A 56,629-nucleotide genomic window follows, 5' to 3' on the forward strand; every position below is an offset into this window, starting at 1 on the left:
CGGTGCGCGGCGAAGGCGGCTTGCTCAAGCTGCCCGCCGAAGCAGGCGCGTCTGCCGGCCGGCGCTTCATGCCGTCGCATGACGATCGCGCCGAACTCGCCCCGCGCGATGTCGTCGCACGCGCCATCGACTTCGAAATGAAGAAGCGCGGCCTGGACTACGTCGACCTCGACATCAGTCACCAGCCCCCGGAATTCCTGAAGGAACATTTCCCGACCATCTATTCCCGCTGCCTGGAACTCGGCATCGACATCACGAAGCAGCCAATCCCGGTAGTTCCCGCCGCCCACTACACTTGCGGCGGCGTGGTGACCGACATGTACGGCCGGACCGACCTGCCCGGCCTGTACGCCGTCGGCGAGACAGGCTATACCGGCCTCCACGGCGCCAACCGCCTGGCTTCCAATTCCCTGCTCGAATGCCTGGTGCTGGGTCGTGCGGCGGCGCAGCATATTGAACAGCAGCCGAAGCCGAAGTCGATCGCCCTGCCCGCCTGGGACGAAAGCCGCGTGACCGACGCCGACGAGGAAGTGGTCATTGCGCACAACTGGGACGAACTGCGCCGCTTCATGTGGAACTACGTCGGCATCGTGCGGACGACCAAGCGCCTGGAACGCGCCCAGCACCGCATCGGACTGCTGCGCGAGGAGATTTACGAGTACTACTCGCATTTCCGCATCACGCGCGACTTGCTGGAACTGCGCAACCTGGTCGACGTCGCCTCCATGATTGTGGACAGCGCCCTCTCCCGCCGTGAAAGCCGCGGCTTGCATTTCAGCCAGGACTTCCCCGAGACCCTGCCGAAGGCCCTGCCAACTGTCCTGACACCCGCGCCCAGGTAGTTGCAGATGCGGCGATAGCGAAACGCCTCCTTCGGGAGGCGTTTTCATTAGTAAATTTTCAATTGGGAAATCTATTTCCGGTTGTACTCTAATAGTGTGATCCAGCCCCTGATCCAAAGAAGTTCGGCCCTGTTCAACGCGTCCAGACGGTGAGCCCATGTCCGACATCGCTGCAGATCCTTCCTTCCACGGTGCGCGCGCCAGAGACTTTTTCCTTGCCCGCCAACCCATCCTCAACCGCGGACAGGGCCTCGTCGCCTACGAACTCCTGTTTCGCCGCGCCGATGCGGGCACGGCCAGCGTGATCGACGACCTTGCAGCCACCGCCGCCGTGATCGAACACGCCACCGAACTCGGTATGGAAAACGTGATCGGCGGCTCACTCGGATTCGTCAACATTGACAAGACGGTGCTGATGAGCGACTTCGTGCAGTTCCTGCCCAGGGACAAAGTCGTCCTCGAAATCCTTGAAACGGTAAAGGTGACCAGCGAAGTGATCGAGCGCGTCACCGAACTCAGGAAGGCCGGCTATACCTTCGCGCTGGACGACGTCATCAACGAATCCGAAGACGTGCGCATGCTGCTGCCGCATGTGGACATCATCAAGGTGGACATCGCGGGACTGCCCCCTTCGACGTTGACCGAACTCAGCACTCGCTTTCGTAGCGCCAGGAAGAAACTGCTCGCCGAAAAGGTCGAGAACATCGACGAATACAAGCGTTGCCTGGAGCTCGGGTTTGACTATTTCCAGGGCTACTATTTCGCCAAACCCGCTGTACTGAGCGGTAAGAAGCTGTCTCCCTCGCAAGTAGCGCTGCTGCGCCTCATGTCCCAGCTCAGTTCGGACGCCGACAATGCCGTCGTCGAACGCACGATCAAGCAGGATGCGTCGCTGGGCATCACTCTGCTGCGCATGGCCAATTCGCCGGCGCTCGGCACCGGCCATCGCATCAAGTCTCTCGCGCAAGCGCTGATGTTGCTCGGCCGCCGGCAGCTCCAGCGCTGGGTGCAGATCCTGCTCTATGCGGAACCGATGAAAGCGACCGGCCTGCTCTCGCCGCTGCTCGTGCTGGCCACGACGCGCGGCAAGCTGCTCGAACTGATGGCGGACCGCATTGCGCCGCGCAACCGGAATATGGCCGATGTCGCCTTCACGGTGGGAATCATGTCGCTGATGGATGCGCTGTTCGACCAGCCCATGGCCAAGATCCTCGAGCAGATGCTGGTGGACGACGCAGTGCGGGATGCCCTGCTGGAACGCGAAGGCGTGTATGGGGAAATGCTGCAGCTGGCGGAATACATGGAACAGCTCGATGAATACAGCCGACAGCTATTTCCCGCCCTTGACGGCCTGAGCCTCAGTCACGAAGACTTGTGCGACATTCAGCTGGAGGCGTATGCCTGGAGCGAACAGGTGTCGCACCAGGCTTGAGAGCCTGTTCGGCATCTTTTTTGCATGCCAAAAAGATACCGAACAGGCTCTGACTAACCGACGATACGCAGGGAATAGTCGGTCGCGCGCACGTCCTTGGTCAGGGCACCAATGGAGATCCGGTCGACGCCGGTTTCGGCGATGGCGCGCAGCGTGCCCATGTTCACGCCGCCCGAGGCTTCCAGCAATGCCCGGCAATCCGTGATCCTGACCGCGTCGCGCATCATGTCGAGCGAGAAGTTGTCGAGCAGGACGGAGGTGGCGCCTGCTGCCAGTGCTTCTTCCAGCTCCGCCAGGTTTTCAACCTCGACCTGGATCGTCACACCCGCATGCAGTGCGATCGCCGCCTGCATGGCTGCCGTGATGCCGCCTGCCGCAGCGATGTGGTTTTCCTTGATCAGGATGCCGTCATACAGTGCCAGACGCTGGTTCTTGCCACCACCCACGCGTACCGCGTATTTCTGCGCGAGCCGCATGCCCGGCAGCGTCTTGCGGGTATCGAGGACGGAAGCGCGCGTGCCCTTCACCACGTCGGCGTATTGACGGGTTACGCTGGCGACGCCTGACAGGAGCTGGAGGAAATTCAGCGCCGTACGCTCAGCCGTGAGCAGCGCGCGGGCCGGCGCTTCGATCGCGCAGACTTCGCTGTCGGCCGTCATCGAATCGCCTTCGGCATAGCGCCAGTCGATGCGGATGCGCGGGTCGAGCTGGGTCATCACGCCTTCGAACCATGGGGCGCCGCACAGCACGGCTGCTTCGCGCACAATGACGCGGGCCTTCACCCATTCGTTTTCCGGCACCAGCAGGCCGGTCACGTCGCCGGTGCCGACGTCTTCCGACAGTGCGGCGGCGATGTTGGATTCAAAAGCTGCGGCGAGCGCCGCGTCAAAAGGGGCAAACGGGTTCTTCAGGGTGCTCATGCGGGTCCGATTCCTGCAAACAGTTTTTGTTCTTTTGCCAGGTCGCCGCTCGGGCGAACGTTGGCTTTGCGTGCTGCAGCGAAGGCCAGCATGCGGTCGATGCAGACATACGCCTTGCGGCCGGTTTCCGGATCGACGTGGATTTCATTCTTCCCGGTTTCCAGCACCTCGGCCAGGTTCTCCAGGCCGTTCATGGCCATCCATGGGCAGTGCGCGCAGCTCTTGCAGGTGGCGCTGTTGCCTGCCGTCGGCGCATCGATGAAGCGCTTGCCGGGCGCGGCCATGCGCATCTTGTGCAGGATGCCGTTGTCGGTGGCGACAATGAACTCTTCGGCATCGAGTGACTTCGCCGCCGCAATGAGCTGCGAGGTCGAGCCGACCACGTCGGCCTGGGCTACGACTGCTTCCGGCGACTCCGGATGCACCAGCACCTTGGCATTCGGATGATCCTTGCGCAGCAGTTCCAGTTCGATGCCCTTGAACTCGTCATGCACCAGGCAGGAGCCCTGCCACAGCAGCATGTCCGCACCGGTCTTTTTCTGGATGTAGCTGCCGAGGTGCTTGTCCGGTGCCCACAGGATCTTCTTGCCCTGTGCGTGCAGGTGTTCGACGATTTCCAAACCGATCGACGACGTCACCATCCAGTCGGCGCGGGCCTTCACGGCAGCGCTGGTATTGGCATAGACCACGACGGTCCGGTCGGGATGGGCATCGCAGAAGGCGGCGAATTCATCCGCCGGGCAGCCGAGGTCGAGCGAACAGGTCGCATCGAGGTCCGGCATCAGGATGGTCTTATCAGGACTCAGGATCTTGGCCGTTTCTCCCATGAACTTCACTCCAGCCACCACCAGCGTCTTGGCCGGATGGTCGCGGCCGAAACGGGCCATTTCCAGTGAATCCGATACGCAGCCGCCGGTTTCCTCGGCCAAGTCCTGCAGGTCGGCATCGACATAATAGTGGGCGACGAGCACGGCCTGCTTTTCTTTCAGCAGGCGCCTGATCTTGTCCTTGAGCGCTGCCTTTTCTTCAGGCGAAGGGGCGAACGGCACGCGGGCCCAGGCATTGGCGACGCAACTGGTGCCCGCCTCCATTTGCGGACGTTCGAATTCGACGGTCTTGATGGGTTGAATCTGCATGATAGTGACGCAAAAATCCGCGGAAAACGCTAAAACGGCAAGTATGCCTCATAACACCGAACTAAGGGTCGCAACGGGTATTTCAAGCGGATTCCATCGTTTGTGCACATATGATGCATTTTTGCCAAAGAAAATTGACGAATATCAGATCTTGCGCATTTTTGATGTTTCCCCATGTCAATTTTTCATTTACGCAACTTGCGGACGGAGTCATACTGATCTTGCCTGACATCCATGCCGGAACCAACACAGAGTGGCGGCGGAAAAATCACAACAGGGCATACATTCAGGGGGAGACGAACCCGTGACGCATCGCATTTTCGACAAGTCCGACAAGGGTCGGGAAGAAATCGCCACACGCAAACACCAGCTGCCGATGCGGCTGCGGACCTTGCTCGTGATGGTGGACGGCAAGCAAACCGATGAGGAACTGCTCAAGAAGGTGGCCGGACTCGGCTTGAATGAAGAGAGTTTTTCCGAGTTGCTGGCGAACGGTTTTATCCAGCTCGCCGCCACGTCGCCGCCGGCCCCAGTCGCGGTGACTCCTGCACCGCAACCGGAAGCCGCGCTGGATGGATCCGCGCAGTTCCAGGCGATTTACCAGTTCTATACCGAAACCATCAAAAGCACCATCGGGCTGCGTGGCTACACCCTCCAATTGAAGGTGGAAAAGGCCGGCTCCATCGACGAGTTCCGCGCCCTCCGCGATCCCTATCTCGAGGCCGTTCTGAAAGCCAAAGGCCAGGAAATGGCACGCAGCCTCGGTGGACGCCTAGACCAGTTGCTGGCGCCAGGCGGCGCCGCGGCCAACAGCACGATCATCGGACTGAACGCACTGCTGGCGGACTAGGCCTTACTCGATGCCCTGGCTGGTAAGGTACTCTTCGTAGCCGCCGTGGAAGTCGATCACTTCGCCGTCGCGGACTTCGAGGATGCGGGTCGCGAGTGAAGAAACGAATTCCCGGTCGTGCGACACAAAGATCAGCGTGCCGGCATATTTATCCAGCGCGATGTTGAGCGACTCGATGGATTCCATGTCCATGTGGTTGGTCGGTTCATCCATCAGCAGGACGTTGTGACGGCCCAGCATCAGCTTGCCGTACATCATGCGGCCCTTCTCGCCGCCCGACAGCACCTTCACCGACTTTTTCACGTCGTCCCCGGAGAACAGCAGGCGGCCGAGGATCGAGCGCACTGCCTGGTCGTCGTCGCCCTCCTTCGTCCACTGTCCCATCCAGTCCGTCAGGTTCTTGTCGATCGCGAATTCCTCGGTCGGATCCTGCGGCATGTACCCGACGTTGGCGTTTTCGGCCCACTTGGAGATACCTGCGTCCACCTCCATCGCGCATACGTCACCGCCAATGCTGCGCAGCAGTGTGGTCTTGCCCGCGCCATTGGCTCCAATGATCGCGATCTTTTCACCGGCTTCCACCAGAATGTTGAAGTTCTTGAAAATCGTGCGGTCGTAGGACTTCGACAAACCTTCCACTTCAACCGCTTGGCGGTGCAGCTTCTTCTCGCCTTCGAAGCGGATGAACGGCTCCTGACGGCTGGATGGCTTGATGTCCTCCACCTTGATCTTCTCGATCTGCTTGGCGCGCGATGTCGCCTGGCGCGCCTTGGACTTGTTGGCCGAGAAGCGGCGCACGAATTCCTGCAGTTCGGCCACGCGTTCCTTGGCCTTGGCGTTGGCCGCCAGTACCTGGGCACGCGCCTGTGACGAAGCGAGCATGTAGTCGTCGTAGTTGCCCGGATAGACCTTCAGGGTGCCGTAATCCATGTCGGCCATGTGCGTGCACACCTGGTTGAGGAAGTGGCGGTCATGGGAAATGATGATCATGGTGGAGTTGCGCTCGTTGAGCACATCCTCCAGCCAGCGAATGGTGTTGATGTCGAGGTTGTTGGTCGGCTCGTCGAGCAGCAGGATGTCCGGATTGGAGAACAGCGCCTGCGCCAGCAGCACGCGCAACTTCCAGCCGGGGGCGATGTTGCTCATCGGCCCCTGGTGCTGGTCGAGTGGAATGCCGACGCCAAGCAACAGCTCGCCGGCGCGCGCTTCGGCGGTGTAGCCGTCGTACTCGGCAAACTTCGCCTCGAGGTCGGCGGCACGCATGTAATCCTCGTCGGTGGCGTCCGGATTGGCGTAGATGGCGTCGCGGTCGGACATGGCGGCCCACATCTCGGTATGGCCCATCATGACCACGTCGAGCACGCGCATTTCCTCATACGCGAACTGGTCCTGGCGCAGCTTGCCCAGGCGTTCGTTCGGATCCAGCATGACGGTGCCGCCGGACGGTTCCAGGTCGCCGCCAAGGATCTTCATGAACGTGGACTTGCCGCAGCCATTGGCGCCGATCAGGCCATAGCGGTTGCCCTCGCCGAATTTGACGGAAATGTTTTCAAACAGCGGCTTGGGGCCGAACTGCATGGTGATGTTTGCGGTGGAAAGCACGGGAAAAACCTTTTGCGGGAAAATCGGGAATAACCCGACATTTTACCATTCCATGCCCATTTCCCTATCACTTCGCGGGAAGGCCGAACAAAACACCAAGGGCGGCAACATATGCGCTATCAAGTTGCCATGCGCGAGCGGGAATGCCGAGCAGTTCCAGCGCGTTCAGGTAGCGCGAAGCCAGTGCCGGCGCGCCCATTACCTGAACCGGCTCGGAGAATGCGTCGCCGGCTTTTTTCACCATCTCGAACAATTCGGCGCCGATCAACAGGCCTGACAGGAACGAGGCTGCATGCGAATCCGGCATCATGCCGCAGGCAATCATCGCGTCGCAGCTGCTTGCCATATGGGTAAAACCGCCCTGTCGCGCCGCGCGCAATCCACTTGCGAATGCTTCCGGCACGGTGGTTTTGCATGCATCCCCGGCGTGCAGCGTGCCCTGGTTGCTCAGGAGACTAAACAGATCGCCGGTCATGAAAGTCATGAACTCGGTAATGCGGCCGTCGCTCACATGTACCCATTTGCTGCGCGCTTCCGGCAGCAGGAACCAGCCACCGGAACCGCCCAGTTCGCATCCGCCCAGCACAAGGGTTTCCTCTCCGCGCATGATGTCGGGCAAACCGTGCGAGTCGATATAGCGATATCCGGGGACAACTCGCAGCCGAGTTCCACGGATGGCGGTTTCAATCGGCACCATTGCTTGGTCGAGACGGGTCAGCGGGTGTTCGATTGCAAGGAATGGTGTGTCCTTCCAGCCGTTCCGGCCGCCTGCCATGCCGGTCAGGATGACGTCGGCGCTATCGATTTCAAGTGCTTCCAGCAATGCGCGCAACGACGCTTCGTATCCCTCCGTCATCAGCTGGGTGCCCATCCTGTCCTCGTGCCGCCGGACCAGCCCGCCACCGGGATCAAGAATCCAGACCTTGCGATGAGTCATGCCCCAGTCAATACCGACCAACGCAGTTGATTGTCCCTTCATCGTCTTTCCGCCGAAAAAGCCCTAACGCAGTGCTCAACCAATGAGGCAGGCCGATGACGGCGCGAGTTCCCCAAGCTGTTTCCAAGGCAAGTGGAACGCAGAGCGCCGGGCGGTGGTCTATTTCCGTCCTTACCGGATGAGGTACGCCCATGACTGCCGAACTCATTACACTGGAAAACGACGTCCAATACCTGCAACTTACGCCGGAAATGGGCGGCGGCGTCACGGCCTGGAATTGGAAGAATGATGGAAGCGTGGCGCATCTGTTCCGCCCTTGGGACGGAGGATCTGGCGACCGCTACAGCCTTGCCTGCTTTCCTCTCGTGCCTTGGGCCAACCGCATTACGCAGGGCGGATTCGAGTTTGAGGGAAAATTCCATCAGATCCACACCAACCGGACGGAAGAGCATTTCCCCATTCATGGAAGCGGCTGGCTTCAGCCATGGCAGGTGGCGGAGCGCGGCGAAGGACGCATTCGACTGTCGCTGGAGTCACGAAGCTTCGACGGCAATCCTTATCACTATCGCAGCACGCAAACCTTCCTGTTGCTTGCGGACGGCCTGCAGATCGACCTGACGGTCACCAACCTCGGGACTGCAACCATGCCTTTCGGGCTTGGCCTCCATCCATACTTCGTGCGCAATGGGCAAACACGGCTGATGTTCAAGGCCTCGGGCGTCTGGCTGCATGAGAAGGACCCGACCGCCATCGAATTCGCAACCACCTTCCCGCCGACGTGGGACTACAACCAGGGCGGCGTGCTCGATGGCCCGATGATTGACGCCTGCTACACAGGCTGGAACGGCAAGGCAGTGATCGAATACCCGGATCGCCGGTTGTCGATCACGATGGTCATGCCGGACTGCAATGGCTATGTGGTTTTCCATCGGCCGGCGGATTCGGATTTCTTCTCGCTGGAACCGGTCACGCATCCTTCGGATGCGTTCCACATGCCGGACCAACCGGGTCTCGTCTACCTGACCCACGGCGACAGCTTTGCACTGCGCACGAAATTCCTGGTCGGGCCGCTAACCGCCTAGGCAAGGGTAAGCGCTCATCGTCAGCGAGCAGTGCCGGCCGTCAGAACGAAGGCGCGCCTGGCTGCCGACCACCAGGGTCGCCTTCTCGCGGACGTGCCCGAAAGGTAGGCCCGTCAACACGGGCACTCCCAGCCGTGCACGCAGGTAGGCAAGCATGGATGCAAAGGTGTAGCCATTGTCGTATTCCGTCAGCGTGTAGCTCGAGAAATCACCGAACACCACTGCCTTCTGATCCAGCAGACCGGCGTATTGCATCTGAAGCAGCATGCGCTCGATGCGGTACGGATGCTCGTTCACATCCTCGATAAAGAGGATGCCACCGTTAATACGTTGCAGATAAGGTGTGCCAATCAGGTGGGTCAGCATTGTCAGGTTGCCACCCCAAAGCGCTCCCGAAACATCCAGTTCGGGATTGCCCTCTGCTTCGAATGCAATGGTATGCGACGGTCCGCGAACGCAGCGCCAGAAATGGTCCAGGGTGAAGTCGCTCGGATCGTCGCGCGAGAAATCGATGCAAACCATGGGACCGGCAAAACTCGGTGTTCCGCCCTCTGCAAGCAGCGCCATATGCAAAGCCGTGAAATCGCTGTGGCCGACAAACAGCTTGCCGCTTGTCGCCAGCAGCTTCATGTCGAGCGCCGGAAGGATGCGCGACATGCCATAGCCGCCGCGCAGGGCCAGGATGACCTGCACATCAGGATCCTCGGCAGCCTTGTGCAGCGCGCGGACGCGCTCCTCATCGGTGCCGCCGAAGCGCTCGTGCTTCTTGTCGGGATCGTAGTACTCGCGCACTGTGCATCCTGCAGCACGCAAGCGTTCGATGCCCCGCACATAGCTGGAAAGGTCCGGCGCATAGCCGCTAGGCGCGGCAATCGCCACGCCGATATTGCTCATGTCCATCTGTGAAGTCTTCTGGTGTGTCGCCTGACGCTATTGTAGCTAGGCGCTACGCACTTCAGGTTCGCCGCCCGCCTTGCAGTGCTCGGCGATCATCCCCGACAGGAGTCCGTCGAGCGCGGGCGGAAAGTCGTGTCCCATGCCTTCGATGATCTTCAGCGTCGACCCGCGCACGCAATGCGCAACGTCACGGCCGCACGCAAGCGGAACCAGTGGGTCGTCGGTGCCGTGGATGACCAGGGTTGGCACCTTGATGGTGCGCAGTAGCGCCACCTGGTCGCCCGACGACGTTACCGCCATCATCTGCCGTGCGGTGCCGCTCACGCATACATTGCGACGCACGCTTTGCTCCACGCGCCTGCGCAGCTCGGCTTCCGGCACCGGATAACGTGTGCCACCCAACAAGCGGAACAGCTCCACGTTATGGTCGATTACGCTGTTGATGTCGCGCGGGTTCTTTGGCCGGGAAAACATCGCATGTCCTGCCGCCATGGAAGGTCCGGGCAAGCCCGGCCGGCCGCTGGTGGACATGATCGAAGTCAGCGACAGCACGCGTTCCGGGTGGCGGCCCGCGATGATTTGCGCAATCATGCCGCCCATGGACGCGCCGACGATGTGCGCCTTTTCAATTTCGAGCGCATCGAGCAGGCAGACGCCATCCTTCGCCATGTCGTACAAGGTATAGCCGCTGAACAGCGGCATGTGGAACAACGACTTGAAGAAAGCCATTTGCAGGTTGGGCTTGCCGAACTGTTCCATCTTGGTCGACAGACCGCTGTCACGGTTGTCGAACCGGATGACACGTAAGCCCTCCGAAGTCAGTCCCTTGCAGAATGCATCCGGCCATGAAATGAGCTGCAAACCCAGGCCGGCGATGAGCAGGACCGCTTCCCCCTTCGGGTCGCCCTGCGTGTCGTAGGCCAGCTGGATGCCGTTTGCTGCGGTAGTTGGCAAAGGTGTTCCTTCCCGTATTTGTGTCGTGCCGCCTTCACCTGATGCGGCAGTGACGGAAGATTGCAATCCTCATGCCGACGCCGATTTGCCCGGCAATGAAGGCTCGCCGGCCCGGGGCGTGTAAATTCGGCACGCCCGCATGGAAAAACTTCCCGCCGATCCGCGCTCAGCCCTTGGTACCGACCGCCTGGTCCATCATCCGCTGGGCCGCGCGCCGACGTTCCGCGAAGAATTCCTTCAGCAGCGTGCCGCACTCTTCGGCCATCACGCCGCCCACCACCTCGGTGTGGTGATTCAATTTTTCCTGCTCAAAAAGATTGACGACGGATCCGCATGCCCCGGTCTTGGGATCGGACGCACCAAAAACGACCCGTGCAAGGCGCGCATGCATCATTGCCCCGGCGCACATCGCGCAGGGTTCCAGTGTGACATAGAGTTCGCAGCCCGGCAGCCGGTAGTTCCCGAGGATTTCCGCTGCGGCCCGCAACGCCATGATTTCGGCGTGCGCCGTCGGGTCGTGCGTGCCAATGGGCTGATTGAACCCGGTCGCGACAATTTCCCCATCTTTCACCACCAATGCACCGACCGGCACTTCGCCCAGCGCCCAAGCATTGTGCGCCTGGGAAATCGCCTGTTGCATGTAGATGGCGTCCTGCATGTCAGTTGTCCGCGGTGATTTCAGCCCAGCAGTTCGGCGTTTCGTGCAGCACGAGCTTGTGCAGGTGCAGGCCGGTGCCATAGCGGTCTTTGTAGGCGGCATGCAGAATGTTGAAGGCGGTCCGGGCCAGGTTCTCCACAGTCGGAATACTGTCGATGATGACAGTCTTGTGCCCCGGAATGCTTTCGAGGAACTCGCGCACCGCGGTGTCCTTCGCATAGGCAAGAAAGGCATGGTCCCAGACGTCGACCAGGGTTTCCTTGGCGATCGCCTTCACATCGGAGAAGTCCATGATCATGCCATTGTCGGAACTGCCCTCTTGCTGGATGATGTCACCGACCAGGGTGATTTCCAGCGTGTAGCGGTGGCCGTGCAGGTTGCGGCATTGGCTCTTGTGGTCAGGAATGCGATGGCCGGCGTCGAATTCAAGCTTGCGGGTAATGGTCAGCATGGTATTCAGGGTATTTGCAGCAGTTTGTGTGTTTGCAGGCTCAGTTTCCACTTCGGGTTGGTGCGGCACATCTCGATCGCCAGGCGTGTATTGTGCGCGGCGTCGGGGCCGTCCATCGGCTGCAGGTAAAAATGGTCGAAGTCGAGCGATTCGTACGTCGCTACGTCCTGGTTTGCCTGCGGGATCACGACCTTGAGTTCGTTCCCGCGCCGGACCACCAGTTCCGAGCCGACCTTGGGACTCACGCAAATCCAGTCCACACCATCCGGTACGGCGATCGTGCCATTGGTTTCAATGGCAATCTCAAAGCCGCGCGCATGCATCGCCTCGATGAGCGCGCCATCGAGCTGGAGCAACGGCTCGCCGCCGGTGAACACGACGAACTTGCTCTTCGTGTAGGCAGCCGGCCACAGCGCGTCGATCGTTTCCGCCAGTGCGGCGCCGTCCGCAAATTTTCCGCCGCGCACGCCATCGGTGCCGACAAAATCGGTGTCGCAGAACTTGCAGATCGCCGACGCGCGGTCGCTTTCGCGGCCTGTCCACAGGTTGCAGCCCGCAAAGCGGCAGAACACGGCCGGACGGCCGGCATGCGTTCCCTCGCCCTGCAAGGTATAGAAGATTTCCTTGACGCTGTAAGTCAATTTGCGTTTCCAAATGCCGGGAGCCGTGCCGCAGGTTTCCACCCGCGCACGGCTTCATCCCGTTCGGTTCAGCCCCGGCGCAGTGCCGGGACGGGAATGCTTATTCCCACTCGATCGTTGCAGGCGGTTTGCCCGAAATGTCGTACACGACGCGGTTCAGGCCGCGCACTTCGTTGATGATACGGTTGGACACCTTGCCAAGCAGGTCGTGCGGCAGGTGCGCCCAATGCGCCGTCATGAAGTCCTGGGTTTGCACGGCGCGCAGCGCGACTACGTAGTCGTAGGTGCGTCCATCGCCCATCACGCCCACCGATTTCACCGGCAGGAAGACGGCAAACGCCTGGCTGGTCTTGTCGTACCAGGACCGGCCTTCCTCGTCGACAGCCGAGCGCAGCTCCTCGATGAAGATCGCATCGGCACGGCGCAGCAGGTCCGCATATTCCATCTTCACTTCGCCGAGAATGCGGACACCGAGGCCCGGGCCCGGGAACGGATGGCGGTACACCATGTCGTGCGGCAGGCCGAGCGCCACGCCGAGTTCGCGCACCTCGTCCTTGAACAGTTCGCGCAGCGGTTCCAGCAGCTTCAGGTTCAGCGTTTCCGGCAGGCCGCCGACGTTGTGGTGGCTCTTGATGGTGTGCGCGGTCTTCTTGCCCTTGCCGGCGCTTTCGATGACATCCGGGTAAATCGTGCCCTGTGCCAGCCACTTCGCATTCTTCAGCTTGCCGGCTTCAGCCTGGAAGACCTCGACAAACTCGCGGCCAATAATCTTGCGCTTCGCTTCCGGATCGGTCACGCCGGCCAGCTTGCCCATGAACTGCTCGGTGGCGTCCACGTGGATCACCTTCACGCCGAGGTTCTTGGCGAACATGTTCATGACCATTTCGCCTTCGTTCAGGCGCAGCAACCCGTGGTCGACAAACACGCAGGTCAGCTTGTCGCCGATCGCGCGATGGATCAGGGCGGCGGCCACACTGCTGTCCACGCCGCCGGACAGGCCGAGGATCACTTCGTCGTCGCCGACCTGCTTGCGGATCGCTTCGACCGCCTCAGAGATGTAGTCGGGCATGTTCCAGTCGGACTTGCAGCCGCAGATCTCGTGCACGAAGCGACCGAGGATGGCCTTGCCCTGGAACGTATGCGTGACTTCCGGATGGAACTGCACTGCGTACAGCTTGCGCTCCTCGTTCGCCATCGCCGCGATCGGGCAGTTGTCGGTCGATGCCATCAGCTTGAAGCCTGGGGGCATTTCGATGATCTTGTCGCCGTGGCTCATCCACACCTTCAGCATGCCGTGGCCCTCGGAGGTCACGAAATCGCTGATGCCGTTCAGCAGTGCCGTATGGCCGCGGGCGCGAACTTCCGCATAGCCGAATTCGCGCACCTTGCCCATCTCGACCTTGCCGCCGAGCTGTTCCGCCATGGTCTGCATGCCGTAGCAGATGCCGAGCACCGGAACGCCTGCCTCGAACACTGCCTGCGGCGCACGCGGCGTATCGCCCTCGGTCACCGAGTTCGGTCCGCCCGACAGGATGATGCCGGCGGCGCCATAGCTGCGGATGAAATCGTCGCTGACATCGTAGGGAAATACCTCGGAGAACACGCCTGCTTCACGCACGCGGCGTGCGATCAGCTGGGTTACCTGGGAACCGAAATCGAGAATGAGAATTTTGGAGTGCATGGATGTGCTTCTGCTATCAGGATAAATCTGGTGTCGCGGTCATGACACGGTTGCGTCCCGCATCTTTTGCCGCATAGAGGGCCACGTCGGCCCGGCTGATCAATTCTTCGGTGGTCGCCGTCGGGAACAGGTCCGTCGACGCAATACCGGCGCTGATTGTCAGGTTCAGCGATACATCGTTGATGGCCTCGGGCTGCGCCGCAATCGTCGCACGCATGCGCTCGGCCACGGCCTCGGCCGTCTTGTGGGACGACCCGGGCAGCACGATCAGGAACTCTTCGCCACCGTAACGCCCGAGGGCTTCCTGCGGTCGGATGCAAGAGCGAAGCCGGCTGGCCACCTTCACAAGGACCGCGTCACCCGCGGGATGTCCGTAGGTGTCGTTGATCCTCTTGAAATAGTCGAGGTCGGCAACGATCAGCGATAGCGGAACGCCTGCATTGTCGCACCGGATCGCCTCGATCGTCAGGATACGCATGATCGCGCCGCGGTTCCATGTTCCGATCAGCGGATCGATCAACGATTTCCTGCGCAAGTTCTTGTTCTTCTTTTCGAGTGCGAGCTGCGATGCATTCATGAACCGCATCTCCAGCTCGCGCTCGACCAGTGCAGCGAGGTCAGCCAGCGACTGGCGGTCGCTTTCCCGGAAAACCGGACGCGGCGAATGATCAACCAGGCAAATCCGTCCTGCCAGCGCCTTGTCCGGCCCATAGACCGGATGGGATGCATAAAACCGGATATGCGGACCTCCTGTCACATGGCGGTGCTGGCCAAGGGAGCGATGAATGCTGGCATCAGCCACCACCACCGGATGTTCCGAAGCCGAGATCTCGTGGCAGAACGCCGTTTCGATGTCGGCCATCGTGTCAACACCCGCTGGAGCCGGTGCATCCCCAAAGACGATGACGCAATTCGATACATTGAACAGTTTCTTGCCCAGGCGGCGAATGCGCTGCATCTGCTGGTCGCTCTCGATACATGCAGCCAGCGGCAGTCCGGACGGCGCGACCACGTCTGCTCGTCCAGAGGTGCCAGCCGTCATCGCAGCACTCCCGCAGCCATCCGGCAGAAAGCGTCACTCCGCACGGTAGTTCGGCGCTTCTTTCGTAATCTGGACATCGTGGACATGCGACTCACGCATGCCGGCCGACGTGATCTCCACGAATTCTGCCTTCTCGCGGAACTCGTCGATCGATGCGCAACCGCAGTAACCCATTGAGGAGCGCACGCCGCCCACCAGCTGGTAGAGAATCGCCAGGACGCTGCCCTTGTAGGGAACGCGGCCTTCGATGCCTTCGGGCACCAGCTTGTCGGCGTTATTTGCCGCATCCTGGAAGTAGCGGTCAGCAGAACCTTCGGACATCGCGCCGAGACTGCCCATGCCGCGATACGACTTGTATGAACGTCCCTGGTAAAGAATGACTTCGCCTGGCGCCTCTTCGGTGCCGGCAAACATGCTGCCCATCATGACGCTGGATGCGCCGGCCGCGAGGGCCTTGGCGATATCGCCGGAGAAGCGAATGCCACCGTCAGCGATGCACGGGATGCCGGTGCCCTTGAGCGCCTCGGCAACATTGGAAATAGCCGTGATCTGGGGTACGCCGACGCCAGCCACGATACGGGTGGTGCAAATGGAACCGGGGCCAATGCCGACCTTCACGCCGTCCGCGCCATGCTCGGCCAGCGCGATTGCAGCAGCAGCAGTAGCAATATTGCCGCCGATGACATCGACTTGCGGATAATTGGCCTTCACCCACCGCACGCGGTCCAGCACGCCCTTGGAGTGGCCATGCGCGGTATCAACGACGATGACATCGACGCCGGCCTTGACCAGCAGTTCAATGCGCTCGTCATTATCGGGACCAACACCGACAGCCGCACCGACGCGCAGCTTGCCGTGCTCGTCCTTGCTCGCATTCGGGTGCTCGGTCGCCTTCTGGATGTCTTTGACAGTAATGAGGCCGCGCAGCTCAAAGGCGTCGTTTACGACGATTACACGCTCAAGGCGGTGCTTGTTCATCAGGCGTTTTGCCTCTGCCAGGTCAGCGCCCTCCTTCACGTGCACCAGCTTTTCGCGCGGCGTCATCTTGGCGCGCACTTCCGCGTCCAGGTCTTCTTCGAAACGCAGGTCGCGGTTAGTGATGATGCCGACGACCATCTTGCCCTCCACGACCGGGAAGCCACTGATGCCATGTTGTTCACGCAGGGCGATCACGTCGCGGATGCGCATTGTCGGCGGAATCGTGATTGGATCGCGCAGCACGCCGGATTCGAAACGCTTCACCTTGGCGACTTCCCGCGCCTGGTCCTTCGGCTTAAGGTTCTTGTGAACGATGCCGATGCCGCCTTCCTGCGCCATGGCGATCGCCAGGCGTGCCTCGGTCACGGTATCCATTGCCGCGGAAAGAAGCGGAATGTTCAGCGTGATATTGCGCGACAGGCGCGTTTTCAGGGAGGTGTCTTTGGGAAGGATGTCCGAGTGTGCGGGGACGAGCAGCACGTCATCGAACGTGAGTGCTTTCTGGAGGAGACGCATAGTGATTCCTATAGGCGCAAAAGCGGATTATACAGTAATCCATCCAGTACGTCGTTTTTACATGCAATCCGGGAACACAGGCCCCTCCGGTTCATTGACAGCACGAACAAAGCGTGGCGAAATCCGGGCATACCCCGACACGAAGGAATCCGATGAAGCGCGCGCTGCTCCCGAACCTCCTCGCCGCTGGCGCAGCGGTGGCCGCACTGCTGCTACCGGTAGCAGCCTCCGCACAGTACATTTGGCTGGACGAAAAGGGTTCCAGGCATTATTCGGACATGCCGCCTCCGCCTTCGGTGCCGAGCAACCGCATTCTGAAGCAACCTGGCGCGCCGGCGAGCGCACAGCAAAACCCAGCCGACGAAAAACCGGCCAATGCCGCGAAAACCGCACCGACACTGGCCGAGCAGAATGCCGAGTTCCGCAAGCGTCGCGCAGATCAGGCGGAAAAGGAAAAGAAAGCTGCGGACGAGGCGGCCCGCGCGGCGGACAAGGCGAAGAACTGCGAACGGGCGCACGACTTCCAGCGCTTGCTTGACTCAGGCGAGCGCATTGCCCGCACCGACAAGAATGGAGAACGCACATTCTTGACAGATGAGCAACGCGCACGTGAATCACGCGAGAACCGGCAGACCCTCGCTGACTGCAAGTAATTTAAATTCACAAAAACCGGTGCAAATTACCGGTTTTTCAATTCACCCTTCTTTTCGGCACGCTTGCGCCGGGATTCCTTAGGATCCGCCACAAGCGGCCGGTAGATTTCGATCCGGTCGCGCTCATGCAGCAAGGTGTCAAGCTCCTTGAGCTTCCCGAAGATGCCCACCCGGCACTGCCCGATGTCGATCTCAGGTGCTTCTTGCAACACACCGCTGGACTCGACCGCAGCCCGGATGGTCGCACCTTCCTCGACCTTCATCTCCCGCAGGAACTGCAGGCCCGGCCGCGCATAGCAAACCTGGACGCGGATGTCAGCCATACACGGTCTCCGCCCGCTTGCAGAAGGAGTCAACAAAGCTGTTTGCGATCATGTTGAACACGGGGCCAATGACCTGCTCCAGCACGCGGCTGGAGAACTCGTAATGCAGGTCGAAGTCGATCTTGCATGCATCTTCGCGCAGCGCTTTGAAAGTCCAGACACCATGAAGATGCTTGAACGGCCCCTCCAGCAGTGTCATGGTGATCGAAGCCGGCCGGACATGCAGATTCTCGGTTGAGAATGTCTGCTTCACCCCGTGGTAATTGATCTTGAGGGTCGCGACGACCTTTTCCCCGTCACGCTGGCGCACTTCCGTCCCGCCGCACCAGGGGAGGAATTTCGGATAATCCTCGATATTGTCGACCAGCGCAAACATCTGCTCCGCGCTATAACCGAGCAATACAGACTTATGAACGACAGCCATGCGAAATTAACCGTTTGTTAGAATACGAGATTCGAATTTTAACTGACCCGGCCTGTTTCCCAAATTCATGACCATTGTTGATAATAAAAAAGCCTTCCATGATTATTTCATCGAGGAGCGCTACGAAGCCGGCATGGTGTTGCAGGGTTGGGAAGTCAAGTCGATCCGCGCAGGTCGCGTGCAGCTGAAGGAAGCCTACGTCATCGTCCGTCAGGGCGAAGTGTTCCTGTTCGGCTCGCACATCAGTCCGCTTCCCACTGCATCGACGCATATCAACCCGGATCCTGTCCGCACCCGCAAGCTGCTGCTGAAGTCAGACGAAACCAAGAAGCTCATCGGCAAGGTCGAGCGCGCCGGGTACACGCTCGTCCCGCTGAACCTGCATTACACCCGAGGCCGCATCAAATGCGAGATCGGCCTCGCCAAGGGCAAAAAACAGCACGACAAACGCGAAAGCGAAAAGCAGCGCGACTGGCAGCGCGAACAGCAATCGATCATGAAGCAGAACCGCCGCTAGGCCTTGCGTCTTTCTGTGATTTCACCACCTGCATCGCGCCGGCAATCAATCCGCTGATTTCGCCCATATTCGCGGGGACGATCAGTGAATTGTTGGTCTTGGCCAGCTGCGAGAACGCATTCACGTATTGCTCCGCAACTTTCAGGTTGACCGCATCCGATCCGCCCGGTTCACGAATAGCGGCGGCGGTTTTCCGCAAGGCTTCGGCGCTGGCTTCGGCAATCGCAAGAATGGCCGCTGCCTGGCCCTGGGCCCGGTTGATGGCGGCCTGCTTGTCGCCTTCCGATTTGGCGATGGCCGCCTCACGCTCACCGGTAGCGATATTGATCTGCTCCTGTTTGCGGCCCTCCGACGCAGCAATCAACGCCCGCTTCTCGCGCTCTGCAGTGATTTGCGCCTGCATGGCGTGCAGGATTTCCTTGGGCGGCGTCAGGTCCTTGATTTCATAGCGGAGCACCTTCACGCCCCAGTTCGCTGCCGACTCGTCGATGGCTGAAACGATTGCCTTGTTGATGTGCTCCCGCTCCTCGAAGGTCTTGTCCAGCTCCATGCGACCGATGACGGAACGCAGAGTGGTCTGCGCGAGCTGCGTGATGGCGGCGATATAGTTCGACGAACCGTACGACGCTCGCATCGCGTCCGTCACCTGGAAGTACAGGATGCCGTCCACCTGCAATTGTGTGTTGTCCTTCGTAATGCAAACCTGGCTCGGAACGTCGAGCGGGATTTCCTTCAGCGAATGTTTGTATGCGATACGATCAATGAAGGGAAGAACGATGTTAAGCCCGGGACCGAGCGTTGCGTTGTACTTGCCAAGGCGCTCGACCACCCACGCATGCTGCTGCGGCACCACGTTGATCGTCTTGACGACGAACACCACGGCAACGATGAACAGGACCATGCTGACACTTCCGAAACCAAAGTCCATTCTTTCCTCCGTTTTTTATAAATTGGCTGTGCCGGATTCGGCAACCACGAGGCGGTTTCCACGCACCTCACGTATGACGTAGGTCCCCGGCCTCGCCTGTGCGTGTGCATCGAGCTCCACGTCCCACATCGCACCCCGGTACATGACGCGCGCGGTCCGCACGCCACCCTGCTGCCCGGCCCACTCGTCGACGACCAGTGTTTGCCCGATATCCAGGTTGACGTTGGGATCTCGCTGCGCATCCCGTCTCGATGTTTTACCCCACTTGCTCCGGCGAAGTCCATACGTCGCGATGGCACCGGCTATACCGGCCACAGCGAGCTGGACTGCAGTGCCGCCCCCGGCAAGTGCCGCCAAGCCACCGGCGACCAAGCCGATGGCAATCATCAGCAGGTAGAAGGTGCCGGTGAACATTTCCAGCACCACGAGAACTCCTGCCACTCCGAACCACGCTATCCACTCGCTCATCGTGCGCTCCTGTTTGCCCTCATTTTCGGCCGCCGGAAAACAAAAAGCCCCCGTTACCTGGAAGGCGACGGGGGCGCAATACGAAGGTACTGCTGTTTTTGTTGGTTATTGTTCGGCGACAAGTTGGGCTAAGTCTAATCGAAAACCCAGGTGCATCAAATGTTTCAGCTCAGATTTTTGCTGACTTACAACACCTTTTTCACCTGGATACAACTTTCGTCAAGACTCTGCCTGATTAGTCGGCCGAAGCCAGTTTTTGCCAGGTATCGATCACCGTGTCCGGGTTCAGCGAAATTGACGCTATGCCCTCCTTCATCAGCCATTCGGCGAAATCCGGATGGTCCGACGGGCCTTGGCCGCAGATGCCGATGTACTTGCCCTGCGCACGGCACGCCGAAATCGCCTTTGACAGCAGTGCCCGCACCGCATCGTCGCGCTCGTCGAAATCCGCCGCCAGCAGTTCCATGCCGGAGTCACGGTCCAGGCCGAGTGTCAGCTGGGTCAGGTCATTGGAACCGATCGAGAAGCCGTCGAAATGCTCCAGGAAGCGTTCCGCCAGGATCGCATTTGACGGCACTTCGCACATCATGATGAGGCGCAGGCCGTTTTCGCCACGCTTCAAGCCGTTCTTGGCCAGCAGGTTGACCACCTTCTCAGCCTGTCCAAGCGTCCGGACGAAGGGCACCATGATTTCGACGTTAGTCAGGCCCATGTCGTTGCGCACGCGCTTCATTGCCTGGCATTCCATTTCGAATGCTTCAGCGAAGTCGTCGGCCAGGTAGCGGGCCGCACCGCGGAAGCCCAGCATCGGGTTTTCCTCGTCCGGCTCGTAGCGCGAACCACCGATCAGCTTCTTGTACTCGTTCGACTTGAAGTCCGACAGGCGGACGATCACCGGCTTCGGCCAGAAGGCCGCGGCAATGGTCGCAATGCCCTCGGCCAGCTTGTCGACGTAGAACGCGCGCGGCGAAGCATGACCACGGGCGACGGACTCGACTGCCTTCTTCAGGTCCGCGTCAATACCCGGATACTCCAGGATCGCCTTCGGGTGGACACCGATGTTGTTGTTGATGATGAATTCGAGACGCGCAAGCCCCACCCCTCCGTTCGGAATCGACTGGAAGTCGAAGGCAAGCTGCGGATTGCCGACGTTCATCATAATCTTCAGCGGCAGCGGCGGCAATTCGCCGCGCGACACCTCGGTCACCTCGGTTTCGAGCAGGCCGTCATAGATCTTGCCTTCGTCACCCTCGGCGCAGGAAACGGTCACCAGCGTGCCATCCTTGAGCATGTCGGTCGCATTGCCGCAACCGACCACTGCCGGGACACCGAGTTCACGCGCAATGATCGCCGCGTGGCAGGTACGGCCGCCGCGGTTGGTCACAATGGCCGATGCACGCTTCATCACCGGCTCCCAGTTCGGGTCGGTCATGTCGGCAACGAGGACATCGCCGGGCTGCACGCGTTCCATTTCGGAAGGATCGTGAATCACGCGGACCGGGCCCGCACCGATCTTCTGGCCAATTGCACGGCCGGAAGCGAGCACCGTGCCGCTGCCCTTCAGCTTGAAGCGTTGCTGCGCATCGGTTGCCTTCTGCTGCGACTTCACCGTTTCCGGGCGTGCCTGCAGAATGTAGAGCTTGCCGTCGCGGCCATCCTTGCCCCATTCGATGTCCATCGGACGGGCGTAGTGTTTCTCGATGATCATCGCGTACTTCGCCAGCTCGACGATTTCCTGGTCGTTCAGCGAGTAACGGTTGCGCATCTCGATCGGCACGTCGATCGTCTTTACCGAACGTCCGGCCTTGGCCTCGCCGGTGAATTCCATCTTGATGAGCTTGGAACCGATGTTGCGGCGGATGATCGGCATCTTGCCCTGTTCGAGCATCGGCTTGTGGACGTAGAACTCGTCCGGATTGACCGCGCCCTGCACCACCGTTTCACCGAGGCCGTAGCTGGAGGTGATGAAGACCACATCCTTGAAGCCGGATTCGGTATCGATCGTGAACATCACGCCGGCAGCGCCGACATCCGAACGCACCATGCGCTGCACGCCAGCGGAGAGCGCCACTTCGGAATGGGTAAAGCCCTTGTGCACGCGATAGGAAATCGCGCGGTCGTTGTACAGCGACGCAAACACGTGCTTGATCGCTTCCAGCACGTTGTCGATGCCAACCACGTTCAGGAAAGTCTCCTGCTGGCCGGCGAACGATGCATCCGGAAGATCTTCCGCAGTCGCCGACGAGCGGACAGCAAACGACACCTCGGCCGACGAATCGGCAACGAGACGCTGGTAGAACTCGCGGATTTCCTGTTCCAGGCGCGGCTGGAACGGGGTATCGATGATCCACTGCCGAATTTCGGCGCCAGCTGCCGCGAGTGCGCGCACGTCGTCAATGTTCAGCGATGCGAGGCGATCGACAATACGCTGCGCGAGCGAGGAGCCGCCCGTGCCGGTATACGACAGAAAATCGCGGAAAGCCTGTGCGGTGGTGGCAAAGCCCCCAGGAACGCGCACGCCAGCACCAGCCAGCTGGCTGATCATTTCGCCGAGCGACGCGTTCTTTCCGCCGACGGACTCGACGTCCGTCATTCTCAGGTTTTCAAATGAAGCTACGTAAGTAGCCCCCTGGGTTGCCCCGGTAGATACTGCGTTGGACATAACTACACCTATTTTGATGATGGGAAATCTGCATATGTGCGTTCGCCGCCACGCTCTTTTTGTTATTCTTCAGGGGCGCGATGTGTCATAAATTGCTCGTAATTCTACAGTGTGCCGCCGCAACTTGCCCGACACAACGTAGAAGTTTTCATGATTTACAGTTAATCAATATTATGCCCGACCTGCCAGCCCACCTATTGCCGCCCGCCGACCGCACGGTTTTCTTCGTATCCGACGGTACCGGCATCACCGCGGAAACCTTCGGGCATTCTGTGCTCACGCAGTTCGAACTGCGCTTCAAGCAGATAAGGTTGCCCTTTATCGACACGCTCGACAAGGCCTACGAGGCGGTCCGCGAAATCAACGGCGCCTTCGAGCACGACGGCAAGCGCCCAATTGTTTTTTCGACCCTCGTCAAATCCGAGCTGTCCTCCGTCGTGCGCCAGTCCAAAGGCATGCACATGGATTTGATCCAGACCTTTGTGGAGCCGCTCGAACAGGAACTCGGCGTCAAGTCTACCCACACTATCGGTCGCAGTCACAACATCGCGGATTCGGAAGATTACAAGAACCGCATCGAGGCGATCAATTTCTCGCTCGCTCACGATGATGGCCAGTCCGACCAGAACCTCGCGGCGGCGGACGTCATCCTCGTCGGCGTATCCCGCTCCGGGAAGACGCCAACCAGCCTGTATCTCGCCATGCAATATGGGGTCAAGGCGGCGAATTACCCGTTGATTCCTGAGGATTTCGAGCGCGGCAAACTCCCAACCGGGCTAGTCCAATTCCGGAAAAAATTGTTCGGACTATCTATTGCGCCTGACCGACTGTCTGAAGTGCGTAACGAACGGCGCCCGGGAAGCAAGTATGCGGCAATCGAGAATTGCCGCTATGAGGTGAATGAAGCGGAAAAGATGATGCGCCGCGAAGGCATCCGCTGGATGTCATCCACGGCGAAATCAATTGAAGAGATTGCAACTATGATCCTGCAGGAGATCAAGTCCGACAAGCGGGCTTACTGATTTCATCCATGCCCAGCTACACGCCGCGCCGGCTGTCCCGCGCGGCGTTTTTATTTCCCACAAGCAAACGCCTATAAAAACTTACGCGAAACTTACATTCTTCTTACGGATCGATTATAAATACGTTAAGGACGATGGAGGCGACGACATGGATCTCGTATTGCTTGAGCTTGTTTGCTGGGCCGGTTTGCTGTTCTTCTTCTGGGCATTGAAAGAAGGACTCGGCCAGGTGGAATCGGATATCGAGTCCATGGGATTGGTTCCGAACGGGCGCGGCATGATGGCCCCCAACGGCCCCTTGCGCTTCGACCTCCCGGAACGCGTTGACGAACTGATCGGCAGCTATCGGGATTCCCAGATTTTCCGCTACGCTGTCATCCAGGGTAGAACCTATCAGTTCGACCGCGTCTGCCCCCCGGGCTCAGGCATGAGCGTGGAACCTGACGAACGCTATGTCGCACCGGGGCTCGTTTACCAGGAATGCAATCCAAAGTGCCTGGGAGAGCCCAAGAACTGAAGCGTCAGCCAGCCGTACGTTGCCTTACTTGCTCAAACAGGCACACGGCGGCGCTCGCCGCCACATTGAGGGACTCAACCGGTCCCAGATGGGGGATTGACACAGACTCGGTCGCCAATCCCAGCAACTCCTCCGACACACCCTGCCCCTCATGGCCGAACAGCCACGCAACGGGCTTGGCCAGATTCACATCGTAGAGCCGCCTGTTTGCATGTGAACTGGTTGCCAGCACGGGAATTTTCGAAGATTGGATTAGCGGGGCGAGATCCACATTTTCCGCAATCTCGAGGGCGAAGTGTGCACCCATGCCGGCTCGCAGGACTTTCGGCGACCAGGAAAAGACCGTTCCCTTGCTGCAGACCACGTGCCGTACGCCCGCCGCGGCAGCACTGCGCAGGATGGAGCCGAGATTACCCGGATCCTGCAAGCCGTCGAGTAGAATGGCGGATTCCTTCAACACTGATGGTGGGCTGACCTGCGGTGTGTCGACCACGAACATGAGGCCGACGCCATGCTCCACCTGACTGATCGCCTGGTACAGAGATTCGGCCAGCGCGATGCACTTCACGTGCGCGGCTTCGCAGACTTGAACGACCGCCGCCACTTCCGAGTTGGCCATCGAGGGCTCGCTCACCACACAGAATGCCGGCTTTCCGACCTGTTGCAGGTACACCTCGCACAGGTGCACACCATCGAGCAAGGACCTGCCAGATTTCCGCCTCGCCTGCGAACTCGTTGCAAGCTGCTTCAGGTCCTTGTAGAGCGGATTGTCGCGTGAAGTGATCGTCTTCATTTGCATCCCTCGCCTACCGGGTGATCAAGCAATGCCCGCACAGGGGCGTAGGATTTGCGATGTACCGGCGAGACGCCATGCAATTGCAGGCGCTCGAGGTGCAGGGCCGTCGGGTACCCCTTGTGCTGATCGAACGCGTAAAGCGGAAACTGTTCGTGCAACTGCATCAGTGAGGCATCGCGCGCCGTCTTTGCCAGAATGGACGCCGCCGAAATTGCGGCAACCTTGTCGTCACCCTTGACGATGGCTTCCGAGCGGACCGCCATCACCGGACAGCGGTTTCCATCGATGAGTGCAAGGGTCGGTGCGGGATTCAGCCCCTCAACAGCGCGCCGCATCGCCAGCATGGATGCCTGCAGGATGTTCAGTGCATCGATTTCACTTTCGGAACACGATGCGATTGCCCAGGCAAGTGCCCGCTCCTTGATCAGCAAGGCAAGTTCGTTGCGCCTGGCTTCGGTCAGTTTTTTCGAGTCCCGCAGGCCGTCAATGGGCTTGTCCGGATCGAGGATGACTGCGGCCGCGAATACGGCGCCGGCAAGCGGTCCGCGCCCAGCCTCGTCCACACCGCAGATCAATTCATCGTCGTGGCTAAACAGCGAGAAGCTGTCATTATTCTTCCTGCTCATACACCCCTTCCGATCAGTCGCATTACCGCCTGTGCGCTCTCGCGTGCCGTGTCTCGCAGGAGTGTGTGGTGCATTTCCGTAAAGCGCTGATGCAGTCGCTCGCGCAATGCTTCATCCGTGAGCTGCGTCCAGAGCGCATCCGCCAACGCCTCCGGCGTGGCTGCATCCTGTAGCAACTCGGGAACCAGGAATTCGCGCGCCAGGATATTCGGCAAACCGATCCATGGCTGGTATCCCATGTGACGCAAAATCTCCCAGGAGGCGCGCATCATCTTGTACGCGATCACCATCGGCTTCTTGAACAAGGCGACTTCAAGCGTTGCCGTGCCCGAGGCTACCAGCACAGCATCGGCTGCGGCGATAGCTTCATGGGAACGTCCGGAAAGCAATTCGATAGGAACATCGTTGAGCCCGGCATTGCTGACCAGTTCATTGAAGTAATTGCGCTGCTTCTCGCCTGCCATCGGGACAACGATGCGAATGGACGGATCACGCACGACAAGCCGCTTCGCAGCCTGGACAAACGCCACTGCGTTGTACTTCAGTTCGGACATGCGACTGCCCGGAAGAATGGCGACCACCTTCCCGTCCGCGGGCAAGCCGAGCGCAGCACGCGCTGCGGCCGAATCCGGAACCATCGGGATCACTTCCGCCAACGGATAGCCGACATACGTAACGGGGATCCCGGCCTTGCGGTAAATTTCTTCCTCGAAGGGGAATACCACCAGCATGTGCGACACTGCCTTGGCAATCTTCTTGATGCGCCCGCCACGCCACGCCCAAATGGACGGACTGATGAAGTGCATCGTAGGGACGCCGGCCTGCTTCAGTTGCGCTTCGAGGCCAAAGTTGAAATCGGGTGCGTCGACACCGATAAATGCCGCAGGCCGGTCGGCAAGCAGCTTGTCGCGCAATGCATTCTGGATGCCCTTGATTTCGCGGTAGTGCGCCAGGACTTCGAACAGACCACGCACCGACAGCTTCTCCATGGGCCAATGGCTCTGGAAACCGTACTCGGCCATCCGATGGCCGCCGATGCCGTGTATCCTCGCCGCCGGCAATTGCGGACGCAAGCCGGAAAGAAGACGGCTTGCAAGCAAGTCGCCGGAGCTTTCTCCAGCCACCATCGCAATGGACAGCTCAGCGGACGATGCCACGGGTCGTGCTGTCGAGGAATTCGCGGATCATGCGGAGGTAGACTGCCGATCCGGGAGCATCGGCTTCGGCTTTGGCCAGCGAGGCCTTGGCCTCTTCGAGCGTCAGCCCGGACTTGTAGATCAGCTTGTAGGCATTACGGATGTCGGAAATCTGCTCGCGCGAAAATCCGCGGCGTTTGAGACCTTCGACATTGATGCCGTGGGCAGCGGCAGGATTCCCGTTCAGCATGACGAACGGAGGAACATCCTGCGTCAGGCTGGTGCTCATCCCCAGCATCGCATGCGAGCCAATCTTGCAGAACTGGTGGACGTTGGAAAAACCGCCCAGGATCACCCAGTCGCCGACGTGGACATGCCCGGCAAGTGCTGCATTGTTGGCAAAGATGGTGTTGTTCCCGACCTGGACGTCATGGGCCAGGTGCACGTAGGCCATGATCCAGTTGTCGTTCCCGAGGCGAGTCACGCCTTCGTCCTGGCTGGTGCCCAGGTTGAAGGTACAGAACTCGCGGATGACGTTCCGGTCCCCGATTTCCAGCCGCGTCGGTTCGCCGGCGTACTTCTTGTCCTGCGGCGCGCCGCCGATCGACGAAAACTGGAAGAAACGATTGTCGCAACCGATGGTCGTGTGGCCGTCAACGACGACATGCGGCCCGATCGTTGTGCGGGCACCGATCTTCACATTCGGCCCGACGATGGAATACGCGCCTACCTCGACCGAATCGTCGAGTTCCGCCTTCGGATCGACAATCGCGGTTGGATGGATAACTGTCATTACTGCCCCGCTGGCTGGCTTGCGTCCGCCGCGCTGCGCATGGTGCACATCAGTTCCGCTTCGACCGCCACCTGGCCGTCGACCGTTGCCTGTGCCTTGTATTTCCAGATGCCGCGCGACTGGCGCAGGATTTCGACCTGCATCCTGAGCTGGTCCCCCGGCTCGACCGGACGCTTGAATCGCGCACCGTCGATACCGACGAAGTAGACCACGCTGTTCTCATCGGGTTTCTGGCCCATTGTCAGGAACGACAGCAGCGCGGCAGTCTGCGCCAGCGCCTCGATCATTAGCACGCCCGGCATGACCGGCTTGTGCGGGAAATGTCCGTTGAAGAACTCTTCGTTGACGGTCACGTTCTTGATCGCAGTGATCGTCTTGCCGGACTCCCATTCCAGCACACGGTCAACCAGCAACAGCGGATAGCGATGCGGCAGGTATTCTTTGATTTGATTGATATCGAGAGTTTTCATTACTTTTTTTCTGTAAGCGACTTGATTGTTTTTTCCAGCTCGCGGATTTTCTCACGCATTGTTCCCAAATTGCGCACAATGACAGCGGATTTTTCCCATTCGGCATTCTTGGACAAGGGAAAGAATCCGGTGTACTGCCCCGGTTCCAGAATCGACCGGGAGACCATGCTTCCGGAAGAAATATGGACGTTGTCGACGATCGTCAGGTGACCAAGCACCATCGCGGCACCACCGAAGGTGCAGTACTTGCCGATCTTGGCGCTTCCCGCCACGCCGACACACCCGGCCATCGCGGTATGTGCGCCGATGTGGCAGTTGTGGCCGATCTGGATCTGGTTGTCCAGCTTGACCCCATCTTCGATAACCGTATCCGCCAGCGCGCCGCGGTCAATGGTCGTATTTGCGCCGATCTCCACGTCGTCGCCGATAACGACGCGCCCGGTTTGTGGAATCTTGATGTAGACGCCCTTCTCCCTTGCAAACCCAAAGCCGTCGGCACCGATGACTGCACCGGAATGGATAATGCCGTGGCTGCCGATCTCGCATCCTGCGTGGAAGGTCACATTGGCAAAGAAGTGCGTTCCTTCTCCGACCTTGGCATTGCGACCGATGAAGCATCCGGCGTCGATGATCACACCGTCCGCGATTTCCGCGCCGGCGTCGATGGTCACATGCGGCCCGATCATCGCCCCTGCAGCGACCTTCGCGTCGGCATGGACGCATGCGCTTGAATGAATGCCTGGTTCGACCGGAATCGCATCGAGTTGCGCGAAATACTGCGCAGCTCGCGCGAAGTAGGCGTACGGATTGTCAGTGACGATCGTCGCTCCGGTATAGGTAGCACTGACAACCTGCGCGTCCGCGTCCGAAAGGATCAGTGCGGCAGCCTTTGTCTTCGCCGCCTGGGATCGCAGCTTTGGGTTGGACAGGAATGTGATGTGCGACGCGCCTGCTGCGTCGAGGGGCGCGATGCCGGAGATTTCGATCTCCGCATCGCCTGTCAGTTGGCCTCCCAAGCGTTCGACCAATTTACCCAGCCGAGTGCTCATTGCGGCCCTTTGAAAAGTTATTTGTTAAGCGCCTTGAGCACTTTGTCGGTGATGTCGATGCGCGGACTTGCATAGACCGCCTCCTGGAAAACGATGTCGTATTTTTCGTTTTCTGCAATCTGCTTGATCACCTTGTTCGTCCGCTCCAGCACGAGCGCGAGCTCTTCATTGCGACGCTGGTTCAGGTCTTCGCGGAATTCGCGTTGCTTGCGCTGGAAGTCCTTGTCGAGGTCAGCCAGCTCACGCTGACGCTTCACACGTTCCGACTCAGACAGGACTGCGGCATCCTTGTCGAGCTTGTCGGACATTGACTTCAGGCGGCTTGCCAGATCCTGCAGTTCCTTGTCGCGCTTCGAGAACTCCTGCTCGATCTTCGCCTGCGCAGCCTTGGCTGGCGCAGCCTCACGGAAGATACGCTCCGTGCTGACGAAGCCGACTTTCGACTCCTGTGCCTGCACACCGGCAAACGGAAGCAGGAGCGCCGCGATCAGGGCGAAGGACTTCAGCGGCGAAAAGATGGGGGTGTGAGACTTCAAGGTCATTCTCCGCAGATCAAATTACCATTATGCCATTGACCGGTCAGAAGCCGGTACCGAGCTGGAACTGGAAGTTCTGCTTGCGGTCGCCAGTCTTCGAATTCACCGGTACACCATAGCTCAGCTTCAACGGACCGATCGGCGATACCCAGCTGATACCTGCACCCACCGCATAGCGCAGTTCGGACAGGTTCATCTTGGCGCCTTCGGCATATACATTGCCCGCGTCGAAGAAAGTGAACCAGCGCAAGGTACGGTCATTGCCTGATCCCGGGAACGGGAACTGGAGTTCCGCATTGGCGATGATACGCGATGTGCCCCCCAATGGATCCCCGTTTGTAGCACGCGGACCGAGCGACGAGCCTTCATAGCCGCGCACCGATCCGATACCGCCAGCATAGAAGTTCTTGAAGATCGGGTACGGCCTGCCAGCCAAGCCCCGGCCATAATCAATCTCGCCGTTGAGCGCCAGTGTTACTGCACGGAACAGGGGCTTGAACCACTGGTGCTGGTACATGGCTCGGTAATACTTGAGGCTGCCGGCAGGTGCAAACTCCATGTTGACCCGCTGGTAGCGGCCAACCGTCGGCACAAGGGCGCTATCGCGGTTGTCGCGCTGCCACGCTGCCGTCAGCGGGAAGCTGGTTGTCGTCGCATCCGTGCCGTTGCCGAAGTCAGTCACGTAACGCTTGTACAATTCCGGGCTATTGTTGAATCCCGGAACGTCGGTATAGGTCAGCACTTCGGTCCGCTCAACCCCTGCGCCGAAGAACACAGTGTCTACTTCCGAGAACGGGACGCCGAACTTGATATTTGCGCCTGTGGTCTTGACCACATAGTCGCCGGTATTAACCTCTGGCGGACGTGTTGTGCGCAGGAAGACTTCATAGCTGCGGCTTACGCCATCATCCGTAAAATACGGTGTCGTTTGGGAAAGCGCGATTGTCCGGTTACGACGGCTTGTATTGACGTCGATGCCCAGCGTATTGCCGCTACCGAAAGCGTTGGCCTGCTGGATCGAGCCGGTGAGCATGAGCTTTTCGCTGCTCGAGAAACCTGCGCCCAGAAGGATGTTGCCGGTCGGTTTTTCGGCGACAGTCATATTGACGTCGACCTGGTCGGTCGTGCCTGGCACTTCCGGCGTCTCGATGTTTACTTCCTTGAAGTAGCCGAGACGGTCCACCCGGTCACGTGAAAGTCGGATCTTTTCACCGTCATACCAGGAATTCTCGAACTGGCGGAATTCGCGGCGCACGACTTCGTCGCGCGTCTTGGTATTGCCGGCGATGTTAATCCGGCGCACGTACACGCGCTTGCCCGGGTCGACCAGCACGGTGAAGCTGACTTCCTTTTTCTCGCGGTTGATTTCGGGATTGGCATTGACGTTGGCGAACGCGTAGCCGAAATTACCCATGCGCTCGGAAATCTTCTTCACGCTTTCCGCCAGCTTCTCACCGGAATACACGTCCCCGCTCTTCAGGTCGACGAGGGCGCGCAGCTCTTCCTCGCGGCCGAACATCTCGCCTTCAAGCTTGACATCACCGACCGTGAATTTGTCGCCCTCACTGATGTTGATCGTGATATAGATGTCGCGCTTGTCCGGCGTGATGGATACCTGCGTCGACTCGACCTGCATTTCGAGGTAGCCGCGGTTCAGATAGTAGGAACGCAGGGTCTCGATATCGCCAGTCAGTTTCTGCTTGGAATACTGGTCGGCCTTGGTATACCAGGTAAACCATCCTGGCGTTCGCAGGTTCAGCAGTGCGAGGAGATCCTTTTCCGGGAACGCCTTGCTGCCGATGATGTTGATCTGCTTGATGCGGGAAACCTCGCCTTCATCCACAGCGAAGCTGATGTTCACCCGGTTGCGCTCAACCGGCGTCACCGTGGTCGTGATTTGGACGCCATACAGCCCCCGGGACAAGTATTGACGCTTGAGTTCCTGCTCAGCGCGGTCAACCAGTGCCTTGTCGAAGATACGCGATTCACCCAGGCCGATGTCCTTCAACGCCTTGGTCAACTGCTCCTTGTCGAATTCCTTCGTGCCGGAAAAATCCACGGCTGCAATGGCGGGGCGTTCCTCGACCGAAACAACGAGTACGTCGCCTTCGACCTCGATGCGCACATCCTTGAAGAATCCTGTTGCGTACAGCGCCTTGATGGCTGCGGCACCCTTTTCATCGTTATAGGTTTCGCCGACGCGTACTGGCAGGTAACTGAATACAGTTCCTGCCTCTGTGCGCTGAATGCCTTCGACTCGAATGTCCTTGATTGTAAAAGGATCGACTGCCAGAGCGTGTCCGGTGCAGAGAGCGAAGGCGGCTAGAGCGATGAGGCGGCGGGGAAAGGAAGGCTTGGGAGAACGCTCTGAATGTAATTTCATCGGTTGTTTTATTATCAATATCCCTGCCCGGCGCGATGCGCACGAGATCGGCAGGGACTCAGGACATGAGCCGAATGATGTCGTTGAAGACGGCGACCGCCATCAATGTCATCAAGATGCCCACGCCTGCTCGCTGGGCCAATTCTCCGATCCGTTCGGGGATGGCCCGCCCGGTCAAAAGTTCCAGCGAATAATACAGTAAAAGCCCCCCATCTAAAACCGGAATGGGGAGCAGGTTCATTACACCCAGGCTGATGCTGATGAACGCGATAAAGGTCAGGTAACTGACGGCTCCGATTCGCGCTGTCTGCCCGGCGTAGTCGGCGATAGTAATCGGCCCGGTAATGTTCTTCCAGGAAACTTCGCCGATGAGCATTTTACCAAGCATCTTGAGTGTCAGTACGCTTGTCTCCCAGGTCTTGCCAAGCGCCTTTCCAATAGCAGGAAGCAACTCCTCGCGCGCGATGACCATCTCGGGTGTAAGCGGCACTTCCGCCTTGATGCGTCCGACAGTCCGTTCATTGCGCTCGAAAGATTCCGGCGTTACGTCGAGCGATAAAGGTGCACCGCCACGTTCAATATCAATTCGCAATGTCTTGCCGGCCGAAGCCCGAATGATTTCGACGAATGCCAAGCCGTCCGGCATTGGCCGGCCATCAACGGCCTGGATGACATCGCCTTCCTTGAGGCCGGCGTGCATGGCCGGTCCGTCCGGCACAATCGTTCCGAGCACTGCTTTCGGACGCGCGAGGTCGATACCAAGCTTGGCAAGGAAGTCGCCCTCGAGGTCAGCCGGCGTCAGGCTGTCCAGTCGCACACTTGCTGAAGAGGAAACTCCGCCGCGTTGGAATCCCAGGTTTGCCGGACGACCTTCAAGGGCCAACTGCATTACTTTCCACCGGAGGTCGGACCAGATCTTGACGTCATCGCCGTTCACTGACGTCACCAATTCCCCGCCGCGCAAGCCAGCATCATGGGCGGATGTCTTTTCGGGAACGGCCCGGAGACGGGTAGCAGGCTCAGGAATGCCGTAATTGTAGAGCCCGGCAAAGACCGCAATGGCCAGCAGGAAGTTGGCCAGCGGACCTGCGGCGACGATTGCAATCCGCTTCCAAACCGACTGGCGGGTGAACTCCCTTTTCAGGTCTTCAGGAGGGATATCGCTCAGATCTTGCTCGCGGGCGTCGAGCATCTTCACGTAGCCGCCAAACGGAAGCGCTGACAGCGCCCATTCCGTTTGGTCCGGTCCGACGCGCCGGGAATAAATGATTTTCCCCATGCCGACCGAAAAACGCAGAACTTTAACGCCGCACCAGCGCGCCACAAGGTAATGCCCCAGCTCGTGCACCACGACCAGCAAGGCAAGCGCCACAAGGAATGCGATCACTGTATGCAGCAGGCTCATGGTTCACCCGAGGTTGGTCAATTGACGAAGGACAGTGCTTTCTCCCTGGCGAGCCTGTCCTGCTCCAGCAGGTCATCGAGCGAAGTCATCACTGCGCCCGGCAATGCTTCCATGACACGAGAAATCACGCGCTCGATGGCACGGAATCCGATTCTCCCGTCCAAAAATGCTTGGACAGCAACTTCATTTGCTGCGTTCAGTATAGCGGGGGCGGTCCCACCAGCCAACAAGGCATCATAAGCCAGTTTGAGGCAGGGAAAACGCACGAAGTCTGGCGCGAAAAACGCGAGTTGACCGATCTTGACCAGATCCACCGCGGTAACGCCGGAAGTGATCCTGTCCGGATAGGCGAGGCCGTATGCAATCGGCGTGCGCATGTCCGGGTTGCCAAGCTGGGCGAGGACTGACCCGTCAACGTACGACACCATGGAGTGAATGACGCTCTGAGGGTGGATGACGACTTCGATCTGTTCCGCGGAGGCGCCGAACAACCAGTGTGCCTCGATTACTTCCAGGCCTTTGTTCATCATCGTGGCCGAATCGACAGAAATCTTCCGCCCCATTACCCAGTTCGGGTGCGCCACGGCTTCCTCGGGCGTCACAGATTCTAGCGTCGCAACGTCGCGCTTGAGGAAAGGGCCGCCGGATGCGGTCAACAAGACTTTAGAAACGCCGTGCTTCTCCGGCTCCCGCCCGTATGCATGTGGCAGGCATTGGAAGATGGCGTTATGTTCACTGTCGATCGGCAACAAAGCCGAGCCGCTAACCTTTACGGCGTCCATGAAAATATCACCGGACATGACGAGCGCTTCCTTGTTTGCCAGCAAGATTTTCTTTCCGGCATGGGCAGCGGCCAGTGTAGGTGGCAAACCTGCAGCACCGACAATTGCTGCCATAACGGTATCGCACTGCTGTGCGCTGGCGACAGCACACAGTGCCTCTTCGCCATATCCGACCTCTGTTTTGCTGCCCTTTTCGGCAAGGATGAGAGAAAGCCTTGTCGCCGCTTCCGCAGACCCGACCACGGCAACTGCGGGCTGGAAACGCAGGCATTGGGCCGCCAGCTCATCGACGCGGCTGTGCGCCGTCAAGGCATAGACCTTGTATCGGTCGGGATGCCGTGCAACGACGTCTAGTGTCGAAACGCCGATGGAACCAGTCGCGCCAAGAATCGTTATACGCTGCATTACCACTTCCGTATCAAATCCAAGTTCCAATCAAGACAGCAAGCGGAAGCGTCGGAATCAAGGCATCGATCCGGTCCAGGACGCCGCCATGACCCGGCAGGAGATTGCTGCTGTCCTTCATTTCCGCACGGCGCTTGAGCTGTGATTCAAACAGGTCGCCGACGATGCTTGCCGCGACCATCAAGGTCATCACTACTGCGAAACCCACCCATCCAAGCCCTGCGAGAACACGTGCGGCGAAGGTTTCCGCAAGTGGCGGGTAATGCGCAGATGCGGTTGCCAGTGCCACTACAGCAATCCAGCCACCAATGGCGCCTTCCCATGACTTGCCCGGCGAGATGGAAGGCGCAAGCTTGCGCTTTCCGAATGCCTTGCCGGCGAAATAGGCACCGATGTCCGCGATCCATACAATTGCCATCGCAGACAGCAGATACAACGGCGAATGCTGGAAAAGCGCAATGATCGCGGCAAAGCATCCCAGTAGTGTGATGCCGTACACAATATTCAATAGCCGGCTTCCCGCCGAGCCGATAACCGGAAGGCCAAGTCCAAGCGAAGGCGCAAGGCGAATTGCCCAGATTGCGACGCAAAGCGTGAAAAGAAACCGCGCCAGGGTTGCGTCAGCCAGATAAACGAAGACCAGGAAAACCGCCGTCCAGATTACCGCCGCGACGACGGGCTGCGATGCGCGGAACAGGCGCGCCGATTCCCATGCAGCGGCACCAAAGAAGACAGCAGTAACAGCCAGAAAGAAAGCCTGGGATTTTGAGTACAGGACCGAGAGAAGGACCGCGAGCAATACCAGCGCCGTGATGACGCGCGTCCTCAGCATCAGGACGCCTTCTTCTGTTCGACCACCTGCTCGCTCGTGCGCCCGAAGCGGCGCTCGCGCTGCTGGAAGGATTGAATGGCGAGGTCGAGCGCAGCACCGTCAAAGTCAGGCCAGAAGGTTTCAGTGAAATAGAACTCGGTATAGGCGAGTTGCCAGAGCAGGAAGTTCGATACCCTTTCCTCGCCGCCCGTGCGGATGAACAGGTCGGGCTCGGGCGCATATGCCATGGACAGGTGCTGCGACAACTGTTCCTCAGAAAAATCGGTCACGCCGGGGTTGGCCGTGACCATTTTGCCGACGGCTTGCATGATGTCCCAACGACCGCCGTAGTTGGCGCAAATGGTGAGCGTCAGCCGTGTATTGTTGGCGGTACGCCGTTCGGCGCTGGCGATCATCTCCTGCAACTTGGAATCGAAGCGGCCGAGATCGCCGACGATCTTCAAGCGGATTCCGTTGACATGAAGCTTCGCCACTTCACGCTCAAGTGCCGTCATGAATAGACGCATCAGGAGGGAAACTTCCTCGGCCGGGCGGCGCCAGTTTTCGGAACTGAACGCAAACAATGTCAGGTATTCGACACCTCGCTCGACACAAGCCTCAACCATCGCACGCACTGTCTCGACGCCCTTCTTGTGCCCCGCCACGCGCGGCAGGAAACGCTTTGTTGCCCATCGGCCGTTACCATCCATGATGATGGCAACATGGCGCGGCACGGCCGACGCGGACGGAATGGCTTGAGTTGAACTGGTATGCGTCATGGTCAGCTTGAGACGAAAAAGAGTTGTCGCAGGAACACGGCCCTGAAACGGCCGAGGCGAATATCAGCAGGTTCATCCCGCACCTCCTCTTTCTCGATGCAATCGGGTGCGGGTGGCGGGTTCCATGCAGACGCCCCCCACCGCCGGGGAATGCGTCGGTGCCGTCAAACGGTCAACAGTTCTTTTTCTTTTTCGGTGATCAGCTTGTCGACTTCAGCGACGAACTTGTCGGTCAGCTTCTGCACGTCGTCCTGCGCACGGCGCTCATCATCTTCGGAGCAGGCTTTGTCCTTCAGGAGCTTCTTGAGCGCCTCGTTCGCATCGCGTCGAATGTTGCGGATGGCGACCTTGGCGTCTTCGCCCTCGCCCTTGACGACTTTCACGATTTCCTTGCGGCGCTCTTCGGTCAATGGCGGGGTCGGCACGCGGATCAAGTCGCCCTGGGTCGACGGGTTCAGGCCGAGGTCCGATTCACGGATCGCCTTTTCAATCACGCCCACCATCTTCTTTTCCCACGGCTGCACACCAATGGTGCGCGCGTCGAGTAGGGTCAGGTTTGCTACCTGGCTGATTTGGGTCGGGGTGCCATAGTAATCGACGTGGACATGGTCGAGGATGCCCACGTGCGCGCGGCCGGTGCGAACTTTCGCGAGATCCGCCTTCAGTGTGTCGATCGACTTATGCATCTTCTGTTCGGCGGTTTTCTTGACGTCAACGACTGTCATTCTGCTCTCCTGTTTTGCTACGGGTACCACTTAGTTATACATGAACCAGCGTGCCTTCGTCGTCGCCCATGATGACATTCTTGAGGGCGCCCGGCTTGACGATGGAAAAGACCTTGATGGGCAGTTTCTGGTCCCGGCAGAGCGCGAACGCCGTGGCATCCATGACCTGGAGATGCTTGGAAATTGCCTCGTCGAAGCTGATGGTGCCATATCGCACCGCGTTACGGTCCTTGTTCGGGTCCGCGCTGTAGACGCCATCAACCTTGGTGGCCTTCAGCACGATTTCCGCGCCGATTTCCGATCCACGCAGGGCTGCTGCCGTATCGGTAGTGAAGAACGGATTACCGGTACCGGCGGCGAAAACCACGACCTTGCCCTCCTCCAGGTACTGGAGAGCTTTCGGGCGTACGTACGGTTCAACGACCTGCTCAATGCTGATGGCCGACATGACACGGGCGGTGATGCCGGCCTGACGCATTGCGTCAGCCAGCGCCAGCGAGTTCATTACGGTCGCCAGCATGCCCATGTAGTCCGCCGTCGCCCTGTCCATCCCCTGCGCGCCCGGTGCGACGCCACGGAAGATGTTGCCGCCGCCGATGACAATGGCCAGCTCCACGCCCAGCGCTGCCACCTCCGCGACATCTGCGACCATGCGCTCGATGGTGGCGCGATTGATGCCATATGCATCATCGCCCATCAACGCTTCGCCCGAGAGCTTGAGGAGGACGCGCTTGTAAGCTGGTTTTGTCATGGGCAAAGACTCCTAAAAATGTCCGGTTCTGCTAGATATTCGGTTGCGCCCTCTTCCACCTGCCTTCAGCCTTCGCAGGCTAAAGATTAGTGGAAATTCGGGGCTTATGCTCTACCTGGATATTGACGAAACTTAAAACAATGTCAGTTGGCAATAAAGTGCCGGATTTCGCCAAGGATCAGGTACACGCTGGATACGGATTGCTTACACCTAGAAAAACGGGCCTTTCGGCCCGCTTTCTTGCTTACGCCTGCTTGGCTGCTGCAACTTGTGCGGCAACCTCTGCCGCGAAGTCATCCTGCTTCTTCTCGATGCCTTCGCCGACGACGAACATGGTGAACGATTTGATCGTCGTGTTCGCAGCCTTGAGCATCTGCTCGACGGTCTGCTTGTCATTCTTGACGAATGCCTGGTTCAGCAGCGATACCTCCTTGAGGTACTTCTGCACGCTGCCCTCGACCATCTTGGCGACGATGTCGGCCGGCTTGCCGGATTCGGAAGCCTTTTGCGCAGCGATCGAACGCTCCTTCTCGATCAGGTCTGCCGGAACGTCGTTCGCGGACAGAGCGACCGGCTTCATCGCAGCGATGTGCATTGCCACATCCTTGCCGACCTGCTCGTCGGCGCCGTCGTACTCGACGAGCACGCCGATACGGGTGCCGTGCAGGTATGCGACCAGCTTGGAGCCGGTTTCGTAGCGCTTGAAGCGGCGGATCGACATGTTTTCACCGATCTTGCCGACCAGTGCAGAGCGCACTTCTTCGAGGGTCTTGCCGTCGACCGGCAGGGCGGACAGAGCGGCGACATCAGCCGGGTTCTTCTCAGCAGCCAGCTTGGCCGTCGTGTTTGCCAGGGCGATGAAGTCGTCGTTCTTGGTCACGAAGTCGGTTTCGCAGTTGACTTCGACGATCGCGCCGACGCCACCGTTGATCGCGACTGCGACCACGCCTTCAGCGGTAATCCGCGACGCCGCCTTGGAAGCCTTGCTACCCAGTTTCACGCGCAGGATTTCTTCAGCACGGGCCAGGTCGCCATCGGCCTCGGTCAGTGCCTTTTTGCATTCCATCATCGGCGCATCGGTCTTTGCGCGCAGTTCGCCTACCATCGCTGCGGTAATTGCCGCCATGTCTTTCTCCTCAATTCAGTGAGCGTCTATTCGGACGCATTCAATCAAAATACGTTCATGCCGGCTAAAAAAAAGGGGCGAACCGCTGTTTGCCCCTTCTTTGAAGCCCGACACTTCAGGCACAGGGCCTTAGGCTTGCTCGTTGACCTCGACGAATTCGTCTGCGCCACCCTTGACTGCTTCCAGCACTTCGGTGGTTGCATTGGCACGGCCTTCCAGGACAGCGTCCGCCACGCCGCGAGCGTAGAGGGTGATCGCCTTGGAGGAATCGTCGTTGCCGGGGATGACGTAGGTCACGCCTTCCGGGGAGTGGTTGGTATCGACCACGCCGATAACCGGAATGCCGAGCTTGCCGGCTTCGGTAATGACACCCTTGTGGTAGCCGACGTCGATGACGAAGATTGCGTCAGGGATGCCGCCCATATCCTTGATGCCGCCGATGGACTTCTGCAGCTTTTCCATCTCGCGCTGGAACATCAGGGCTTCCTTCTTGCTCAGCTTCTCGACAGAACCGTCTTCAATCGCAGCTTCCATATCCTTCAGGCGCTTGATCGAGGTCTTGATGGTCTTGAAGTTGGTGAGCATACCGCCGAGCCAGCGCTGGTCGACAAAGGGCATGCCTGCGCGCTGGGCTTCAGCAGCGAGGATTTCGCGCGCCTGGCGCTTGGTGCCGACGAACAGGATGGTGCCGCGGTTAGCGGACAGCTGGCGAATATACTTCATCGCCTCCTGGTACATGCCCAGGGTCTTTTCGAGGTTGACGATGTGGATCTTATTGCGATGACCGAAGATAAACGGGGCCATCTTGGGGTTCCAGAAGCGGGTTTGGTGACCGAAATGGACACCGGCTTCCAGCATTTCGCGCATGGTAACGGACATGAATTTCTCCAGGGTTAGGTCTGGAATCCGATCAGTCACCCTTGGTCTAACCAGGGCACCCTTTAGGACCGGATTCGCGATTTTCAAACGGGTTTCACTTGAAGTCGTTTCAAGCTAACCCAAGATTCTACCTTAATTTCAATGAATTATTCAAGAGAGCAAATTGCTTTTCCCAAGCGAATGGGCGCTGCCTCGACTATAATTTCGTATTAACTATTATCTACGCTTTCGCGCGTAGCCTTGCCAGCCATGGGTTCCATCAATATCAAAACCGAAGATGACATCAAGGGCATGCGTGTTGCCGGCCGCCTGGCTGCAGAAGTACTTGATTTCATTACCCCTCATGTCAAACCCGGCGTGACGACGGGCGAACTCGACCGCCTCTGCCACGAATACATGACCAACGTGCAGGGCACCATCCCTGCGCCACTGAATTACTGCCCGCCGGGCTATACCCCTTATCCGAAGGCGATCTGCACGTCCGTCAACGACGTCGTCTGCCACGGCATCCCGGGTGACAAGGCACTCAAGAACGGTGATGTCGTCAACATCGACATCACTGTCATCAAGGATGGCTACCATGGCGATACGAGCCGCATGTTTTATGTTGGCGAACCGTCCATTCTTGCCAAACGTTTAACGGAGATCACCTACGAATGCATGTGGCTGGGCATTTCCAAGATCAAGCCCGGCGCACACCTCGGCGACATCGGTTATGTCATCCAGCAGTATGCGGAAAAGGCGGGATACAGCGTCGTACGCGAATTTTGCGGACACGGCATTGGAAAGGTATTCCATGAAGAACCGCAGGTGCTTCATTATGGCCGGCCCGGAACGCTTGAAAAATTGCTTCCCGGCATGATTTTTACCGTAGAGCCGATGATCAACGCAGGCCGCCGCGAAATCCGCGAGATGGGCGACGGCTGGACGATCAAGACCAAAGACCGCAGCCTTTCCGCTCAGTGGGAACACACGGTGCTCGTGACCGAAACCGGCTTCGAGGTGCTTACGGTTTCCGCCGGCATGCCCCCGCCGCCCGCCTTCATCCAGCAGTCGCACCCCCACCCTGTCACGGCCTAGCGTCATATGGCATCCTTTGCATTGACGCTCAAGGAGCAGTTGAAAGCGGAGCGCCAGGCAGCGATAGCGACATTCCAGGCGGACGGAAAGCCGGAAAAACTGCTTACGCAGTTGCGCCAGAATGTCGATGCCGCACTGATCCAGGCATGGCAAAGCTTCGCCCTTCCTCCGAGCGCGGCACTGGTCGCTGTGGGCGGTTATGGCCGAGGCGAATTATTTCCCCATTCCGACGTGGATGTCCTCATCCTGCTGGACGGCACGCCCGACACCTTCCTGCAAGGAAAGCTGGAGGAACTGGTCCAGCTGTTCTGGGATATCGGGCTCGAAATCGGGCACAGCATCCGTACCGTCGAAGAATGCCTGATCGAGTCGGCTGCCGATATTACTGTCCAGACCAGTCTGCTGGAAAGTCGTCTTGTGACGGGAAACCGCAAGCTGTTCCAGTTTTTGCAAGAGCGCCATACAGCAGCCATCAATCCGCAAGCCTTCTTCCAGGCGAAGACCCTGGAGATGCGCCAGCGTCACGTGAAGTACGAGGATACACCGTACAGCCTGGAACCGAATTGCAAGGAAAGCCCCGGCGGCCTGCGCGACTTGCAGGTCATTCTCTGGGTCGCGAAGGCGGCCGGCCTTGGCGATTCCTGGCGCAAGCTGGCTGAACGCGGCCTGATCACACCGACCGAGGCGCGCCAGCTGACGCAGAAGGAACGCGCATTCAAGGACATCCGCATCCGCTTGCATATCCATGCCGGCCGCCGCGAAGACCGGCTGGTCTTCGACGTGCAAACACCGATCGCGGAATCCTTCGGTTTCCAGACAAATGAAACGCGTCGTGCCAGTGAATACCTGATGCAGCACTACTACTGGGCAGCCAAGGCAGTCACCCAGCTCAACACCATCCTGCTGCAGAACATCAAGGCGCAGCTGTTTCCACAACCCGGCTCGCCTCAACCGATCAACGAGCGCTTCAACGAGATCAACGGGCTAGTCGATATTGCCCGCGACGACACCTTTGAGACGACGCCGTCGGCGATGCTGGAAGTATTCCTGCTGATTGCCCAGCATTCGGAGATCAAAGGCATGACCGCGCGCACGCTGCGGGCGCTTTGGCATGCACGCTTCAAGATCGACAGCAAGTTCCGCCGGGACCCCGCCAATCGCGCACTGTTTCTCCAGATCCTGCAGGCGCCGCAAGGCATCACGCACGCGCTGCGCGGCATGAACCAGACCAGTATCCTTGGACGCTACCTGCCGAACTTCCGCCGGATCATCGGCCAGATGCAGCATGACCTGTTCCACGTCTACACGGTCGACCAGCACATCCTGATGGTGGTGCGCAACGTGCGCCGCTTCACAATGACGGAGCACGCGCACGAATACCCCTTCTGCAGTCAGCTGATGGCGAATTTCGCGCAACCATGGCTGCTTTATATTGCTGCCCTCTTCCACGATATCGCGAAGGGGCGCGGTGGCGACCATTCTGAACTTGGCATGGCGGATGCACGCAAGTTCTGCAAGGAGCACGCATTGTCGAAGGACGATACCGAACTGGTGGTCTTCCTCGTACAGCACCATCTGTCGATGTCGCAGGTCGCCCAAAAACAGGATTTGTCCGACCCCGACGTTATCCGCAACTTCGCGACGCTGGTGAAGGATGAGCGCCACCTCACCGCGCTTTACCTGCTGACCGTCGCCGATATCCGCGGTACCAGTCCCAAGGTCTGGAATGCGTGGAAAGGCAAGCTGCTGGAAGACTTGTACAAGATGACCCTTCGCGTGCTCGGCGGCGAGGATCCGTCGACCGACCACGAGCTGCATGACCGCCAGGATGCGGCGCTCAAGACACTCCGGCTGTACGGCTTGCCACAGGATGCACACCAGCGGCTGTGGCAGCAGCTGGACGTCGCGTACTTCCTGCGCCATGACGCCGCCGATATCGCCTGGCAGACGCGCTCGCTCTACAACAAGACGGACAGCGCAAAACCGGTCGTGAAGTGCCGCCTGGCGCCGATCGGCGAAGGCGTTCAAGTCGCTGTCTACGTCAAGGACCAGCCTGACCTGTTCGCGCGCATCTGCAGCTACTTCGACAAGAAGAACTTCAGCATTCTCGACGCGAAAATCCATACCACGCGCCATGGTTACGCGCTGGACACCTTCCTCGTGACGGAGCCAGCCTTTGCCAACAATTACCGCGACATCATCAGCCTCATCGAGCATGAACTGACGGAACTGCTCGAGTCGAGCGCACCGCTACCCTCGCCGATCAAAGGCCGTCTGTCGCGCCTTTCGCGCACCTTCCCGATCACGCCGACTGTGGACTTGCGGCCGGATGAAAAGGGGCAGTATTACCTGCTCTCAGTGTCGGCCAACGACCGCAACGGCCTGCTGTATTCGATCGCCAACGTGCTCGCGAAGTACCGCGTCAACCTCCACACTGCAAAGATCATGACGCTCGGCGAGCGCGTGGAAGACGTCTTCCTGGTGGACGGGCCGATGCTCCATAACGCACGCAGCCAGATCCAGCTTGAAACGGACTTGCTGGAAGCGCTGCGCGTCTAACCACTTATTTTTATTGCTGCACCATGACTGAACCTGTACGCCTGTCCAAACGCATGTCCGAACTCGGCCTGTGCTCGCGCCGCGAGGCGGACGAATGGATTGAACGCGGCTGGGTGCGCGTTGACGGAAAGATTGTCTCCGAACTCGGCTCCAAGATCCTGCCGAACCAGCGCATCACGATCGAACGGCAGGCGGCAGCGCAGCAGTCCAGGCGCGTGACGGTAATCCTGAACAAGCCAATGGGATTTGTCAGTGGCCAGGCGGAAGACGGCTACAAGCCGGCCGTCACCCTCGTGTCCGGCGATACGCGCTGGAAGGAAGACAAGACCCCGATCCAGTTCCATCCAAGTCACTTGCGCAGCCTCGTTCCGGCGGGACGGCTCGACATCGATTCGGTCGGTTTGCTCGTCCTGACGCAGGACGGACGGATTGCCAAGCAGCTGATCGGCGAAGATACATCGATCGAGAAAGAATACCTGGTACGCGTCCAGTACACGAAACCGGGCAAGCTGCCGGACTCCGACCTGAAGCTGCTCAATCACGGGCTCTCGCTCGATGGCAAGAAGCTCCTGCCGGCAAAGGTTCGCTGGCAGAACGATGACCAGCTGAACTTCATCCTGCGCGAAGGGAAAAAGCGCCAGATCCGGCGCATGTGCGAAGCGGTCGGCCTCAAGGTGCTCGGGCTCAAGCGCGTGCGTATCGGCCGCGTCAAGCTGGGAGAACTGCCGGTTGGACAGTGGCGCTACCTGAGCAGCGACGAACAGTTCTAGTCGTCCGCCGGCGCGTCAAGGCCGGGGAACAGCACCTCCACGAACCCGAAGCGCGAAAAATCCTTGATCCGCATTGGATAAAGAATCCCGGCCAGGTGGTCGCATTCGTGCTGGACGACGCGGGCGTGGAAACCGTCGGCGTCGCGGCTGATCTGCTTGCCGTACTGGTCGACGCCTTCGTAATGCAGGCGGCTCCAGCGGGGCACAATGCCTCGCAGTCCCGGCACTGAAAGACATCCTTCCCACCCCTCTTCCATATCGTCCGAAAGCGGCGTCAGGACAGGATTGATCAATACCGTCTCGGGAACGGCTGGCGCATCCGGGTAGCGAACATTGTTCTGGAATCCGAAGATGACCAGTTGCAGGTTCACGCCGATCTGCGGAGCAGCAAGCCCCGCACCATTCGCGGCGCGCATGGTGTCGAACATGTCGGCGATCAATGCATGCAATTCCGGCGTATCGAATTCCTTCACCGGTTCCGCCTGGCGCAGCAGGCGCGGGTCGCCCATCTTGAGAATGTTGCGGACAGTCATTTCGATTGCTCCAGGTAACGGGCGAATTCCTGCCCCATTTCGGGATGCTTGAGGGCCATGGCCACAGTCGCCTTCAGGTAGCCGAGTTTGGAGCCGCAATCGAATCGCCTTCCGTCAAAGCGGTAGGCCATGATGCGTTCCTGCTGCATCAGCCGGGCAATGCCGTCGGTGAGCTGGATTTCGCCACCTGCGCCTTTGCCGATCAGTTCAAGTTGGTCGAAGATGCTGGCGTTCAGGACATAGCGCCCCACGACGCCAAGCGTGGAAGGCGCCTGCTCCGGAGCCGGTTTTTCGACGATGCCGTCCACCAGTTCCAGGCGCTCCTTGTAGGGGTGCGAACTGACGATGCCGTACTGCCGTGTTTCTTCGCGCGGCACGTCCTGGACTGCGAGGATACTTGCCCCTTCCACGGCGTAGGCATCCAGCATCTGGCCGAGGACAGGCGTTTTTCCGGCATCGACATCCATCAGGTCGTCCGCGAGCAGGACAGCGAAAGGCTCGTCACCGATCACGGGACGTGCGCACAGCACCGCATGGCCCAGCCCCAGCGGCGCGGGCTGGCGCATGTAGATGCAATGGATGCCCTTGGGAACGGACTCGCGCAGGATCTCGAGCAGCTCCGTCTTGCCACCAGACTCCAGCTCGAGCTCGAGTTCATTGGCGGAATCGAAATGGTCCTCGATCGCGCGCTTGTTGCGCCCGGTAATGAAGACCATGTCCGTGATGCCGGCGGCAACTGCTTCCTCGACCGCATACTGGATCAACGGCTTGTCGACGACGGGCAGCATCTCCTTGGGCTGTGCTTTCGTCGCGGGTAGAAAGCGTGTGCCCAGGCCGGCAACGGGAAAGACGGCTTTTCGTACTCGTTTCATTTTTCGTCCAGCAGCTTGCGCAGGCCGACTTCGTCGATGACGGGCACGCCAAGCTCCTGCGCCTTGGCCAGCTTGCTTCCTGCTTCTTCACCCGCGACCACATAGGATGTTTTTTTCGATACCGAACCGGAAACCTTGCCGCCTGCGGCTTCGATCATTGCCTGCGCCTCGTCGCGCTTCAGCACCGGCAAGGTGCCAGTCAAGACAAAGGTTTTGCCGGCCAGGTGTCCTTCTGTCACGGCAGCGCCGGCGGGAAGCTGTTCCAGCAGTGTGCGGCAAACTGCGTCGAGAGCAAGCAGCTGCGAGGCATGCTCGCCTACTGCGAGCCATGCGGCGATCGATTCCTTGATGTTCTTCGGCAGGTCGACCTGATCGGATGCGGCCGCATCGGCAAGCGTTGCAATAGTTACGCCCTGCTCCGCCGCCTGCCGGCAACGTGTCTCAGTGAACTTCGGAATGCGCAGCGCGGCAAGCAGCTCTGCCGGTGTCAGTTTGTCGCGCAGTTTCGGATTCGGTGCATGCTCATCGCGAGGCGCCAGCTTTGCCGAAAGCAGCTTGTCGATCGCCTGCTGGTTGCGTTCCTCGGTAAAGAATTCAGCGATCGATTCAGCCACCGTATCGCCGATATCTGGAAGAACGCGAAGCAATGCCACCGGTGCCTGCCGGATGTTGGCGAGCGTACCTAACCAGTCGGCCAGCGTCTTGGCCGTCGTTTCACCGACATGCCGGATGCCGAGGGCAAACAGGAGGCGCTCCAGCGGTGGATTCTTGCTCGCTTCGATGGCGGAAATAAGGTTTTCCGCCCACTTGGTCGCGATCTTGCCCTTCTGCACCGTCTCGGGATTGATGCCGTCGCGTTCGTCCGCGCGGCGCTTCATCTCGAGCAGGTCATCGAGGGTCAGGCGATACAGGTCGGCAATGCTGTGGACATAACCGAGGTCGACCAGGTTTTCGATGTAACGGTCGCCGAGGCCTTCGATGTCCATCATGCGGCGACCGGCGAAATGGGCAATCGCCTGCTTGCGCTGCGCAGCGCAGACCAGCCCGCCGGTGCAACGCCAGTCCGCTTCGCCCTCTTCGCGGTCGATGTGGCTGCCGCAGACCGGGCACTTGCCGTCCAGGCGCTGGAACATGTCGAAGGGCTGGCCGGCATCCGCCGGGCGGCGCTCGAGTACGACAGAGACAACTTCCGGAATGACATCGCCGGCGCGGCGCACGATCACCGTGTCGCCGACACGCACGTCCTTGCGGCGCGTCTCGTCCTCGTTGTGCAGCGTGGCGTTGGTAACCGTCACGCCGCCGACGAACACCGGTTCCAGTTTCGCGACGGGGGTCAACTTTCCCGTGCGGCCCACCTGCACGTCGATATCGCGGACGACGGTCATCTGTTCCTGAGCCGGATACTTGTGCGCGACAGCCCATCGCGGCTCGCGGGATACGAAGCCGAGACGGCGCTGGAGCGTATAGCTGTTGACCTTGTAGACGACGCCGTCGATATCGAAGGGAAGCGCGTCCCGGATCGAAGCAACGTGCTCGTAAAACCCGGCAAGACCGGACGCACCCGAAACCACCCTGCGTTCGCCATTGACGGGCAAGCCCATGCGGGCCAACGAATCGAGAGTTGCGCCATGTGTTTCAGGTATGTCCCAACCCTGCACATCGCCCAGGCCATAGGCGAAAAAGCTCAGGGGGCGCTGTGCCGCGATCGCTGGGTCCAGTTGCCGCACCGCGCCGGCTGCCGCATTGCGAGGATTGACGAAGGTCTTCTCGCCCTTTTCGCGCTGGCGCTCGTTCATGCGTTCAAATGCGTCGCGGCGCATGTAGACTTCGCCACGCACTTCCAGCACCGCCGCATTGCACCTTTCAAGACGCAGCGGGATCTGGCGGATAGTGCGGATGTTCTGCGTGACGTCTTCGCCGGTCGCCCCGTCGCCGCGCGTCGCGGCCTGGACGAGCACACCGTTTTCGTAACGGATGTTCAGGGCAAGGCCGTCAAACTTGAGCTCCACCGCGTATTCCAGCGGTGCCTCGTCCGCGCCGAGTCCCAGTTCACGACGTACTCGTGCATCGAACGCGGTTGCGCCGGCCTCCGTTGTATCGGTCTCTGTGCGGATAGACAGCATCGGCACGGCGTGGCGCACCGGTTCGAATTGCGGAAGCGGTTTGCCGCCAACGCGTTTGGTGGGCGAGTCGGGCGAGGCCAGCTCAGGGTGCGCTTCCTCCAGCTCGACCAATTCGCGGAACAGCTTGTCGTATTCCGCATCAGGAATGGTGGGTGTGTCGAGGACGTAATAGGCGAGGTTATGTCGGTTCAGTTCCGCCTTTAGCCAGGCGGCGCGCTCCTGCCACTGCGCCAGGTCGGGACCCGGCGCAGTGGCAGGATTCGAAAACAGGTCTGGTTGCATGCGTCAGCTGAAGAGGCGCAATGCGCGCGTGGAGCCCGCGGGAATGTTGGCCGCCTCCATGTGCTTGTAGAACGCATCGACCTGCTCGGCGATTTCGGCCAGCGCGGCATCGGCCAGCGGCTGGTTGCCATCGTCCACGACGACGCCATCAAGCCGTGAGGCAAGCATGCGCGCGCACGCAATCATCGCACCGAAGCCGTCGCGGGCCGGCGAAACGCGCGGCACGTCGAGCAGCAGTGTCAAGCGGGTCGTGGTTTCCGCCGCCAGCGTCACATTGGTGGAAAGCGAGAACAGGATGCCGCCCTCTCCGTCGGGCATCACCAGCCGGCCATCAGGACGCAGGTCAAACCCCTGGCGTTCGAGTGCTGCAAGCAGGGTATTGATGGCCCAGGGCGCGCCTCTCGAATGGACATTGACGCTCAGTTGTGCATCGTATTCGGCCACGAACTGGTGCAGCGAACGGGCGCGTGACATGACGTGCCCCATGTCCGGCACATCGAGGTCCGCATCCATCTCGTCCGCCAGCTGGCGAAGCCGTGCAATGAGTTCCGAATATTCGATTTCGTTCAGCGATCCGCCGCGATTCGCCAGCTGGACGCCCGCAAACAGCGAATAGTACTGCGCGCCATGAGCGACGGGTTCCCAGGTGCTGTCTTCACGCTGTCCGATGAAATGGACCGGCTTGTTGCCGACATGGCGAAGGGTTTGCAGCTTCGGCAGCAATTTTTCGCCGCGCAGGGGCGCCTGGAGTGTGATGGAGATCGAGCAATCGATCAGGTCGTCGACCGGCAATTCCTTTTGCTGGACTTCGACGAGCTTTTCGATCTGTTCATCCGACGGCGATTCAGCTGCACCGGTTTCTGCCGTTACCGGCTGCGCCAGTTCGCCCTGTGCCAGTGTGGGCTCTTGCCGGGTTCCCGGCGGAACGTCGGAAGGCGTCATCAAGACGTCGTCATGCTCGGACGAAAACGCACGTTGTACGCTCTTCCTCGCCTTGTATTCCTGCCACTTGTTATAACTGATTACACCGACGACGATAGTGCCGCCGATGGCCATGAGGCTCATTTGAAGTTCCGTCATGCCTCACATACCTTAATGGGAAAAGGATGGACCACGTGCCATCCCGCATTCAGTGATCGGTTCATTTACGAATCCAGATAGATGCCGTCGCGCAAACCATTGTGCCGTGCGGCTTGGGGACGAGGTGACTCCCTCGCCAATACCGGGCTGAGAGTAGTGTCCGACAATAAAGTTGTCAAGCAAGACAGTCCGGTCTTTCGAGTTGTCTTTCTTGCAGGCCATTTGAAAAATGTTCACCAGGAATTGATCCTTGCCGAAACATCGGTTCCGGCCCGTTGACGTTCATCAATACAGGGGAAATGTTGTGAACAATAAAATAACAACTATTCCGCAGCGACATTTTTCCACTGCGAAGCGCGCGCCAGTGTCATTGCCGAAACGTGTTCCGCTCGATGCAACGGAACGCCACGAAATTCCTTTCTTATTTGGAGGATTGCATGGAGTCTCAATACCGAACAAGCGCGGGCATTACCAACAAACAAGGAATGAACATGCGCTCCGCCCATTCAGGTTTCGACATTTCCAAGTCGAAAGAATTCAAATTCCAGCAACTCGCCATGCTTTCAATCAGCCCCATTGTCCGCTCTGTCCAGCGCTGGTGGTTGCAACGTGCTGAACAACATTATCTGATCTGCGCAGACGTCGAACAGCAGCGCGCACGGGAAGCGCAGATGAATGTTGCCTACTACCAGAAGCGCGCCGCCATGGCACGTTCCGCGCGCATCTGACCAGGTTCGTTTGCGTGCGGCGCTCCCGCTGCACGCAAACGCCTCGCCGCCTCAGGCCGCTTGTGCCTCTGTCGCAAAATTCGCGGCCGACTCCATATCCACCGCAACGATACGGGAAACACCCTGCTCCTGCATCGTCACACCAATCAGCTGCTGCGCCATCTCCATCGCGATCTTGTTGTGCGAGATGAAGAGGAACTGCGTCTGCGACGACATCCGTTTGACCATGTTGCAAAAGCGCTCGGTATTGGCGTCATCCAGCGGCGCATCCACCTCGTCCAGCAAGCAGAAAGGCGCGGGATTGAGCTGGAACATCGAAAACACCAGCGCAGTCGCTGTCAGTGCCTTCTCGCCGCCCGATAGCAGGTGGATCGTTGCATTCTTCTTGCCGGGCGGCTGCGCCATCACCTGCACCCCGGAATCCAGGATTTCCTCGCCGGTCATGATGAGCTTGGCTTGGCCGCCGCCAAACAGCACCGGGAACAGTTCGCCGAAATGCTTGTTCACCTTGTCGAAAGTGTCCTGCAGCAATTCGCGGGTTTCCTTGTCGATCTTGTTGATTGCATCTTCGAGCGTGGTGATGGCCTCGGTGAGGTCGGCATGCTGCGAATCGAGGAATTTCTTGCGCTCGCTGGCTTCGGCCAGTTCGTCAAGTGCGGCAAGGTTCACTGCCCCCAGGGCGGCAATTGCATTGGTCAGGCGCGTGACTTCACCCTGCAGGTAGGACGGACGCAGGTCGCTGCTCAGCTTCTCTGCAAGCGCAGCTTCATCCGCCTGGGCTTCAATCAGCTGCTGTGCGTACTGCTCCTGGTTCAGGCGCGCAGCCTGCTCCTTGAGCTGCAACTCCATGATCTTGTCACGCTGCGGCTGGAGGCTGCGTTCGGCTTGCAGGCGTGACTCTTCGGAATGGCGCAACTGCTGGGTCAGCTGGTCCAGTTCATGACGTGCATCCGCAAGTGCGCGTTCCTGCGTCGTGCGCCGTTCGAGCAGGTCCTGCAGGCCGGCCTGTGCTGCCTGGTCGTCCAGGCTTTCAAGTTCCAGGCTGCCTTGCTGCATGCTGGCAAACAGGCGCGCGGACTGCTCCAGTGCGGTCGCGATGCTGCGTTTCAATTCTTCGATCTTGTTGCGGTGCGCCTTCTCGGCAAACTCCGCTTCCTGCGCCGCACGCTCCAGTTCACGCAAACGCAGGCGGGCATCGTTCAGCTGCTGCTCCCTGGCGAGGTACTGCGTCTGGCCCTCTTCGTGCTTTTCCTGCATTTCGGCCAGCTCGATGTCCAGCTGCTCGAACTTCGCTTCGGACTCTTCCTTGGCCTGCACCTGCTCGGCTTCCTGCGCGGCGATTTCTGCCAGGTCGGACTGGATCTGGGTGCTGCGCTGGTTGAAGCGGTCCTGCACTTCGGACAACTTCATGACTTCCAACTGGAGGCTGTGAACGGCTTGCGTCAGCTGGCCCACGCGCTGGCGCAACTCGCCGAGGCGCTGCGTCGCCTGTGTCAGGGCCGATTCGGCGCGAACAGCGCGTGACTTCGCTTCGTCGGCAAGCATTTGCTGGGCACGCAACTGCTTCGTGATGTTTTCGATTTCCTGCTGGCGGGCAAGCATGCCGTCCTGCTCCGAATCGGACGCATAGAAGCGCACACTGGTCTTGCCAACCACGTGGCCCTGCTTCGTCACGAAATAGCCGCCAACCGGCAGCTTCGCTCGATCCGCGAAGGCGGAATTGACATCGTCCGCAACGAAGACGTTGTGCAGCCAGTCCTGCATCAACGCACGCAGGCCGGGCTCGTTCAGTTGTAGCAGGCTGATGAAGGGCTTCAGTCCGGCGGGTGCCTCTTCGGCCGCGATACCCGCCGCGTTCGGGGTGAACAGCGCGAGCTTTGCCGGCGGCGCGTCGTTGAAGAAAGCCTTCGCCCAGTCGAGGTTCGACATTTCCAGCGCGGAGGTGCGCTCCCGCAGCACGGATTCCAGCGCCGTTTCCCAGCCCTGGTCGATATGCAACTTCTGCCAGAGGCGCGGCAGTTCGCCGAGTTCGTGCTTCTTCAGCCAAGGCTGCACCTTGCCCTGCGTCTGCACGTTTTCCTGCAGTTGCTTGAGGGCGGCCAGGCGCGCCTCCAGCTGTGCGTTGTTAGCTGTTTCGGTATTCAGCTGCTGCTGCGCGACGCGGCGCTCTTCCTCCAGCTGGGGCTGCTGCTCCTGTGCCGCTTCCAGCTGCTCGCGTGCCTCTTCCAGCGACATCTGCTTTTCCTCGAGCTGCATCTTGAGGTTGTTCAGGTGCGCGGTATCCGGCATTGCCATGCCGTTCTTTTCCTGCTGCAGGCGTTCGCGACGCGACGCCAGGTTGGCCAGGATGCTCGAGGCATTGCGCTGGTGCGCCGATTCCAGTTCAATCTGCTGCTGGACTTGCATGATCTTGCCGCGCGACTCGGTAGTCGCCAGCTGCGCTTCACGCCATGCCTGCTCCAGTGCCGGCAGGTTGTCGTTCTGCGATTGTGCGGCCTGCTGCGCCTGCTCGACACGCAGGCCATGCTCTTCGAGGCGCATTTCCGCTTCCTCGAGTTCTTCCTGTTGCTGCTGGCCCTGGCGCTGCCACTGGTCGCGCTGCGCGGTCAGCGAATTCAGTTGGGATTGCAGGCGGTTGCGCGATTCGATGACGAACTTGATCTGCGCTTCCAGGCTGCCGATCTCGGAGTTGGTCTGGTACAGATGGCCCTGTGCGGTGTGCATGCGGTCGCCGGCCGCATAGTGCGCCTGGCGCATGTGCTCCAGTTCCGTCTCGACGTGGCGCAGCTTGGCGGTCTGCTCTTCGAGTTCGGTCTGGGCGCGCTCGATGTCGCGGAAGTATTTTTCCTGCTCGGTTTTGGCTTCGTTCTTGCGCAGGAGCCACAGCAGCTTCTGCTTCTCGTCCTGGTCGGCCTGGAGTTCGCGGAATTTTTGTGCAACAGCGGCCTGGGCTTCCAGTTTTTCGAGGTTGGTGCCCAGTTCGCGCAGGATGTCCTCGACGCGGGTCAGGTTCTCGCGGGTATCGTGCAGGCGGTTTTCGGTCTCGCGGCGGCGTTCCTTGTATTTCGACACGCCGGCGGCTTCCTCAAGGAAGATGCGCAGGTCTTCCGGGCGCGCCTCGATGATGCGCGAAATCATGCCCTGGCCGATGATCGCGTAAGCGCGCGGGCCAAGGCCGGTGCCAAGGAAGATGTCCTGGATATCGCGGCGGCGCACCGCCTGGTTGTTGATGTAATACGTCGAGGTGCCGTCGCGGGTCAGCGTGCGCTTGACGGCGATTTCCGCGTACTGGCCCCACTGGCCGGCCGCGCGGCCGTCGCTGTTGTCAAATACGAGTTCGACGGAGGCGCGGCCGGCCGGCTTGCGGCTGGTCGAACCATTGAAAATCACGTCCTGCATCGATTCGCCGCGCAGCTCGGACGCCTTGGATTCACCCAGCACCCAGCGCACCGCATCCATGATGTTGGACTTGCCGCAGCCGTTCGGTCCCACCACGCCTACCAGCTGGCCAGGCACCTGGAAGTTCGTCGGATCGACGAAGGACTTGAATCCGGATAATTTAAGGGAATTTAGACGCACGTTATCGACTGTTCTTGACTAGTTGAAGCAGGCAGATACTGCCGCCCGGGAAAAGGGCCCTATCATAACATTTCGCCCTCGCCGGACGGCATATTCACCGGGAGAAATCCCCCCGGCGCAGCAGGAACGCCGACGGTATAATGCCGCCTTTGGTCTTTTTGCATCCCACCTCTTTCAGCCGAGCCCCTCCCAGTGAATCCGCTGTTAAACAAATTACAACCTTATCCCTTTGAAAAGCTGAAGCAACTGTTCGCAGGCGTGCAGCCGAACGCCGCTTACAGCCCGATCAGCCTTGGCATCGGGGAACCGAAACACCCCACGCCGGACCTGATCAAGAAGGCCCTGACTGACGGGCTTTCCGGACTCGCGAGCTATCCATCAACAGTCGGGTCGGACGCATTGCGTGCCGCAATCGCCGGCTGGCTGGAACGTCGCTACGGCCTTCCGAAAATTGATCCGGCGACGCAGGTGCTGCCGGTCAACGGGTCGAGGGAGGCCTTGTTTGCATTGGCTCAGACGGTTATTGATCCGACCAAGGGCGACGCACTCGTCATGTGCCCCAACCCCTTCTACCAGATCTATGAAGGCGCGGCCTACCTTGCCGGCGCACAGCCCTACTTCGTGAACTCAGACCCGGCGCGCAATTTCGCCCCTGATTTCAGCAGCGTGCCGGAAGATGTCTGGCGCAGGGTGCAGCTCCTGTACATTTGCTCGCCGGGCAACCCGACGGGCGCGGTCTTGAACCTGGACGACTGGAAGGAATTGTTCGACCTGTCGGACAAGTACGGTTTCATCATCGCCTCGGATGAGTGCTATTCGGAGATTTACTTCCAGTCCGAACCTCCGCTTGGCGGCATGGAGGCAGCGCACAAACTGGGCCGGACGGGCTATCCCCGCCTGATTTCCTTCTCCAGCCTGTCCAAGCGCTCCAATGTGCCGGGCATGCGTTCGGGGTTCGTTGCAGGCGATGCCGAAATACTGAAAAAATACCTGCTCTACCGCACCTATCACGGCAGCGCGATGAGCCCGTCGGTACAGACCGCATCGATCGCCGCCTGGAACGACGAGCGTCACGTCGAGGAAAACCGCGCCAAGTACATCGCCAAGTTCAAGCAGGTCACGCCGTTGCTCGAAGAAGTGCTGGATGTGCGCCTGCCCGATGCCAGTTTCTACCTTTGGGCACGGGTCGACCGCGATGTCGCCATCTCGGACACCGAGTTCGCGAAGCGCCTGTACGCCGAATATAATGTGACCGTGTTGCCCGGCAGTTATCTTGCCCGCGAAGCGCACGGCATCAACCCCGGACAGAACCGCATCCGCATGGCGCTGGTGGCCGAGGTGGAAGAATGTCTCGAAGCGGCGCAGCGCATCGTCGAATTCACGCAAAAATTATCCTGATCCATCAACATCGAGAAGCAAGCAAATGACCCAACAACTCCAGCAGATCATCGACCAGGCCTGGGAAGACCGCGCCAATTTCTCCCCGAAGTCCGCTCCCGCGGAAGTGCGTGACGCCGTCGCCCACGTCCTGGAACAGCTCAACCAGGGCACGCTGCGCGTGGCGCAGAAGGACAGCGGCAGCTGGGTCGTGAACCAGTGGGTGAAGAAGGCGGTGCTCCTGTCCTTCCGCCTCGAAGACAACGTGCCGATGCCCGCCGGCGAAGGCATGCAGTTTTATGACAAGGTGCCGACCAAGTTCGCCAACTACACCGCCGAGGATTTCGCCAAGGGCGGTTTCCGCGTGGTGCCGCCGGCTGTCGCACGCCGCGGCAGCTTCATCGGCAAGAACGTGGTCCTGATGCCCTCCTACGTCAACATCGGCGCCTATGTCGATGAAGGCGCGATGGTCGACACCTGGGCGACCGTCGGTTCCTGCGCACAGATCGGCAAGAACGTCCACCTGTCCGGCGGCGTCGGCATCGGCGGCGTGCTGGAGCCGATGCAGGCCAACCCGACCATCATCGAAGACAACTGCTTCATCGGCGCGCGTTCCGAGATCGTCGAAGGCGTGATCGTGGAAGAGAACTCCGTGATCTCGATGGGCGTGTACATCGGCCAGTCGACCAAGATCTACGACCGTGCCACCGGCGAAATCACCTATGGCCGCATTCCGGCCGGCTCGGTGGTCGTGTCGGGTAGCCTGCCCTCCGCCGACGGCAAGTACAGCCTGTACTGCGCGGTGATCGTCAAGCGCGTGGATGCAAAGACCCGCGCCAAGACCGGCATCAACGAACTGCTCCGCGACTGATCGTGTGACGGATGGCCGCCCTTCCGGCGGCCTTTTTCATCGCCCACCTGGAGATCATCATGGCAATGGACAGGCTGTTCCAGCTGATGAAGGATAAGAAGGCATCGGATCTGTTCATCACCGTGAACTCGCCGATCCACATCAAGATCAACGGCCACCTGCTTCCCGTCAACCAGCAGAAAATGGACAACGCGACCATCAAGTCGCTGTTGTCGGAAGTGACCTCCGCCAAGCAATTGCAGGAACTGGACGAGCACAATGAACTGAACATGGGCATCCCCGTGCCCGGTGTCGGTAGCTTCCGCCTTTCCGCATTCCGCCAGCGCGGCAGCATTTCCGCCGTGTTCCGCTACATTCCGGGAGAGATTCCGCGTCTCGCCGACCTGAACGTGCCGCCGGTTCTGGCAGAGGTCATCATGGAAAAGCGCGGCCTGATCCTGGTCGTGGGTTCGACCGGCTCTGGCAAATCGACAACGATTGCCGCGATGCTTGACCACCGCAACATCACCAAGACCGGCCACATCCTGACGCTGGAAGACCCGATCGAATTCCTGTTCGTCAACAAGAAGTCCATCGTCAACCAGCGCGAGATCGGCACCGACGCCGACAGTCTGCAGATTGCACTGAAGAACGCACTGCGCCAGGCGCCGGACTGCATCCTGATCGGCGAGATCCGCGACAAGGAAACCATGGGCAACGCGCTGGCCTACGCCCAGTCCGGCCACCTTGTCGTGGCGACCCTGCATGCGAACAACAGCTACCAGGCGCTGACCCGCATCATCAACTTCTATCCACTGGAAACCCGCCCATCCCTGCTGGTCGACCTCTCGGTCACTATCAAGGCGATCATTTCGCAGCGCCTCGTACAGGCGAAGGATGGCGGACGACGTGCCGCGGTGGAAGTGCTGCTGAATACCCGCCACGTGGCGGAACTGATCGAGCAAGGCGAAATCAGCCAGATCAAGGAAGCGCTCGAAAAGAGTATGGCGCCGGGTTCGCAGACCTTCGAGCAGGCACTGATGCAACTCATCCAGGATGAGGTGATCACGCAGGAAGAGGCTTTGGCCAACGCCGATTCGGCGACCAATCTTTACTGGCTGATCAACAATTCCCAGGGCAAGAAGCCCGAACCCGAGCCGGAGCCGAAGAAGGACGACGGCCCCACCTTTACCGAATTCACCCTGAACGTT

At 59.6% G+C, this 56,629-nt stretch carries 53 protein-coding genes (1 of these 53 cut by a window edge); 15 read left to right on the forward strand and 38 right to left on the reverse strand.

Annotated features, from left to right (window positions below; translation table 11 throughout):
• Together AYR66_RS20130 and AYR66_RS20135 are read left to right on the forward strand one after the other, a co-directional pair.
• The coding region (locus AYR66_RS20130) for an FAD-binding protein (protein WP_141104112.1) at positions 1-842 on the forward strand (842 nt) is incomplete at its 5' end.
• A 157-nt stretch (positions 843-999) separates the two neighbouring features.
• Positions 1,000-2,274 carry an EAL and HDOD domain-containing protein gene (locus AYR66_RS20135; RefSeq protein ID WP_088708976.1) on the forward strand — a complete coding sequence of 425 codons (1,275 nt, stop codon included), beginning with the start codon at positions 1,000-1,002 and terminating at the stop codon, positions 2,272-2,274.
• Between the two features lie 53 nt (positions 2,275-2,327).
• On the opposite strand, the gene nadC is transcribed toward AYR66_RS20135, so the two are convergent.
• Together nadC and nadA are read right to left on the reverse strand one after the other, a co-directional pair.
• Positions 2,328-3,194 carry a carboxylating nicotinate-nucleotide diphosphorylase gene (gene nadC, locus AYR66_RS20140; RefSeq protein ID WP_088708977.1) on the reverse strand — a complete coding sequence of 289 codons (867 nt, stop codon included), beginning with the start codon at positions 3,192-3,194 and terminating at the stop codon, positions 2,328-2,330.
• Positions 3,191-4,330: a quinolinate synthase NadA gene (gene nadA, locus AYR66_RS20145; RefSeq protein ID WP_088708978.1), complete on the reverse strand. Its 1,140-nt coding sequence runs from the start codon at positions 4,328-4,330 to the stop codon at positions 3,191-3,193. Before nadA ends, nadC begins: the two co-directional genes overlap by 4 nt.
• Before the next feature lie 304 nt (positions 4,331-4,634).
• On the opposite strand from nadA, the gene AYR66_RS20150 reads away from it, so the two are divergent.
• Positions 4,635-5,180, forward strand: a complete 546-nt coding sequence (locus tag AYR66_RS20150) for a hypothetical protein (RefSeq protein WP_206047237.1) — start codon at positions 4,635-4,637, stop codon at positions 5,178-5,180.
• A 3-nt stretch (positions 5,181-5,183) separates the two neighbouring features.
• On the opposite strand, the gene AYR66_RS20155 is transcribed toward AYR66_RS20150, so the two are convergent.
• Both AYR66_RS20155 and AYR66_RS20160 read right to left on the reverse strand, forming a co-directional pair.
• A complete protein-coding gene (locus AYR66_RS20155) occupies positions 5,184-6,782 on the reverse strand; it encodes an ABC-F family ATPase (RefSeq protein WP_088708979.1) in 1,599 nt (532 codons plus the stop codon).
• Between the two features lie 67 nt (positions 6,783-6,849).
• Complete coding sequence (locus AYR66_RS20160) at positions 6,850-7,761, reverse strand: 2-dehydro-3-deoxygalactonokinase (RefSeq protein ID WP_088708980.1); 912 nt, start codon at positions 7,759-7,761, stop codon at positions 6,850-6,852.
• Positions 7,762-7,910: 149 nt separating this feature from the next.
• Between AYR66_RS20160 and AYR66_RS20165 the strand changes: the two genes are divergently transcribed.
• Entirely contained in the window at positions 7,911-8,801 is an 891-nt protein-coding gene (locus tag AYR66_RS20165) for an aldose 1-epimerase (RefSeq protein ID WP_088708981.1), read from the forward strand.
• On the opposite strand, the gene ldcA is transcribed toward AYR66_RS20165, so the two are convergent.
• The 8 genes from ldcA to guaB all read right to left on the reverse strand — a co-directional run bounded on the left by ldcA (position 8,790) and on the right by guaB (position 16,619).
• A complete protein-coding gene (ldcA, locus tag AYR66_RS20170; protein WP_088708982.1) occupies positions 8,790-9,701 on the reverse strand; it encodes a muramoyltetrapeptide carboxypeptidase in 912 nt (303 codons plus the stop codon). The genes AYR66_RS20165 and ldcA overlap by 12 nt on opposite strands.
• Before the next feature lie 39 nt (positions 9,702-9,740).
• Positions 9,741-10,652 carry an alpha/beta fold hydrolase gene (locus tag AYR66_RS20175; RefSeq protein WP_088708983.1) on the reverse strand — a complete coding sequence of 304 codons (912 nt, stop codon included), beginning with the start codon at positions 10,650-10,652 and terminating at the stop codon, positions 9,741-9,743.
• 166 nt (positions 10,653-10,818) lie between these two features.
• Positions 10,819-11,310, reverse strand: coding sequence for a tRNA adenosine(34) deaminase TadA (tadA, locus tag AYR66_RS20180; protein ID WP_088708984.1), 492 nt, complete (start codon positions 11,308-11,310; stop codon positions 10,819-10,821).
• Position 11,311: 1 nt separating this feature from the next.
• Positions 11,312-11,761, reverse strand: coding sequence for a 6-carboxytetrahydropterin synthase QueD (queD, locus tag AYR66_RS20185; protein WP_088708985.1), 450 nt, complete (start codon positions 11,759-11,761; stop codon positions 11,312-11,314).
• Between the two features lie 5 nt (positions 11,762-11,766).
• Positions 11,767-12,402 carry a 7-carboxy-7-deazaguanine synthase gene (queE, locus tag AYR66_RS20190; protein ID WP_088708986.1) on the reverse strand — a complete coding sequence of 212 codons (636 nt, stop codon included), beginning with the start codon at positions 12,400-12,402 and terminating at the stop codon, positions 11,767-11,769.
• 100 nt (positions 12,403-12,502) lie between these two features.
• Complete coding sequence (gene guaA / locus AYR66_RS20195; RefSeq protein ID WP_088708987.1) at positions 12,503-14,083, reverse strand: glutamine-hydrolyzing GMP synthase; 1,581 nt, start codon at positions 14,081-14,083, stop codon at positions 12,503-12,505.
• A 16-nt stretch (positions 14,084-14,099) separates the two neighbouring features.
• Positions 14,100-15,125 (reverse strand): sensor domain-containing diguanylate cyclase, encoded by a 1,026-nt coding sequence (locus AYR66_RS20200; RefSeq protein WP_088708988.1) that lies wholly within the window; start codon positions 15,123-15,125, stop codon positions 14,100-14,102.
• A gap of 33 nt (positions 15,126-15,158) precedes the next feature.
• Positions 15,159-16,619 (reverse strand): IMP dehydrogenase, encoded by a 1,461-nt coding sequence (guaB, locus tag AYR66_RS20205; RefSeq protein WP_088708989.1) that lies wholly within the window; start codon positions 16,617-16,619, stop codon positions 15,159-15,161.
• 152 nt (positions 16,620-16,771) lie between these two features.
• Here guaB and AYR66_RS20210 point away from each other — a divergent pair, with 152 nt between their 5' ends.
• Positions 16,772-17,272, forward strand: coding sequence for a DUF4124 domain-containing protein (locus AYR66_RS20210; protein ID WP_088708990.1), 501 nt, complete (start codon positions 16,772-16,774; stop codon positions 17,270-17,272).
• A gap of 26 nt (positions 17,273-17,298) precedes the next feature.
• On the opposite strand, the gene AYR66_RS20215 is transcribed toward AYR66_RS20210, so the two are convergent.
• On the reverse strand, positions 17,299-17,595 hold the full coding sequence (locus tag AYR66_RS20215; protein ID WP_088708991.1) for an RnfH family protein: 297 nt from the start codon (positions 17,593-17,595) through the stop codon (positions 17,299-17,301).
• Positions 17,588-18,019: a type II toxin-antitoxin system RatA family toxin gene (locus AYR66_RS20220; RefSeq protein WP_088708992.1), complete on the reverse strand. Its 432-nt coding sequence runs from the start codon at positions 18,017-18,019 to the stop codon at positions 17,588-17,590. Before AYR66_RS20220 ends, AYR66_RS20215 begins: the two co-directional genes overlap by 8 nt.
• Before the next feature lie 67 nt (positions 18,020-18,086).
• On the opposite strand from AYR66_RS20220, the gene smpB reads away from it, so the two are divergent.
• Entirely contained in the window at positions 18,087-18,536 is a 450-nt protein-coding gene (smpB, locus tag AYR66_RS20225; RefSeq protein ID WP_088708993.1) for an SsrA-binding protein SmpB, read from the forward strand.
• On the opposite strand, the gene AYR66_RS20230 is transcribed toward smpB, so the two are convergent.
• The 3 genes from AYR66_RS20230 to ppsA form a co-directional block, all read right to left on the reverse strand.
• Positions 18,514-19,464: an SPFH domain-containing protein gene (locus AYR66_RS20230; RefSeq protein ID WP_088708994.1), complete on the reverse strand. Its 951-nt coding sequence runs from the start codon at positions 19,462-19,464 to the stop codon at positions 18,514-18,516. The two genes, smpB and AYR66_RS20230, sit on opposite strands and share 23 nt — an antisense overlap.
• A 15-nt stretch (positions 19,465-19,479) precedes the next feature.
• On the reverse strand, positions 19,480-19,905 hold the full coding sequence (locus AYR66_RS20235; protein WP_337367337.1) for an NfeD family protein: 426 nt from the start codon (positions 19,903-19,905) through the stop codon (positions 19,480-19,482).
• A 262-nt stretch (positions 19,906-20,167) separates the two neighbouring features.
• Positions 20,168-22,525, reverse strand: coding sequence for a phosphoenolpyruvate synthase (gene ppsA, locus AYR66_RS20240; RefSeq protein WP_234814957.1), 2,358 nt, complete (start codon positions 22,523-22,525; stop codon positions 20,168-20,170).
• A 242-nt stretch (positions 22,526-22,767) separates the two neighbouring features.
• Here ppsA and ppsR point away from each other — a divergent pair, with 242 nt between their 5' ends.
• Positions 22,768-23,616 (forward strand): posphoenolpyruvate synthetase regulatory kinase/phosphorylase PpsR, encoded by an 849-nt coding sequence (ppsR, locus tag AYR66_RS20245; RefSeq protein ID WP_088708997.1) that lies wholly within the window; start codon positions 22,768-22,770, stop codon positions 23,614-23,616.
• 148 nt (positions 23,617-23,764) lie between these two features.
• Entirely contained in the window at positions 23,765-24,133 is a 369-nt protein-coding gene (locus AYR66_RS20250; RefSeq protein ID WP_088708998.1) for a hypothetical protein, read from the forward strand.
• Between the two features lie 4 nt (positions 24,134-24,137).
• Here the strand turns inward: AYR66_RS20250 and AYR66_RS20255 are convergent, their stop codons facing one another.
• The 16 genes from AYR66_RS20255 to rpsB form a co-directional block, all read right to left on the reverse strand.
• Complete coding sequence (locus AYR66_RS20255; protein ID WP_088708999.1) at positions 24,138-24,926, reverse strand: TrmH family RNA methyltransferase; 789 nt, start codon at positions 24,924-24,926, stop codon at positions 24,138-24,140.
• The gene (gene rnhB, locus AYR66_RS20260; RefSeq protein ID WP_088709000.1) at positions 24,923-25,555 is read right to left on the reverse strand and encodes a ribonuclease HII; all 633 of its coding nucleotides are present in this window, start codon (positions 25,553-25,555) and stop codon (positions 24,923-24,925) included. Before rnhB ends, AYR66_RS20255 begins: the two co-directional genes overlap by 4 nt.
• Positions 25,552-26,682 (reverse strand): lipid-A-disaccharide synthase, encoded by a 1,131-nt coding sequence (lpxB, locus tag AYR66_RS20265; protein ID WP_214608767.1) that lies wholly within the window; start codon positions 26,680-26,682, stop codon positions 25,552-25,554. The genes rnhB and lpxB overlap by 4 nt, the downstream gene beginning before the upstream one ends.
• 13 nt (positions 26,683-26,695) lie before the next feature.
• Entirely contained in the window at positions 26,696-27,484 is a 789-nt protein-coding gene (lpxA, locus tag AYR66_RS20270; protein WP_088709002.1) for an acyl-ACP--UDP-N-acetylglucosamine O-acyltransferase, read from the reverse strand.
• Complete coding sequence (fabZ, locus tag AYR66_RS20275) at positions 27,484-27,954, reverse strand: 3-hydroxyacyl-ACP dehydratase FabZ (protein WP_088709003.1); 471 nt, start codon at positions 27,952-27,954, stop codon at positions 27,484-27,486. The genes lpxA and fabZ overlap by 1 nt, the downstream gene beginning before the upstream one ends.
• Positions 27,954-29,003, reverse strand: coding sequence for a UDP-3-O-(3-hydroxymyristoyl)glucosamine N-acyltransferase (gene lpxD / locus AYR66_RS20280; RefSeq protein WP_088709004.1), 1,050 nt, complete (start codon positions 29,001-29,003; stop codon positions 27,954-27,956). Before lpxD ends, fabZ begins: the two co-directional genes overlap by 1 nt.
• 17 nt (positions 29,004-29,020) lie before the next feature.
• The gene (locus AYR66_RS20285) at positions 29,021-29,539 is read right to left on the reverse strand and encodes an OmpH/Skp family outer membrane protein (protein WP_234814958.1); all 519 of its coding nucleotides are present in this window, start codon (positions 29,537-29,539) and stop codon (positions 29,021-29,023) included.
• Positions 29,540-29,582: 43 nt separating this feature from the next.
• Entirely contained in the window at positions 29,583-31,922 is a 2,340-nt protein-coding gene (gene bamA, locus AYR66_RS20290) for an outer membrane protein assembly factor BamA (RefSeq protein ID WP_088709006.1), read from the reverse strand.
• A gap of 58 nt (positions 31,923-31,980) precedes the next feature.
• The gene (gene rseP, locus AYR66_RS20295; RefSeq protein WP_088709007.1) at positions 31,981-33,327 is read right to left on the reverse strand and encodes an RIP metalloprotease RseP; all 1,347 of its coding nucleotides are present in this window, start codon (positions 33,325-33,327) and stop codon (positions 31,981-31,983) included.
• Positions 33,328-33,344: 17 nt separating this feature from the next.
• Complete coding sequence (gene ispC, locus AYR66_RS20300) at positions 33,345-34,514, reverse strand: 1-deoxy-D-xylulose-5-phosphate reductoisomerase (RefSeq protein ID WP_088709008.1); 1,170 nt, start codon at positions 34,512-34,514, stop codon at positions 33,345-33,347.
• A 13-nt stretch (positions 34,515-34,527) separates the two neighbouring features.
• Entirely contained in the window at positions 34,528-35,346 is an 819-nt protein-coding gene (locus tag AYR66_RS20305; RefSeq protein ID WP_088709009.1) for a phosphatidate cytidylyltransferase, read from the reverse strand.
• Complete coding sequence (gene uppS / locus AYR66_RS20310) at positions 35,346-36,104, reverse strand: polyprenyl diphosphate synthase (protein ID WP_088709010.1); 759 nt, start codon at positions 36,102-36,104, stop codon at positions 35,346-35,348. The genes AYR66_RS20305 and uppS overlap by 1 nt, the downstream gene beginning before the upstream one ends.
• A gap of 164 nt (positions 36,105-36,268) precedes the next feature.
• The gene (gene frr / locus AYR66_RS20315; protein ID WP_088709011.1) at positions 36,269-36,829 is read right to left on the reverse strand and encodes a ribosome recycling factor; all 561 of its coding nucleotides are present in this window, start codon (positions 36,827-36,829) and stop codon (positions 36,269-36,271) included.
• 34 nt (positions 36,830-36,863) lie between these two features.
• Positions 36,864-37,580, reverse strand: a complete 717-nt coding sequence (pyrH, locus tag AYR66_RS20320; protein ID WP_088709012.1) for a UMP kinase — start codon at positions 37,578-37,580, stop codon at positions 36,864-36,866.
• 244 nt (positions 37,581-37,824) lie between these two features.
• The gene (tsf, locus tag AYR66_RS20325; RefSeq protein ID WP_088709013.1) at positions 37,825-38,706 is read right to left on the reverse strand and encodes a translation elongation factor Ts; all 882 of its coding nucleotides are present in this window, start codon (positions 38,704-38,706) and stop codon (positions 37,825-37,827) included.
• A gap of 129 nt (positions 38,707-38,835) precedes the next feature.
• The gene (gene rpsB / locus AYR66_RS20330; RefSeq protein WP_088709014.1) at positions 38,836-39,585 is read right to left on the reverse strand and encodes a 30S ribosomal protein S2; all 750 of its coding nucleotides are present in this window, start codon (positions 39,583-39,585) and stop codon (positions 38,836-38,838) included.
• Between the two features lie 249 nt (positions 39,586-39,834).
• Between rpsB and map the strand changes: the two genes are divergently transcribed.
• Genes map through AYR66_RS20345 form a run of 3 tightly spaced genes read left to right on the forward strand, consistent with a single transcriptional unit; the run spans position 39,835 to position 43,994 of the window.
• Entirely contained in the window at positions 39,835-40,665 is an 831-nt protein-coding gene (gene map / locus AYR66_RS20335; RefSeq protein WP_088709015.1) for a type I methionyl aminopeptidase, read from the forward strand.
• Between the two features lie 6 nt (positions 40,666-40,671).
• Entirely contained in the window at positions 40,672-43,224 is a 2,553-nt protein-coding gene (locus AYR66_RS20340) for a [protein-PII] uridylyltransferase (protein WP_088709016.1), read from the forward strand.
• Positions 43,225-43,247: 23 nt separating this feature from the next.
• Positions 43,248-43,994 carry a pseudouridine synthase gene (locus tag AYR66_RS20345; RefSeq protein ID WP_088709017.1) on the forward strand — a complete coding sequence of 249 codons (747 nt, stop codon included), beginning with the start codon at positions 43,248-43,250 and terminating at the stop codon, positions 43,992-43,994.
• Here the strand turns inward: AYR66_RS20345 and def are convergent.
• Genes def through AYR66_RS20365 form a run of 4 tightly spaced genes read right to left on the reverse strand, consistent with a single transcriptional unit; the run spans position 43,991 to position 48,884 of the window.
• Positions 43,991-44,527: a peptide deformylase gene (def, locus tag AYR66_RS20350; RefSeq protein WP_088709018.1), complete on the reverse strand. Its 537-nt coding sequence runs from the start codon at positions 44,525-44,527 to the stop codon at positions 43,991-43,993. The two genes, AYR66_RS20345 and def, sit on opposite strands and share 4 nt — an antisense overlap.
• A complete protein-coding gene (galU, locus tag AYR66_RS20355) occupies positions 44,524-45,399 on the reverse strand; it encodes a UTP--glucose-1-phosphate uridylyltransferase GalU (RefSeq protein ID WP_088709019.1) in 876 nt (291 codons plus the stop codon). The genes def and galU overlap by 4 nt, the downstream gene beginning before the upstream one ends.
• Entirely contained in the window at positions 45,396-47,804 is a 2,409-nt protein-coding gene (gene ligA / locus AYR66_RS20360; protein WP_088709020.1) for an NAD-dependent DNA ligase LigA, read from the reverse strand. Before ligA ends, galU begins: the two co-directional genes overlap by 4 nt.
• 3 nt (positions 47,805-47,807) lie before the next feature.
• A complete protein-coding gene (locus tag AYR66_RS20365) occupies positions 47,808-48,884 on the reverse strand; it encodes a cell division protein ZipA C-terminal FtsZ-binding domain-containing protein (protein WP_088709021.1) in 1,077 nt (358 codons plus the stop codon).
• A 437-nt stretch (positions 48,885-49,321) separates the two neighbouring features.
• On the opposite strand from AYR66_RS20365, the gene AYR66_RS20370 reads away from it, so the two are divergent.
• A complete protein-coding gene (locus AYR66_RS20370; protein WP_141104113.1) occupies positions 49,322-49,612 on the forward strand; it encodes a hypothetical protein in 291 nt (96 codons plus the stop codon).
• Positions 49,613-49,663: 51 nt separating this feature from the next.
• Here the strand turns inward: AYR66_RS20370 and smc are convergent, their stop codons facing one another.
• On the reverse strand, positions 49,664-53,191 hold the full coding sequence (smc, locus tag AYR66_RS20375) for a chromosome segregation protein SMC (protein ID WP_088709023.1): 3,528 nt from the start codon (positions 53,189-53,191) through the stop codon (positions 49,664-49,666).
• Positions 53,192-53,383: 192 nt separating this feature from the next.
• Here smc and dapC point away from each other — a divergent pair, with 192 nt between their 5' ends.
• The 3 genes in view from dapC to AYR66_RS20390 are tightly spaced (at most 59 nt apart) and all read left to right on the forward strand, a layout consistent with a single transcriptional unit that may run on beyond the window.
• Positions 53,384-54,589 (forward strand): succinyldiaminopimelate transaminase, encoded by a 1,206-nt coding sequence (gene dapC, locus AYR66_RS20380; protein ID WP_088709024.1) that lies wholly within the window; start codon positions 53,384-53,386, stop codon positions 54,587-54,589.
• Positions 54,590-54,614: 25 nt separating this feature from the next.
• A complete protein-coding gene (dapD, locus tag AYR66_RS20385) occupies positions 54,615-55,439 on the forward strand; it encodes a 2,3,4,5-tetrahydropyridine-2,6-dicarboxylate N-succinyltransferase (protein ID WP_088709025.1) in 825 nt (274 codons plus the stop codon).
• Between the two features lie 59 nt (positions 55,440-55,498).
• Positions 55,499-56,629, forward strand: partial view of a PilT/PilU family type 4a pilus ATPase gene (locus tag AYR66_RS20390; protein ID WP_088709959.1) — the 5' portion only. Its footprint extends 3 nt past the window's final position; 1,131 of the gene's 1,134 nt are visible here — the first part of the coding sequence; its start codon is at positions 55,499-55,501; the stop codon falls past the right edge of the window.

Origin of the sequence: Noviherbaspirillum denitrificans (assembly GCF_002211445.1) — a bacterium.
In the GTDB taxonomy this organism is placed as follows: domain Bacteria; phylum Pseudomonadota; class Gammaproteobacteria; order Burkholderiales; family Burkholderiaceae_D; genus Noviherbaspirillum; species Noviherbaspirillum denitrificans.

Excerpts from the sequence above, each read along its gene's own strand:
- AYR66_RS20135 (WP_088708976.1), top strand. The coding sequence starts at position 1,000 with ATGTCCGACATCGCTGCAGATCCTTCCTTCCACGGTGCGCGCGCCAGA.
- nadC (WP_088708977.1), bottom strand. The coding sequence starts at position 3,194 with ATGAGCACCCTGAAGAACCCGTTTGCCCCTTTTGACGCGGCGCTCGCC.
- nadA (WP_088708978.1), bottom strand. The coding sequence starts at position 4,330 with ATGCAGATTCAACCCATCAAGACCGTCGAATTCGAACGTCCGCAAATG.
- AYR66_RS20160 (WP_088708980.1), bottom strand. The coding sequence starts at position 7,761 with ATGAAGGGACAATCAACTGCGTTGGTCGGTATTGACTGGGGCATGACT.
- AYR66_RS20165 (WP_088708981.1), top strand. The coding sequence starts at position 7,911 with ATGACTGCCGAACTCATTACACTGGAAAACGACGTCCAATACCTGCAA.
- ldcA (WP_088708982.1), bottom strand. The coding sequence starts at position 9,701 with ATGGACATGAGCAATATCGGCGTGGCGATTGCCGCGCCTAGCGGCTAT.
- tadA (WP_088708984.1), bottom strand. The coding sequence starts at position 11,310 with ATGCAGGACGCCATCTACATGCAACAGGCGATTTCCCAGGCGCACAAT.
- queD (WP_088708985.1), bottom strand. The coding sequence starts at position 11,761 with ATGCTGACCATTACCCGCAAGCTTGAATTCGACGCCGGCCATCGCATT.
- guaA (WP_088708987.1), bottom strand. The coding sequence starts at position 14,083 with ATGCACTCCAAAATTCTCATTCTCGATTTCGGTTCCCAGGTAACCCAG.
- AYR66_RS20200 (WP_088708988.1), bottom strand. The coding sequence starts at position 15,125 with ATGACGGCTGGCACCTCTGGACGAGCAGACGTGGTCGCGCCGTCCGGA.
- guaB (WP_088708989.1), bottom strand. The coding sequence starts at position 16,619 with ATGCGTCTCCTCCAGAAAGCACTCACGTTCGATGACGTGCTGCTCGTC.
- AYR66_RS20210 (WP_088708990.1), top strand. The coding sequence starts at position 16,772 with ATGAAGCGCGCGCTGCTCCCGAACCTCCTCGCCGCTGGCGCAGCGGTG.
- AYR66_RS20215 (WP_088708991.1), bottom strand. The coding sequence starts at position 17,595 with ATGGCTGACATCCGCGTCCAGGTTTGCTATGCGCGGCCGGGCCTGCAG.
- AYR66_RS20220 (WP_088708992.1), bottom strand. The coding sequence starts at position 18,019 with ATGGCTGTCGTTCATAAGTCTGTATTGCTCGGTTATAGCGCGGAGCAG.
- smpB (WP_088708993.1), top strand. The coding sequence starts at position 18,087 with ATGACCATTGTTGATAATAAAAAAGCCTTCCATGATTATTTCATCGAG.
- AYR66_RS20230 (WP_088708994.1), bottom strand. The coding sequence starts at position 19,464 with ATGGACTTTGGTTTCGGAAGTGTCAGCATGGTCCTGTTCATCGTTGCC.
- ppsA (WP_234814957.1), bottom strand. The coding sequence starts at position 22,525 with ATGACGGACGTCGAGTCCGTCGGCGGAAAGAACGCGTCGCTCGGCGAA.
- ppsR (WP_088708997.1), top strand. The coding sequence starts at position 22,768 with ATGCCCGACCTGCCAGCCCACCTATTGCCGCCCGCCGACCGCACGGTT.
- AYR66_RS20250 (WP_088708998.1), top strand. The coding sequence starts at position 23,765 with ATGGATCTCGTATTGCTTGAGCTTGTTTGCTGGGCCGGTTTGCTGTTC.
- AYR66_RS20255 (WP_088708999.1), bottom strand. The coding sequence starts at position 24,926 with ATGAAGACGATCACTTCACGCGACAATCCGCTCTACAAGGACCTGAAG.
- rnhB (WP_088709000.1), bottom strand. The coding sequence starts at position 25,555 with ATGAGCAGGAAGAATAATGACAGCTTCTCGCTGTTTAGCCACGACGAT.
- lpxB (WP_214608767.1), bottom strand. The coding sequence starts at position 26,682 with ATGGTGGCTGGAGAAAGCTCCGGCGACTTGCTTGCAAGCCGTCTTCTT.
- lpxA (WP_088709002.1), bottom strand. The coding sequence starts at position 27,484 with ATGACAGTTATCCATCCAACCGCGATTGTCGATCCGAAGGCGGAACTC.
- fabZ (WP_088709003.1), bottom strand. The coding sequence starts at position 27,954 with ATGAAAACTCTCGATATCAATCAAATCAAAGAATACCTGCCGCATCGC.
- lpxD (WP_088709004.1), bottom strand. The coding sequence starts at position 29,003 with ATGAGCACTCGGCTGGGTAAATTGGTCGAACGCTTGGGAGGCCAACTG.
- bamA (WP_088709006.1), bottom strand. The coding sequence starts at position 31,922 with ATGAAATTACATTCAGAGCGTTCTCCCAAGCCTTCCTTTCCCCGCCGC.
- rseP (WP_088709007.1), bottom strand. The coding sequence starts at position 33,327 with ATGAGCCTGCTGCATACAGTGATCGCATTCCTTGTGGCGCTTGCCTTG.
- ispC (WP_088709008.1), bottom strand. The coding sequence starts at position 34,514 with ATGCAGCGTATAACGATTCTTGGCGCGACTGGTTCCATCGGCGTTTCG.
- AYR66_RS20305 (WP_088709009.1), bottom strand. The coding sequence starts at position 35,346 with ATGCTGAGGACGCGCGTCATCACGGCGCTGGTATTGCTCGCGGTCCTT.
- uppS (WP_088709010.1), bottom strand. The coding sequence starts at position 36,104 with ATGACGCATACCAGTTCAACTCAAGCCATTCCGTCCGCGTCGGCCGTG.
- frr (WP_088709011.1), bottom strand. The coding sequence starts at position 36,829 with ATGACAGTCGTTGACGTCAAGAAAACCGCCGAACAGAAGATGCATAAG.
- pyrH (WP_088709012.1), bottom strand. The coding sequence starts at position 37,580 with ATGACAAAACCAGCTTACAAGCGCGTCCTCCTCAAGCTCTCGGGCGAA.
- tsf (WP_088709013.1), bottom strand. The coding sequence starts at position 38,706 with ATGGCGGCAATTACCGCAGCGATGGTAGGCGAACTGCGCGCAAAGACC.
- rpsB (WP_088709014.1), bottom strand. The coding sequence starts at position 39,585 with ATGTCCGTTACCATGCGCGAAATGCTGGAAGCCGGTGTCCATTTCGGT.
- map (WP_088709015.1), top strand. The coding sequence starts at position 39,835 with ATGGGTTCCATCAATATCAAAACCGAAGATGACATCAAGGGCATGCGT.
- AYR66_RS20340 (WP_088709016.1), top strand. The coding sequence starts at position 40,672 with ATGGCATCCTTTGCATTGACGCTCAAGGAGCAGTTGAAAGCGGAGCGC.
- AYR66_RS20345 (WP_088709017.1), top strand. The coding sequence starts at position 43,248 with ATGACTGAACCTGTACGCCTGTCCAAACGCATGTCCGAACTCGGCCTG.
- def (WP_088709018.1), bottom strand. The coding sequence starts at position 44,527 with ATGACTGTCCGCAACATTCTCAAGATGGGCGACCCGCGCCTGCTGCGC.
- galU (WP_088709019.1), bottom strand. The coding sequence starts at position 45,399 with ATGAAACGAGTACGAAAAGCCGTCTTTCCCGTTGCCGGCCTGGGCACA.
- ligA (WP_088709020.1), bottom strand. The coding sequence starts at position 47,804 with ATGCAACCAGACCTGTTTTCGAATCCTGCCACTGCGCCGGGTCCCGAC.
- AYR66_RS20365 (WP_088709021.1), bottom strand. The coding sequence starts at position 48,884 with ATGACGGAACTTCAAATGAGCCTCATGGCCATCGGCGGCACTATCGTC.
- AYR66_RS20370 (WP_141104113.1), top strand. The coding sequence starts at position 49,322 with ATGGAGTCTCAATACCGAACAAGCGCGGGCATTACCAACAAACAAGGA.
- dapD (WP_088709025.1), top strand. The coding sequence starts at position 54,615 with ATGACCCAACAACTCCAGCAGATCATCGACCAGGCCTGGGAAGACCGC.